The following is a 53,368-nucleotide window of genomic DNA, read 5'->3' as shown; positions in this document are numbered from 1 at the left end:
GCTGGAGCGGGAACAGCATGACCATGACGCGCATCAGCGCATAGACGCCGACCTTGGTGAGGAGGCCGCCGAACAGCGCCGAAACCACGATGCGCGGCGTGTGATAGGACGCCGGCAACCAGAAGTTCACCGGGAATGCCGCAGCCTTCATGGCAAACGCCAGCACGAACAATGCCGTCAGCGTCATCAGCGGCGCAGTGCCGTGATAATCACCGGCCTGACGGGCGATGTCGGCCATGTTGAGCGTGCCGAAGATGGCATAGAGATAGCCGACGGCGATCAGGAAGAGCGTCGTGCCGAGCAGGTTGAGGATTGCGTATTTCAGCGCCCCGTCGACCTGTTCCCGCTCCGAGCCCAGGATCAGCAGACCGAAGGACGAGATCAGCAGCACCTCGAACCAGACATAGAGGTTGAAGATGTCGCCCGTCAGGAACGCGCCCGTCACGCCGGCCATCAGCAGCATCAGGAACGGGAAGAAGCCGTAGCGGCGGCCGGAGGCATCGATATCGCGCAGCGCGTATATGCCGGCAGCCAGCGCCACGACCGCCGCGACGAAGGCCATCAGCGCGCCGAAAAGATCTGCCGTGAACGAGATGCCGAACGGCGGCAGCCAGCGCCCGGCCGTCATTGTGAAGGGGCCGTGATGAACCACCCGCCACAGAAGCATGCCGTCCAGCAAGACGAGCGCGGCAAGGCCGGGAATGGCGATCCAGCCATGCAGGTGCAGCCGGTGGCGCACCATCATCAGCACGGCGCCAAGGAGGATCATCAGCCCGATGGGCGCGATCACCAGCCAGTCGGCAAGCGCCGTGGGCGCCATGAGATAAGCGGCGGAGAGATCAATCGGGGCAGTCGTGGGTGCAGCCATCTGGTCAGCCTGTCCTGTCAGTAACCGAGCGGCGGAAGCGGCTCGTCCTTCGGCTCGGCAAACCGCATTTCATCGGTATTGTCGGTGCCGAGTTCCTGGTAGCCGCGATAGGTGAGCACCAGGAGGAAGGCGAAGAAGGAAAACGAGATAACGATAGCCGTCAGGATCAGCGCCTGCGGCAGCGGGTTCGCCGCCGTGGCGGGAAGCGTGTCCATGCCGGCGGGAATGATCGGTGGCACTTCGCGGGTCAGGCGGCCGGCCGTGAAGAGCAGAAGGTTCACGCCATTGCCGAAGATTGCGATGCCGAGCAGGATGCGCACGCTGTGCTTGGACAGCATCAGGTAGACGGCGGCGGCGAAGAAGAAGCCGATCAGAACGGAAAATACGGTCTCCATCAGTCCTCCTCCCTTCCCTCGAGCGTGAGCGCGATGCCGGCAATGGCGCCGACGACGACGAAATAGACGCCGATATCGAAGGAGATCACCGTCGCAAGCGGGACTTCCACGCCGAACAGGCTCGGATAGATCCACAGGCCCGTCATGAAGGGCACGCCGGCAAAGATCGAGACGAAGCCGGAGAGTGTCGCAAGCAGCAAGCCGAAACCGGCGATCGCCATCGGATGGAAGCGGATCGCAAGGCGGACGGCGGCAACGCCGTGGGCGATACCATAGATCGCAAGCGCCGAGGCGGCGATCAGCCCACCGATGAAGCCGCCGCCGGGCTCGTTATGGCCGCGCAGCAGGACAAAGACGGAGAAGACCAGCATCAGGGCGGTGATCGGAGGCGCGACGGTGCGCAGGATGACGGTGTTCATGACTTCGCTCCCTCTTCAACGGCAGCCGGAACCGCGTCGGCGCGCGGCTTTGCCTTGACGCGGATCAGCGCCAGAACCGCAAGCCCGGTGATCAGAACCACCGAGATCTCGCCCAGCGTGTCGGTGCCGCGGAAATCGACGATGATGACGTTCACCACGTTGGCGCCGTGGGCGACGACCTTGGAATAGGTGTTGAAGAACTGCGTCAGGTAATCGTTGAACGGTCCCTGTGTCGCCTTGAGAAGGAAGAGCGTGAAGCCGATGCCGCAGGCGATGGCGATGGCCGCGTCGAACAGGAGTTGGCCGAGCGGTCGGTGGTCCGTCGGCGACAGGCGCAGCCGGGTCATGACCAGCGCCAGGATGACGACCGAAAGCGTTTCCACCATAAACTGGGTAAACGACAGGTCGGCCGCACCGAACAGAAGGAAGATGACGGCGACTGCGAAGCCCTGGATGCCGAGCGAGACGATGGCTGTCAGGCGGTCGCTGGCGCGCAGTACCGCGAACAGGCCGAGCAGCGCCAGGATGACGAAGGCCCATTCGTGGAACAGGACGTCGGAGGGCCAGGACGGCATGTCCGGCAGTTCGCCGTAGACGATGGGAGGCACGAGCAGCGTCAGCGCCAGCAGGATGAAGGATACGGTGAGGTAGATTTCGAGCCGGCCCGGCTGCACGATGCGGGTGACGGCGACGGACAGTCGCACGAGGCCGGCGACGGCATGATCGAAGCCGCGGTCGGGACCGCTGCCGATCGCTTCGAGCAGTCGCACCGCCAGCGCGCGCGCGCGGTCGATCTGCAGATAGACCAGTAGCCCGAGCACGATCGTGACGATCGAGAGAAGAAGCGGCATGCCGATATGCGGGACGGTGGAGATGTCGACCACTGTCGGTTGGCCGGCCACGGCGCTTGCCATCGGGGTGGAGACGAAGCGGTGCGCAACAGCGGAAAAGATGCCGGCGAACAGGCCGAGCGCGGCAAGAAGCGCCGGGCCGAACCACATCAGAAACGGACCCTCATGCGCATGCTTCGGCGTCTCGACCTTCGGGCCGAGGAAAGGCTTCAGCGCCACGGCAAAGGCGACCGCGAACATCAGTGCATTGCCGCCGACGGCGACGACCAGAAACAGGATCGACCGGAGATCGCCATGCGCCAGCGCGTAATAGATCTCCTCCTTGGCAAGGAAGCCGAAGAAGAGCGGCAGCCCGCCCATGGAAAGTGCCGCGGCAAGGGCCGCACCGAAGGTGATCGGCATGGCCTTGCGCAGGCCGCCGAGCTGCGCCACGTCGCGGCTTCCGCACTCATGGTCGATGAGGCCCGCCACCATGAACAGCGCGCCCTTGAACAGCGAATGCGCCACGAGATAGAGCGCCGCCGCTTCCACCGCATGCGGCGCGCCGAAACCCGTCAGCATGACCAGCAGCCCGAGCGACGCCATGGTCGTATAGGCGAGCATCAGCTTGAGGTCCGTCTGGCGGATGGCGAGAACGGTTCCGGCGATCAAGGTAACGCCGCCGAAGAAGGGCAGAAGGATTTCCCAGGCCGGGGTTTCGCCCATGACCGGGTTCAGCCGCATCAGGAGATAGACGCCAGCCTTCACCATGGTAGCTGAATGCAGGTAGGCGGAGACCGGCGTCGGCGCTTCCATGGCGTTCGGCAGCCAGAAATGGAACGGGAACTGCGCCGACTTGGTGAAGGCGCCGCCAAGCAGCAGCAGCAGTGCCGTGAGATAGAACGGGCTCTCGCGCAGCATGTCGTCGACATTGACCAGCAGCGAGAGTTGCGTGACGCCGGTCATGTTCCACAGGAAGATCAGGCCGGCGAGCAGCGACAGACCGCCGAGCCCGGTCACCACCAGAGCCTGGAGTGCCGCGCGGCGCGCCGCTTCCCGCTCATGGTCGAAGCCGATCAGCAGGAAAGAGGTGATCGAGGTGAGTTCCCAGTAGACGAACAGCATCAGGAAGCTGTCCGACACGACGAGCCCGAGCATGGCGCCCATGAAGAGCAGGATGAAGCAGAGGAAGCGGCCCTGTTGCGGATGGCCCTTCATATAGCCACCGGAATAGAGCACGATCAGCGTGCCGATGCCGGTGATCAGCAGCGCAAACGTCAGCGACAGGCCGTCCAGAAACCAGGAAAAGCTGAGATTGAGGCTGGGGACCCAGGCATAGCCGCCCGTGATGGCGGCGCCATCGGCTATCTGCGGCAGCAATGTCAGGAAATGCACGAAGGAAAATGCCGGCGCCAGGGCCAAAAGCCAGCTTCCCGCCGCACCGAATCTGCCGATTGCCATCGGCGCGAGCAGAGCCGCAAGAACCGGCAGGAACAGGCACAACAACGTCAATGCCGTCTGGTCGGCCATGCCTTCTCCCGCTCGTTCGCTATCCGGATCGCCCCCTCGGACCGGTGTGTATACCCCTTAGGTCAAAGAATCCTGCGCCTCAAGACATTTACGACGCAAGGAGGGCACCACCGGGCTTTTCCAACAGGAGGTTGCGGCCTATCTCTAGGATAACGAAAGGACATCCCATGGCAGACGCGACGAAACCCCGCATTCACAAGAGCGACGACGAGTGGCGTGAGCAGCTGACGCCCGAGCAATACCGCATCCTGCGACAGCAGGGTACGGAGCGCGCCTTCACCGGCCCCTACTGGAACAGCACGGAAAAAGGCCTGTACAGTTGCGCCGCCTGCAACGAACCGCTTTTCGTCTCCGATACGAAGTTCGACGCCGGATGCGGCTGGCCGAGCTATTTCGAGCCGGTAAAGCCGGACGCGGTGACCGAGTTCCGTGACGCGTCGCACGGCATGGTGCGCACGGAAGTGCGTTGTACCAATTGCGGCGGGCATCTCGGCCACGTCTTTCCTGACGGCCCGCCACCGACCGGACTGCGCTACTGCATCAACGGGCATTCGATGGTGTTCGGGCCGCTGGACTGAGCGACGTCGGACAGGTTCAGTTCGCCCTCACCCGCAGCTGTTCGAGCAGTGCGCGAAAACCCCCTACCGCCTGGATCGAGGTTGACTGCGGATCGTCGGAATTGGCGATCCACATGGCGGCGTGGATGCTGGCTCCATTGAGGAGGCGCGCCGTCGCCTCCTCGTCCACATCAATGATCGTGCCATCGGCCTTCAGTTCGGCGAGACTTTTCCTGAGCGCGGCAATGCAGCCATTGGCGTTCGGCCATTGCGACATGTCGCCGAGCACCGCCGGTCCGTCTCGGAACACGATCCGCTGGATTTCCGGCTCCAGTGCCATCTCGATGTAGGCGGTGTATTCATCCACGAAGCCCTGCCAGAGGCTCGGTGCCTTTGCCGAGACCTTGTTCAGCCGCGCCGTCATTTCGGCATCGAGCTCCTGGATCACCGCCTGCAGCAGACCCTTCTTGTCGCCGAAATGATGATAGAGGGCGCCCCGCGTCAGGCCTGCTCCGGCGGTAAAATCGTCCATCGAGGATTCCGCATAGCCCACCGTGCCGAACGCATGGCGAGCCGCCGCAATCAATTTCGCACGGGTTTCGGCAATCATTTCAAGGCGCGGCTTGCTCACAAGATTTCCTTTCTGACATACGCAACGTATTTTATTTGACATACGCCGCGTATGCAACTACGTCTCGACATACGCCACGTATGTAAGTGGCTTCATCGTAGGTTTCACGGAGCATACCCATGCCCAACCCTTACAGACAAATCTTCTCGGTGCCCGGCGCAAAGGGCTTTTCCGCCGCCGGCTTCCTCGCCCGGCTGCCGATCGCAATGGCCCCCATCGGCATCGTCGCCATGCTTTCACAGGCGCGTGGCGAATACTGGCTGGCCGGCGCGGTCTCGGCGACCTTCGCCTTCACCAACGCCCTCCTCTCGCCGCAGATTTCGCGGTTCGTCGACCGGCTCGGCCAGGCCGCAGTCATCACGCCGATGACCATCATCTCGGTCATCGCGTTCGCCGTCCTCATCCTGGCGACCAACCAGAAATGGCCGGTCTGGACGCTGTTCGTATCGGCCTTCCTTGCGGCGGCCATGCCCAGCATTCCGGCCATGGTACGAGCCCGCTGGACCGAAATCTTCCGGGACCGGCCTGAACTGAACACGGCATTCGCTTTTGAATCGGCGGCAGACGAACTGGTCTACATTTCCGGTGCATCACTTTCGGTGGGCCTCGCCGTCGCTCTCTTCCCGGAAGCCGGGATGATTATCAGCACCATCTTTCTCGCGGTCGGGACGCTGGCCTTCATCCTGCAGCGCTCGACCGAGCCCAAAGTAACGCTTGTCCATGCGGACACGCCGCAGAAATCGGCGATCCGGCTACGGTCGGTGCAGATCATCACGCTTGCGCTGGTGTTCGTCGGCTCGATGTTTGCGACCGCCGAAGTGACCGCCGTCGCCCTCACCAAGGAACTCGGGCAGCCCAATGCCGCAAGCCTGGTGATCGGCGTCTATGCGGTCGGATCGTTCGTCGTCGGGCTCATCCTCGGCGCAGTAAACCCGAGAATGCCGCTGCACAGGCAGTTGCTGATCGCTGTCAGCGTGCTTGCCGTGACATCCCTGCCCCTGCTGATCGCCGGCACGGTTCCGCTCCTCGCCTTCGCCGTCTTCCTCAGCGGTATCGCCATATCGCCCACCTTCATCACCGCCTTCGGGCTGATCGAGCGGCGGGTGCCGGGCGCGATGCTGACGGAGGGCGTTACCTGGGTAATGACGGGCATCGGCATCGGAATGGCACTCGGCGCCTTCCTGGCCGGATGGGTCGTCGACACGTTCGGGGCACAGAACGGCTTCTGGGTTTCGGTCGTCGCAGGCATTGCCGCCATGGTGACTGTTGCGGCTGGCCAGAAGAGCCTCAGCGGCGGCCGGACAGAGGTCGCGCTGGAGCCGCTGGCCCAGCCCGCTGAATAGACTACCCCGGAAAACCGAAACTTCGGGCTTGTCGAAGCCCGAAGAAACAGAACCCACTGATTTGCAAAACGACAGGAGTATTTAATGACCAAACGCGACGCTATCTTCCCCACTGGGCGACAGGCGCTCTACGAAATCAACCAATATTCAGCGGCAATCCGCTCCGGCGATCTTCTGTTCGTTTCAGGCCAGGTAGGCAGCCGCGAGGACGGCTCGGCCGAGCCGGACTTCGAGAAGCAAGTCCAGCTCGCCTTCGACAACCTGGAAGCCGTGTTGAAGGCCGCCGGCTGCACCTTCGACGACATCATTGACGTGACCACCTTCCACACGGACCCGGAAGCCCAGTTTTCCGCGGTCATGAAGGTCAAGGGACGCATCTTCCCGGAGAAGCCCTATCCGAACTGGACCGCGGTCGGAGTGAACTGGCTGGCGGGGTTCGACTTCGAGATCAAGGTCATTGCCCGCATTCCTCAAGCTGCCTGATCGAAGGGTAAACAGCTCACGATCGTGGCGCGCAGGCACCGGCCTGCGCGCCATTCCCTTACAGCCAGCCCGTCTTCTTGAACCGGTAGTAGAGAAAACCGCACAGCACCAGGATGACGAGCAGCACCACGTGATAGCCGTAGCGGGTGGAAAGCTCGGGCATATTCCTGAAATTCATGCCGTAGATGCCGGCAATCGCGGTCGGCACGGCAAGGATCGCCGCCCATGCGGCCAGCTGCCTTGTGATGACGCCCTGCCTCTGCTGTTCGAGCAGGTTGGACGCCTCGAAGACCGAGGTGATGACTTCGCGAAGCCCTCCGACCATGCCCTCGACCCGGATGACATGGTCGTGGACATCCCGGAAGAAGGGTTTGGCGCTCTTGTCGACGCAGGGAAGTTCGAGATGGACGAGCTTGCCGGCGACATCCGACATAGGCCCCAGGATGCGCCCGAACAGGATCAGCTGCCGGCGAAGCCTGAACAGCCGCCTTATCTGCTCGCGCTCCAGGAAGGTCGCCAGCATGTGCTTTTCCATTGCGAGAACCTTGTCCTCGATCGCCTGCACGACGGGCAGGTAACCATCGACGATGAAGTCGATGATCGCATGAAGAACGTAGTCCGTGCCCTGACGCAGGAGCTGGGCGGATGCCTCGAGCTGCGAGCGCAGTTCCGTGTGGCCCCGGGCGGAACCGTGACGAACGGTGATGATGTGGCCCCGGCCGACGAAGATCGCCGTTTCGCCGTAGCGGATCTTGTCGCCTTCGAGATGGGCCGTCTTGGCCACGACGAAGAGCTGGTCGCCGTAGACCTCGACCTTCGGAAGCTGGCGGGAGTTCAGCGCATCCTCGACCGCAAGCTGGTGCAGCCCGTAGGTGGCGGCGAGCCCGCCGATCTCCTCTGCCGTCGGATCGACCAGCCCGATCCAGACGAAATCGCCTTCCTTGAGCAAAGGGCGAGGTCCATCCGTCGCAACGGCTTCGCTGCGCTTGCCGCCGCGATATACAAACGAAGCTACGACCGTCATGGAAACCCTGCAGACCGAGATGCGATAGACGGCAAACATAGAGCAGATGTGCAGGCGCACCAAGGGCTGCGCACCGGCCTGTTGCGCCGTTATTCGGCCAGCCTTTCGCCGAGGGCCCGCCGCATCGAGGCATAGGGCAGGAGCGCTTCATATTTTGCACTGGCCTTGCGGAAGGCAAACCTTAATTGTCTTCATCATATGACGTGACGAGATCAGAGGGAGAAGAGATGTCCAACGTCGTCGAATTCAAGCAGCCGCCGAAAGCGCCCAAGCCGAAGGAACCGAAGAAGCCCAATCCCGGCCTTCGGAAGCTCCTGACTGTGCTTGGCGTGGCGGCAGCTTTGGTGCTGGCCTGGGCTTATTTCCAGTATGTCGGTGGCTGAGACCAGCCTGCCCATTCAGGCGTTCAAGACGACGAGGGTAGCCGCAGTTCAAGGCAGGTGAGATCGAGCCAACGGCCGAACTTCGTGCCGACTTCCGAAAACGTCCCGACATTGCGAAAGCCGAGACCTTCGTGCAGCCGCACGGAGGCGGAATTGCCCGCTTCCACGCAGGCGACCATGACGTGGATGCCGCGCTTGCCCGCCTGTTCGATCAGCGCCCGCATCAAGGCGCGGCCGGCGCCTGCCCCGCGATGATCCTTGTGGACATAGACGGAGTGTTCGACGGTGTTGCGGAACCCTTCGAAGGCGCGCCAGTCGCCATAGGAGGCATAGCCCGCAACAGCTCCACCGACATCCGCGACCAGAATGGGAAAGCCCCTCGCCTGCCGCGCCGCGAACCACTCCTGCCGGTTGGCAAGATCGACCTGCGTCTCGTTCCAGATGGCGGTCGTGTTGGCGACCGCGTCATTGTAGATCTCCAGGATCGCCTGGAAATCGGCTTCGGTCGCATCGCGGATAATCGGGGCGGTCATTGCTCGTCCATGTGATGATTGCCTGCCCGCCATAGCAGACGCAGAAAGCCGATGTCCACGCGCAGTTTAACCGGGAAAGGCTCGGTCAGGCGGCTATAGCGTCGTGTTCGACAAGCTGAAGCAGGTGATGACGGCGCCGTAGTGGACGGCGGAGGCGGCCACCACGAAAGCATGCCAGATGGCGTTCTGGAAACGCAGCCGCTCCCAGACATGGAAGATCACGCCGAGCGAATAGATGATGCCGCCGGCGACGATCAGCCAGACGGTGATGGCGGGAAGGTATTGCGAAATCGGCACTGCCACGATGACGCCGCTCCAGCCCATGGCGAGATAGAGAAGAATGGCCAGCCGGTCATACCTGCCCGGAAAGAAACACTTGAGCAGGATGCCGACAATCGCCGTCAGCCAGATCGCCACGAGCATGAACAGGATCATCGGATCGTGAATGCCGCGCTCGAGGAACGGCGTGTAGGTCGCGGCGATCAGGACGAAGATCGCCGAGTGGTCGAACCGCCGCAGGACCCACTTGGCCCGCGACACGGGCCAGATGTTGTAGGTGAAGGAGATCGACAGACAGAGCACAAGTCCGAGGCCGTAGATCCAGGCCGCCGCGATTTCACCGAGGCTTGCCGAGATGGTGGCGTAGAAGATCAGCGCGGTGACGCCGACAAGCGCGAACACGAGCCCGATGCCGTGGACGACGCCATCGGCAACGATCTCGTGAAAATCATACTTTCTGCCGAAGTTGAAACGCTCCGTCATACCTTCCTCGCGACACTCATCCCATCAAGATGATCGGAGTTGCGAAGCGAGGCAAGAGCTTTTGGAGAACTCTGATTCACAATGTTTTTCGGCCTGTTAGATTGAGGCAAATGCGGAGTGGTGGCTCCTCAGCCTACCGGTCCACAAGGACCGAGCACTGCGCGTGGCGCACCACGCGGTCGGCCGTGGCGCCGAGGAAGTAGTTGGAAAAGTCCGGCCGGTGAGAGGCGAGGATGATCAGGTCCGCCTCCTGCGCTTCCGCACAAGCCAGGATGGCCCGCGCCGGCGCTCCATGACGCACTTCGATATCCGCGCTCAAGGAGTATTCATGGCGCAGATCGAGGAGCCTGGTCTCCGTCTCCTGCCGCGCGTCCGCCATTATGCTCGGCGGCACGTCGGCCAGCACATATCCCGGAAGATCCTCCACGACGGACAGGAGAACGATCCGCCCGCCTGCCTCCAGAAGATTGACCGCTCGCGGGATGATCCGCTCGGCCTTTTCCAGGTCTGTAACATCCACGGCGACGATGATTTTCTTGTACATGGTCCGCTGCCCCAAATTTCAGCTCTTTCGATAGGGGCATTCTCCTGTTCCGCCCGCACAGCGCATTGATCATGATCAAGTCACCAGGTGGCACCGTCAACGAAAACTGAACAACCTATCAACAATCGATGATCTTTATTGAACGATGAAAAGTCGGCATATTCAGGTCAACGGAGCCACAGACGCTCAAGGAGATCGCAATGAATGAACCGCAGCCGCAATTCGCACAGACCCGACCAGCCTTCGTCGAACACGTCCACCTGGTGGTGAACGACCTCTCGCAGGTTTCCGAATTCTACCAACGCGCCATCGGCCTTGCCGTGCTGGAAAAGAGCGCGTCTGGCGCAGTTCTGGGCGTCGCAGGCAAGCCACTTCTGGCGCTGACAACCCGGCAGGACGCGGTCCGCGCGCCACGCAATGCAGCAGGCCTGTTCCATACCGCATTCCTCCTGCCAACGCGAAAAGACCTCGCCCACTGGCTCTCGCATGCGGCAGCGAACGACATCCGCCTCGAAGGCGCCTCCGACCACCTCGTCAGCGAAGCACTCTATCTTTCCGACCCGGAAGGCAACGGCATCGAGATCTACCGCGACCGCCAGCCTGAAGAATGGACCTACGACGCCGACGGCATGGTTGCGATGGCCACCGAGCGTCTCGACCTTCAGGAACTTCATGCCAGCGCACCACAGGCTTCCTGGGCGGGCATGGCCGAGGGCACATCCGTCGGACATATCCATCTGCAGGTCGGCGACGTGCCGCAGGCCGAGGCCTTCTATCGCGACGTGCTCGGGCTCAAGGTGATGGCCCGCTATCCCGGCGCCAGCTTCTTTGGCACGGGCGGCTACCATCATCACGTGGCGGCCAACATCTGGAACAGCCGGGGCGCCACGCGCCGTCAGCAGAACATGACGGGCCTCTCCGACTACACGCTGCGCTTCAACGAGCAGGCGGCGCTGACGACGGCGCTCGCCAGCCTCGACAAGCAGCAGATCAGCACCACCAAAACCCCGCAGGGTTGGTCCCTCACAGACCCCTGGGGTATCGGCATCACGCTTTCCGCATAGAGAGCCGCTGCTTGCCTGCAGGAAACGCTCCAGGCGAAGGAACCGGCGTCCCCGCTGTGCGTTAACGGCGCGCATCGGGAACCCATAAGCATGACGAGATCGGACACGAACGGTCGCAAGCCAAGGAAGGCGCCAGCACTGGAGGGCCTCGAGGCTGCTGCCGCGGCCAAGCCAGGCACCGATGGGGACGCGACCGAGTTTTCGCCGCTCGGACGCGAGGCTCTCGAGGTTGCCGCCAGCTGGGCAATCATCGGCATATTCTTCCTGCTTGGCCTTGCCGTCATCTCCTACATGAAACTGGTGCTCATCCCGATAACGCTGGCGATCGTCGTCGGCATCATCCTCGGCATGGCCGCCGAGCGCCTGGGCGATTATGGGGTGCCCCGTTTCGGCATCGCGGTCGTGCTGTCGTCCGCAGTGGCCATCGTCCTCCTTCTGTTGATCAACGCACTGGCCGAGCCGGCGCTGTTTTTCGTCAACAGTGGCCCGAAGCTGATCGAGCAGATGATTGACCGCGTCCTGCCCTTCCTCGAACGGCAGGAATGGCTGAACATCAGTGCCGCGACGTTCCAGACCGGCCCGATGTCGATGGAGAAGCTGCTGGAGAACAGCAGCAGCATACTTGCGGTACTGACGGCCAACCTCACGCCGGCCATCATCCAGGCCCTTATCTTCTTTGCCGCGTTGCTGCTCTTCCTTTACGGCCGCGTGCGGCTTCGCCGGACGATCATCATGGCCTTTCCCCGCCGACACCAGCGGCTGGTCGCCATCCGGGTGCTGAATGCGATGGAAGAAGTGCTGGGCTACTACTTCGCGACGGCAAGCCTGCTCTATTTCGCACTCGGCGTTTCGATGACCATCATCGCCTATCTGGGCGGCCTGGCATCGCCGGGCATGTGGGGCATGTTCGCGTTCATCTCGAGCTTCATCCCCTATCTGGGCATTACCCTGATGACGGCATCCGTGGCGCTCGGCGGCGTGCTGGTGCACGATTCCCTGCTCATCGGGCTTATTCCCGCTATTATCTTCTTCATTATCCACCTGCTCATGGAAAACCTGATCTTCCCGGCCATCATGGGACGGCAATGGGAGATCAATCCCTTCCTCGTGTTCATCGCCATTATTTTCTGGACGTGGATGTGGGGCGCAGTCGGCGCGATGCTCGCACTGCCACTGTCACTGATCATGATGACGATCGCCAACGAACTGTTCCCGGAACGCAAGACTGTACCGCACCTGCCGGGATAGAAGCCGACATGAAATCCAGCCTGAATTTCGAGCAGACGAGCCAAGACGACCTGCACACCGGCAGGTCGCCCTGGGGCGGAAAGATCGCCAACCCGGAGCGGGCAGCCCTTTCCGCAAGCCTGAAGACCGGCATCGCCATCATCGGCGGCGGGATCACCGGCGCCCTGACGGCGGAGCACCTGACGTCTCTCGGACATGAGGTGACGGTCATCGACCGGGAAACGCTCGGCCACGGCAGCACCAAGGCAAGCACGGCGATGCTGCAGTGGGAAACGGACGCGTCTCTCCAGGAACTGACGGAACTCTACGGCTTCGATTCCGCAGCGGATATCTATCGTCGCAGCAGCGCGGCCGTGGCTGGCCTTGCCAACCTGATCGCCGAGCACCGCATCCCCTGCTCCTTTCACCCGCGACCGACGCTCTATCTGGCGGCGGGTGAGACCGGCGAAAGGGAGCTTCGCGAGGAGCTGGCGCTGCGCCATCGCGCCGGACTTGCCGGGCAGCTTCTGCCACATGCCGAGCTTGCCCAAGAATTCGGGCTCGATCGCGAGGCCGCGATCCTCTCGCCGGGCTCCGCCGAGGCGGACCCCCTGCTGCTCTGCTGGTCGCTCCTCCATATCGCAGCGTCGCGCGGCGCGCGCCTCATCGCGGCCGATGCCCTGCATTTCCATGCCGAGGGGGACCGGGTGGTCGTCGAGACGGACGGGACACACGTGATCGAGGCCAGGCACGTCGTCCTGGCAACCGGATACGTGATGCCGCATTTCGTCATGCCGGAGACCCATGCGACCCTGTCGAGCTACGCGATCTGCACCGTGCCGCAGGCACCTGACAGGCTGTGGCGCGACCACGCACTGATCTGGGAGGCGACGGAGCCCTATCTCTACATGCGGGCGACAGCCGATAACCGTATCATCATCGGCGGCGAGGACGAGGATATCGCTGATCCGCAAAAGAGGGACGCCCTACTCCCTGACAAGACGCTGCGGCTGAAGGAGCGGCTGGTGCAGCTCTGGCCGCAGGCGGATGCGACGATCTCGCACGCCTGGTGCGGCGCATTCGGGGAGACGACGGATGGCCTGCCGCTGATCGGGTCGGTGCCGGGTGCGCGCAATATCCACGCCGCGTACGGCTACGGCGGCAATGGCATCACCTTTTCCTACCTGGCCTCGCGGATGATCGCGGCGATGATTGCCGGCGACAGGCAGGGCTGGTTCGAAAATTTCGCACTCGACCGGCCCGCCCCTTCGTCCTGCTAGTCGTAGAGGTAGTGTTCTTCCCACTCTTTGCGCGGGACCTTCGAGCCGATCTTGTACTGGAACGACTCGACCGCCAGGCCATGCTCACTCGTTTCGCACTTGAACTTCAGGCGGTACCAGTCGCCGGCGCTGCGGAAGGCGGCACCGGGCGCCTTGATCCAGTCGCCGTTCTCCTCCGGATCGGAGAAGGTATAGGCAATCACCTTGTCCGGCTTGAAGCCTTCCTTTTCGCTGGCGATGCGCGCCATCGCCTCGATGTCGCAGCGCTGCTCGCGCCGCTCCTCGGGGGCGAGCGCCTTCAGTTGCCGGACGATCCGGCCATCGAGGGCGTGAGCAGGAAAGGCGGCGCAGAGCGCCAGGAGGGCAATTGCAATGTTTTTCTTATTCATTCCGTCGCAGAGGGTGAGATTCGAACCGCGCGGAAACTAGGAGATGGAACCCGCGTTGGCCACCTACCATAGCGGGAAACAGGATGGCTGGGTCGAGCGGGGACGCGAACGCGCACTGGGCCGGCGACCGAACAGGATACGCGCCAACCCCCGGCCGTTGGCGGATCTCGGTCCGTTGGGCAATGGCGCCTTGCCACTCATCGCAGCACCTCCTATCTCTGGCACTTCCTCATGAAATACCGGAGTGCTTCCTTGGCCGTCTCCCGCAGAACGATTTTCACCGACCTCCCCGCCGCTTCCGTCGCTGACAGGAAGCCGGTCTCGGATACCCGCCACGGGATAACCCGCACGGACGACTATGCCTGGATGCGGGCGGAGAACTGGCAGGCGATGTTCAAGGATCCGAGCCTGCTCGATCCCGGCTTGCGCCAACATCTGGAGGCGGAGAACGCCTACATGGAAGCGGCGATGGCCGATACCAAGGCACTGCAGAAGACGCTGTTTGCCGAGATGAAGGGCCGTATCAAGGAAGACGACAGTTCCGTTCCGATGAAGGACGGACCTTTCGCCTACGGCACCGCCTACGTGACCGGCGGCGAGCAACCCCGCTACTTCCGCATTTCCCGCGACGGCGACCACAAGGACGAGGCGAGCCGCAAGCTCCTGCTCGACGGCGACAAGGAAGCAAAGGGCAAGGATTATTTCCGCCTCGCCGGCCTTGACCACACGACCGACCACCGTCTCGGTATCTGGGGCTATGACGACAAGGGTTCGGAATATTTCACCCTGCGGGTCCGCGACCTCGAGACCGGCGAGGATTTCGCCGACGTGCTGGAGAATACCGCCGGCGGCGGGGTCTGGGCGCCGGACGGCAAGAGCTTCTTCTATACGTTGCAGGACGAGAACCATCGGCCATCCAAGGTCTTCCACCACATCCTCGGCCAGAAGCAGGAGCAAGACCGTCTCGTCTACGAGGAGAAGGATCCCGGCTTCTTCATGGGCGTCGGCGGCTCGCTGCTCGACGATTTCATCTATATCGACATCCACGATCACGAGACGTCAGAGTATCGCCTGCTCTCCACAAAGGACCTCACCGCCGAGCCGAAGCTGGTGGCCGAACGGGAGGAAGGCGTGGAGTACTCGATGACGGAAGGCGGCGAAGTCTTCTACATCCTGACCAATGACGGCGACGCCAAGGACTTCAAGATCATGGAAGCGCCGGTGACGGCGCCGGGCAAGGAGAACTGGCAGGAGATCGTGGCCCACGAGCCGGGCCGGCTGATCCTGTCGCACATGGCCTTTGCCCGGCATCTCGTCTGGTTGCAGCGAAAGGACGGCCTGCCGCAGGCCATTGTCCGCGACCGCAAGACAGGCGAAGAGCACGCCATTGCCTTTGCCGAGGAAGCCTATTCGCTGGGTCTTTCGGGTGCCGCCGAATACGAGACGGACGTCATCCGCTTCTCCTACTCGTCGATGACGACGCCGGGGCAGCTCTTCGACTACAACATGGCGACACGTGAGCGCGTGCTCCTGAAGACGCAGGAAGTGCCATCCGGCCACAATCCGGATGACTACATCACCCGCCGCGTGTTCGCGGCCGCGCATGATGGCGAGCAGGTGCCGGTTACCCTGCTCTACCGCAAGGACACCCCGCTCGACGGTTCGGCGCCCTGCCTTCTCTATGGATACGGCGCCTATGGCATCACCATCCCTGCCGGCTTCAACACCAACTGCCTGTCGCTCGCAGACCGCGGATTCGTCTACGCCATCGCCCATATCCGCGGCGGCAAGGACAAGGGTTTTGCCTGGTACGAAGACGGCAAGATGGAGAACAAGGAAAACACCTTCAGGGACTTCATCGCCGCTGCGGACCATCTGGTCGGCGAAGGCTTCACCTCCTACGAGGACATCATCGCCGAGGGCGGGTCTGCCGGCGGCATGCTGATGGGGGCGATCGCCAACATGGCCCCGGAGAAGTTCGCCGGCATCATCGCCGCCGTACCCTTCGTCGATGTGCTGAACACGATGCTCGACGACACGCTGCCGCTGACGCCGCCCGAATGGCCGGAATGGGGCAACCCGATCGACTCGGAGGAGGAATACCGGTGGATCGCGGCCTATAGCCCCTACGATAACATCGGCACCAAGCCGTATCCGCCGATCCTGGCGCTCTCCGGCCTGACCGACCCGCGCGTGACCTACTGGGAACCGACGAAGTGGGTGGCGAAGCTGCGCGAGAACGCGCCGCAAGCCGGCCCCTTCCTCTTGAAGACCAACATGGCAGCGGGCCATGGCGGAAAGTCCGGCCGCTTCCAGCGGCTGGAGGAGATCGCCTTCGAATACGCCTTCGCCATCAAGGTGGCGGGCAAGATGTAATCATCGGCCCAAGGGAGGGGAGATGACCGTCTACGTAGCTTTGCTGAGGGCGGTGAATGTCACCGGTACGACCCTGCAGATGACCGAACTCAAGGTCATCTGCGAAGGGCTCGGCCTTGCGGATGTCAAAACCTACATCCAGAGCGGCAACGTGCTGTTCCGCTCGGATGATGGGGAAGAAGCCGTTGCGGCAAAGCTCGATGAAGCGTTGGCCAGGAGATTCGGCAAAAAGCCCGGCGTCATGGTGCGCACGACGGATGAACTCGGGGCCATCGTCGAGAACATCCCCTTCCCCCATGCCAAGCCGAATTTCCTGCTCGTCCATTTTCTCCCGGAGACCGCGCCGGTCGGGGCGCTTGAGGATCTGGTCGCGCCCGACGGCGAGGAGGCCGTCGTCCGTGGCCGGGAAATATGGGTGCACTATCCGAATGGATCGGGCCGCTCGAAGCTCAGGCTGAAGGCTATCAAGCCGGCCACCAGCCGCAATCTCAACACTGTCCGAAAACTTGCGGAACTGGCACGAGAGATGGCTGAAGCCTGAACTGGCGACCGCCGCCAAATCACCATGCGCATAAGCATTCCCGAATCTGTCAAGTGACCGATTGAGCGCGCCGCGCAATTGCGCAAGCTTCGCGCAAGGTTCCATCATTAACCATTTGTTAACGATTGAACCAGGTGTAAGCCATGCAGATCGACAGCAGCCTCAGCGGCTACCATTACCCGACGCGCCCCCAGATGATCGAGCGCATCACCGAGGAACCTGCACAGCGGGAGGTGGAACAACCGTTCCGCTCCGGCTCGACGCTCACGGGCAGCAGTACTCTTCTTTCGAGTTCGCTTGCCAGCGCCCTTTGGGGCCTGCGTGACAGCGGGCAGGCACCCGCCGCCATCAACAAGCCTTCAAACGTGCCCGATGTGCCGGTCGATTGGGTCCAGGAACTTTATCAGGAATTTTCCGGGGGGCGCTGACCATTCGGCCAGGTTTCCCGCCACTGCTCTCCGATTCCCCCTGCATGATCCATTTCCGGCAGCCGCCATGCCTTGCGATCAATCGAGAGGCTCATCACGTCCACGATCGGCGGCCTTGCTCTCAACTCCCCATGCCTGACAACCAGCCCCACTGCAGGTGAGCACCTATCCGTTCGGCGCGTGCGCCTTGTGGACATTCCCCGAGCAGCACCGGTCATGCGCCGCGTGATGGCTGTCCTCGCCATGGCTGTGGCCCGCATGCGGATCGAGTGATACCTCTCCGCCACGGTTCCATTCTTCCCAGGAATGTCTCAGGATCTGCACGGACGACGACAGGAACAGGCCTGCCATGATGGCGGCGACGATCAGGTCCGGCCATGCGGTTGCCGTTCCCCATACGCCGAGCGCTGCCAGCATGACGATCACATTGCCGATCGCATCGTTGCGCGAGCAAAGCCAGACGGAGCGGACATTGGCGTCGCCATCCTTGTAGTTGATGAGCAGCCAGACGCTTGCGAGATTGGCGGCAAGGGCGAGGAAACCGATAACGCCCATGACCGGCGCTTCCGGAACACCGTGATAGAACACACGGTAAATCGTGGCGCCAAACACCCAGAGCCCCATCAGGAAGAGGCTTATGCCCTTGGCGGCAGCCGCTGCGGTGCGCACCCTGAGGGATGAACCGATCACCGCCAGCGAGATGCCGTAGGTGACGGCATCGGCGAAGAAATCCAGTGCATCGGCCTGCAGCGCCTGCGAACGCGCCATGTGCCCCGCGGCCATCTCGACGAAGAACATCGCCCCGTTGATGGCGATGACGGCCCATAGCCGCCGCTTATAATCCGCCGAAAGTCCCTCGAACGTGCCGTGATGTTGGCCGCAGGATGCGCTCATGATGTCACCTTGATCCTTGTTTGTTGACCGGTGACGACATAGCTAATCCCTCTAGCGACTATAGGTTCAAGAGGCTTCAGGCAAAAATGTACTCGATCGGCGATCTTTCCCGACGCACCAGCGTCAAGGTGCCCACGATCCGCTATTACGAACAGATGGGGCTGATCAGCGCCGCCCATCGCTCGGAGGGCAACCAGAGGCGTTACGAGAAGGCCGACCTGGAGCGGCTGGCCTTCATCCGCCATGCCCGGGACCTCGGCTTCGACATTCCGGCCATCCGGGAACTGATAGCGCTCAGCCGCCATCCGGACCTTCCCTGCGCCGGAGCGGACCGGATCGCGGAAGACCATCTCGGCGCGGTACGGGCGAAGATCGAGAAGCTGAGGAAGCTCGAGCACGAGCTGGAACGCATCGTCTCCCACTGCTGCGGGCATTCCGTCGAGGACTGCTACGTCATCCGCGCGCTGTCCGATCACGCGCTGTGCGAAGCCGAGCATTGAAGCGTTGACAAGCTAAAAAATTCGGCGCATCTAATCCCGCATGATCGACGCACGCGCACCCATCTCCTGCACGTATTTTTGGGCCTACCGGTAACGGGCGGCTCGACAGATCATAATGTCAACGAGCCGCCGTCAGGCGGCTTTGTTGTTTCAAGACGGCTCCTCCTGACGGCGACAGAACCAAGAGGAAGCCAAGATGACCGAAGATACCGAAACCACCCTTCCCCGCCCGGCCGTTGTGACCATTCGCGCCGCCAAGCGCCATGACCTGCCCGAACTCAACGAGATGATCGCGCTTCTCGCGTCCCACCACGGCGACGCCGCCGCGATCACGCCTGAAAAGCTGGAGCGCGACCTGTTCGGCTCGATGCCGTGGATCCAGGCGCTGGTCGCCGATGGCGGCGACGGCCTGATGGGATACGCCATCATGGTGCCGCTTTACAGGGCCGATACCGGTACGCGCGGCATGGACCTGCACCACCTGTTCGTGCGCGACGGCCATCGCGGCCATGGCATCGGCCACCACCTTGTCTCGCGTGCCCGGGAGATTGCCCGCACCGCCAGTTGCGACTATCTTTCCGTCAGCGCCGCCACCGGCAATTTCGCAGCCCACCGTTTCTACGAGCAGATGGATTTCATGCCCCGTCCGGTGACCGGAATGCGTTACATGCAGGCGCTCGCCTGAGCGACGGAGGAGGTTATCCATGACGCGTATCGCCATTGCGCTGACACCGCATTTCGCGGACTGGGAATGCGCATTGCTGATGGCGGTGGCGCGCGGCTATCTGGGAGCCGACGTGGTCACCGCGTCGCCTGATGGCGACGCCGTCGTTTCCATGGGCGGCCTGAAGGTGATGCCGGATCTTGCCTATGATGTGCTGGATCCCGCCGTCTTCGACGCCCTTGTCATTCCCGGCGGCCTTGCATGGGAGAGCGGTGAAGCGCCTGACTTCACGCCCTATGTCCAATCCTTCCACAGCCACGGCAAGGTGGTCGCCGGCATCTGCGCGGCGGCAAGCGCACTTGCGGCGACCGGCGTATTGAACGCGGTGGCCCATACCGGAAACCGGCTGGCATCCCACAAGCAGTATCCCGCTTATCTCGGCGATGCGCTTTACCGCGACCAGCCGCAGGCGGTCAGCGACGGACGGGTGATCACCGCGCCCGGAAATTCGCCGGTTACCTTCACCATGGAAATCCTCAAGGCTCTCGATCTCTGGGGACCGCAAGCGGAAGCGGAGATCAAGGCATTCAGTGGCGAGCACCACCAGGCCTGAAGCCGTTCAATGTCCGTGATGATGCCCCGCATGAGGGCCATGAGACGGGCGCGCGACCGGGTGCCCGATGGCACGGGCCTCCGCGCCCGCGCAGCAGCTTTCGCCATGAGTCACTTCCAACGTCGAATGCGCGATGCCGAACGCATCCTGCGCCACCTGCTTCAGCTGCGCCCTGATCATGTCGCTCTCGTTACGTCGCGTTTCCTCGAGCACGACATGCGCCTCCATGGCGACGAGCCGTTCATCTATTGCAAAGACATGGACATGGTGGATATCGACCACGCCGTCGATGCCCGACAGCGTTTCGATCAGCCTCGGCACGTCGATCTGCGGCGGCGTGCCGAGCATGAGCATGCGGATCGAGCCGCCGATCTCGGCAAAGGCCTGCCAGAGAATGTAAACGGCGATGACCAGCGTGACGATCGGGTCGACGATCCGCCAGTCGTAGAGAAGGATTAGCGTACCGGCGATGATGACGCCGACCGAGCCGAGAGCATCGGCGACATTATGGACGAAGGCGGCACGGATATTCATGCTCTCCTTCGACATCGTGTAGGTCAGGAGCGCGGTCGCGGCATCGACCACAAGCGCAACTCCGGCCACCACGACCACGATGCATCCTTCGACCGGCTCCGGCGTGATGAAGCGCATGATCGCCTCGTAAACGAGGTAAAGCCCGATGACGATGAGCGTCGTGTAGTTGATCAGCGCGGCGACGACCTCCGCCCGGACATAGCCGAACGTCATCGACGCATCGGATGGCCGGCGAGAGATCTTTCGGGCAGCGGCGGCGATAATCAGCGAAGCCGCGTCGCTGAAGTTGTGAAGCGCATCGGCAATCAGAGACAGGCTGCCGGACAGGATGCCGCCGGCAATCTGCGCCACCGTCAGCAGCATATTGACGGCGATCGCCCAGACCATCCGCCGGTCGCCGCTGCCGGTCTCCACACCGTGATGTGCGTGGCTCATCAACGTCCCTTCCGTTCGCGACTCAACCTATTCCGGTCGGGTCGGTTCCGAAAGTTACACCTGCGAGGAACTACTGTCGTTCAGGCACAGCCTTGAGATAGGCCGCGATTGCCTCCAGATCCCCCTGCGACAGATGCGAGAGGTTCTTCTGGACCTCGACCATCGAGCCGCCGACCGAATCGTAATCGGGGGTGAAGCCGGTCTGGAAGTAGTTGACCAGATCGCCCTCGCTCCACGAGCCGACCGACCGCGAACCCGGCGTGATGTTCGGGATGCGCCCCTCGCCTTCCGGGTTCGGCCCGCCGGCCAGCCACTGGCCGGCCTCCAGCCCACCGAGCGCGTTGCGGGGTGTATGACATTCGCCGCAATGGCCGGGGCCTTCCACGAGGAACTGGCCGCGCTGCAGCTTTTCGTCGGCAGAGGCGAGGTCGACCCATGGCTCGCTGTTGAAGAACAGGAACTTCCAGCCACCGAGCGTGGCCCGTATGTTGTAGGGGAATCCCAGTTCGTGCGGCGGCGCGACGTTCGAACTCGCCGGCAGCGTCTTCATGTAGCCGAAGAGATTGTTCACATCCTCCGGGCTCATCCGGGCGTAGGACGTGTAAGGGAAGGACGGATAGAGATGCTCGCCCCCCTTGCCCACGCCGCGGAGCATGGCATTGCCGAATTCGGCAAGCGTCCAGGCGCCGATCCCCGCATTCGGGTCCGAGGATATGTTGGGCACATGGAACGTGCCGAAGGGACTGGTGAGCGGCAGTCCACCGGACATGACCTTCACCGCGTCTCCCGTTGCCCCTTTCGCCGCATGACAGCCGGCGCAGCCGCCGACCCAGAACAGCGTTTCGCCACGCGCAAGATCCGGCTCGCCGAGACCAGCCCAGCTGTCTTCCGGCAAGGGAGCCGGCTTCGTCAGGAACCAGGCGGCCGCCACGCCGACTGCAACAACCGCCGCACCGGCACCCAAAATCCTCGTCCACCGCAAAGCCATGCCATTCTCCAATGGAAACCAAAAAGGCAACCCGGCCGTGGCTGACGGCCGGGCACCGTCATTCTTATTTCTTCACACGAAACGTCTCATGACAATCCGAACAGACCGCGCCGAGGCGCCCCATGGCCGCCTTGACGCCCTCCTGATCCGCCGGCATGGACGCCATCACCGCCTGCGCCTCGGTATGGAGCTTTTCTGCCCCTGCCCGAAATTGCTCCGGCTTTTCCCAGACCGCCGGCAGCGCCTCGGTCTCGTGCCCGCTCTCCGAACCGGCAGGAAACTGATCCGGGAAAGCCTGGCTGTTCGTACTGATCGTCTTCAGCGAAGTCTCTACCGTCGCCGCGTCATAATGCTTCTCACCCTTGGCAATGGCCCCCAGAGCGCCGACGGAACGACCGATTTCCTTCATCAGATCCTGTCGGACGACCTGCGGCTCTTCCTGTGCGAGAGCCGTGGAAAGACAGAGGCAGGCGGCGCACGCCGCAATGGCATAAGACTTCAAGCGCATTGGCATTCCTCCCTTGGGCCGGGCACCGGCCGCTGACGACGGCTCACGATGCTCTCGGAGATCGCCGGGAGGAAGTAACAAGGCGGTGATAGTTTCAGCACTTTCAACGCAGTACGCCAGACGGTTCAATCGCAGGCGCGCCGGAGGGTCGGGGAGCCGCACGCGTGGCGCCGCTCCCCTCGCAGGATTAGCGCTTCAAGCGGTAGGTCTCGTGACAGTCGCCGCAGGTCGCACCCAGCGCCTTCATGGCGGCGCCGACGCCAGCCTGATCGGCGGGAACGGACGCGAGAAGCGTATCAGCCTCGGCGGCGAGCTTGTCCGACTTGGCACGGAAATCGTCCGTCTTTTCCCAGATCGCCGGCGCGGCTTCCGTTTCCATTCCGGTCTCCGTTCCGGCCGGGAACTGATCCGGGAATGCCTTCATGCTGGTGCTGACCCCTTCGAGGGCTGCCTTTACGGCTGCCCCGTCATAGGGCTTCTCGCCCTTGGCGATGGCACCAAGCTCTTTCATGGACTGGCCGACCACTTTCATCTGGGCCTGCCGAGCGGATTGTGGCTCTTCCTGCGCGAACGCGGACGAGAAACTCAGACAGCCGAGTACGGCTCCGATGACGACGGTCGACTTAAGACGCATGCAATCCTTCTCCTTTTTACCCGGGGCCGCGATGGCTCCGATGATGCGGCGCACCATGGCTTTTCATCGAGTCGGACGAAAGTAACAAGGCAGTGATAGTTGAGGAGTATCAATTTCATAGAGAAGATCGGAACAGCCGGCGGAGACATGTACGCCGGAGCGCGTTCAGACAATTTTGAGGCTTGTTTGCTTATTTGAGCGTCGGGATGGGACGCAGGGATTTGCGGATGCACCGTTGGACGCGCCAGATGCTGGGGGAATGCCTGCGAGGGACGGCGGTCCTGGCCCCATTCCACTCCCTGGTCATAGCCTATTCGGGAGCCGTCCTGGTGATCGCTCTCTGGCTCGGCAAAGCCGGAGCACTTGCGCACGGTGCCTATTTCGAACGTCTCGCACCCATCTACCTTGTCACGCTACCCGCCATCATGCTCGTTGGCGCAGCAGCGCTCGCCGTACACCGGACGGACGACTGGAGCAGCCGGTGCGGCCTGCTCCGAGCTTATGCAAACCCGACAACGATCGGCCATGCGGCCTCCGGACTACTGGCCCTGGTCAGCTTCATCGTCTTCATGGGCTCGTTCACCACCTTCAAGAACCTTATGCCGGACATCCGCGGCGGCTTTGTCTACGATCGGGTACAGGCGGACATCGATCAGCTGCTGCACCTCGGGCACGACCCGGGAGCGCTCGTGGTCGCCCTTCTGCCCCATCCTCTTCTCCGCAAAGCCATAGAATGGAACTACAGCGTCCTCTGGTCGCTTCTCGGCTTCATTCCGGTCTTCTTCATCGCCACGCATCAGGCAGCCGGCACAATACGGCTGCGCTATCTCATGACGATGGCAACGACCTGGATCGTGGTCGGCAGCATTCTCGCCTGCCTGTTCCTCTCGGCCGGCCCCGCCTTCTATGCGGGCGTGACGGGCGATGGGGTCCGCTTCGCCGCGATCACATCCTTTCTTGGAGACGGTGCGGAGGCTTCCTCCGCGGCGCTGTTCCAGGCCTATCTGTGGTCAAGCCACGAAGCCGGCACCTCCGCTCTCGGAACCGGCATTTCCGCCTTTCCGAGCATGCATGTCGCGCTGGCGATGGTGAACGCGCTTTTCCTGCGGGAGTTGAACCGGATGGCGGGCCATATAGGGTTTGCCTACGTCGGCCTCATCCTGCTCAGCTCCGTGTATCTGGGATGGCACTACGCCATCGACGGCTATGTCTCGATCCTGATCGTCCTCGCCCTCCACCCACTCATGCGGCGGCTCTTCGATCGAGGTGAGGTGTTCGCGCCTGCCTCCCGGCCGCAGGGCGCTCTCACGCCCGCAGCCCCTCCCACAGAGTGACCAGCGAGACCGCCAGCAGCAGGACGCCGGCGCCGCGGCCGATCCAAATCGTGGCGCGGCCATTGCCGACGATCGTTTCGCGCGCCTTGCCCGCCGCAAGTGCAAGCCCGCCATAGACCGCAAGTTGCGTCGCCGCCGTGATCGCCGCCATCACCGCAGCCTGCGGCGCAAGGGGGCCGAAGTCCGGGCGGAGGAATTGCGGGTAGATCGCCAGCATGAAGAGATAGGCCTTCGGGTTCACCAGGCAGGTGATCGCCCCCCGCCGGAAGGCCTGCCAGTGGCTTGCCGCATCGGCAGGACCAACGCCATCAATGACGATGGAACTGCGCATCAGGCTAATGCCGATCCAGGCCATGTACGCCGAGCCGGCGATCAGCAACGGCGAAAACAGCGTCGGCATGAGGCTGGCGAGAAGCCCGACGCCGACGGCCCCGTAGATCGAATGAACGAGGCCTCCCGCCATGATGCCGGCCGTCGCCGAAAGACCCGCCGTGCGCCCGCGTGTCAGCGAGTTGGCGAGCACGAAGATCATGTCCATGCCCGGTACGATGATGATGCCGAAAAGAAGGGTGAAGAAGAGCCAGAGATTGTCGCCGTAGGTCATGTCAGTTTCCTGTCGTGTCGGCCTCGTTCCGAACACCGGAGAGGCTTGCTTTTCAATTGGATGCACGACGATATAGCGGAGGGCTACTGACAGCGTTCTGTCAGTAGCCCTCTCGGGAGACGAGGAAAAATGGCATGCGCAAGGCCTCTCGGTTGTTCGAGATCATCCAGATCGTGCGGCTCGCGAAGAAGCCTGTAACGGCGGCAGAGATCGCCGCTCAGCTGGAGGTCACCGTCCGCTCCATCTACCGCGATATCGTCGAATTGCAGTCGATGCGGGTGCCCGTCGAGGGCGGTCGCGGCATCGGCTATATCCTGAGACCGGGCTTCACCCTGCCGCCGCTGATGCTGACCGTCGAGGAGACCGAGGCGATCGTGCTGTCGCTGGCGCTGCTGGAGCGGACAGGAGACGCCGAACTTCGGCAGGCAGCCAAGCAGGTGAACCGCAAGATCGCCGCAGCCGTTCCGCCGCCGCTTGCCGCAACCTTTTCCGCCAACGCGCTGCACGCCTGGGGGCGCCCTGCTCCCGCACCGGAGGCGATCGACCTCGCCATGGTCCGGCGAGCGATCCGCGATGAACGGAAGCTGGCGCTCGGCTATCGGGACGAACTCGCACGCGTGACGGAACGGACTATCCGGCCAATCGCGCTGATCTACTATTCGCAGACCGCCAACATCGTCGCCTGGTGCGAACTTCGCGAGGCGATCCGCAATTTCCGGGCCGATCGCGTGGAGGATTGCGAGGCGCTCGATGTCTTCTTCCCCGGTGAAGGCGACGGCCTGCGCAAGCTTTGGGTCGATGGCTGGAGAGCCCCGGAAACGTGACGCAGCCCTCTGCAGTTGACGAACAATACTGCCCGCGACACATTATGGCCCTTCGAGGAACCGCAGTATTGCACCAGCGCCCCTGCGTATCGGAAGCAACACTGCCGGGCGACCCGGCCAAATACTCTGGATTACCTTCGAAACCCGTTGCCCATGTCTAGGCGTTCTCCGTAATCTCTGCTTAGACGGAACCGGGAAAAACTTGCTGGGGGGGTAGATGATGCGTTTCCTGTCGATCGCGGGGATGGCGGCCATTGCGATGTCGGTCGCCTCCTGTAATTCGATGTCGAAGGAAGAGTGCCGGGTGGCCGACTGGAATGTGGTCGGCGACACCGATGGGGCTGCCGGTCACAATCCGCAGCAGCGGTTTGCCGACCATCTGAAATCCTGCTCCAAGAGCGGCATCACGCCCGACCAGACCCGCTGGTACGCAGGCTATCAGGTCGGCATCAAGCGCTACTGCACGCCGCTGGGCGGCGCTGCCGCCGGCGAGGCGGGCAACGCCTACCACAATGCATGCCCGGCCGAACTGGAAGCGGAGTTCATGCGCGGCTACAGCCTCGGCAAGCGGGCTCACGATCTTCGTTCCCGCGTCAGCTCACTGGAATCCACCATGCGGTACAAGGACTCCGAGATCGACACCCTGTACGACGGCATGAAGGACGCAAAGGACGGCGAACGACGCAGCATACGCGGCAGGATCGACGACCTGGAGCGCGACCGGCACCGCATGCGACGGGAATTGGACGACGCCCGCTATGATCTGACGAACGCGGAGCGTGATCTGGATTTCTTCCGCCAAAACCCGACGGCACAGCTTTCACCGCCGCGCGACTGACCGAGCCAGCCAAACAAAAAGGGCTCCAGCGATGGCTGGAGCCCTTTTTAACGTCTCAAATCTGCCGGGAATTACTTCGTGGCGGCTTCGTAACGCTCCAGGACGTAGTCCCAGTTGATCAGGTTGTCGACGAAGGCTTCGAGGTACTTCGGACGGGCGTTGCGGTAGTCGATGTAATAGGAGTGCTCCCATACGTCGACGCCGAGGATCGGCTCCGCGCCGTGAACCAGCGGATTTTCACCGTTCGGGGTCTTGGAGATTTCGAGCTTGCCGTTCTTGACGGAGACCCATGCCCAGCCCGAACCGAACTGCGTGGTGCCGGCCGCGATGAGATCGGCCTTGAACTTGTCGTAGCCGCCGAGGTCCGAAGCAAAGGCGCTTTCCAGCTTGCCGGGCAGCTTGTTGCCGCCGCCGTCCTTCTTCATCCACTTCCAGAAATGGACGTGGTTGTAATGCTGGGCAGCATTGTTGAAGAGGGTCTGGTGCGTGCCGAAGGACTTCTTGACGACTTCTTCGACCGACAGGCCATCCATGCCAGCTTCGGCAGCCAGCTTGTTGCCGGTGTCGACATAGGCCTTGTGGTGCTTGTCGTGGTGGAACTCGAGCGTTTCCCGGGACATATAAGGGGAAAGCGCGTCGTAGTCGTATGGGAGTTCAGGAAGTTCAAAGGCCATGATCTTACTCCTTTTTCGGCAAACACCGTGAAATCGGTCGAGCGGGAACATAGGTGCGCAGGTGCCAAGAGGCAACGGCCGACTTGCCAGAAACACGCCTGATCACTGGATTGGTGAGCGAAATTCTTCAAGTCACGCCACGCCAAGGAAATGAATGGAAAAGGGATTTAGCATGTTGAAATACAAGACCGCGGCCGCCCTGCTGTTTTTCTCGTGCGGTTCAGTTCAAGCTTCTTCCGAAGAAGCCTGGGAGGCCTTCGCGCGAACCGTCGAGGAAAAATGCCTGGCGGCGGCTGCAGACACGATCGAGGCGCCGACGGCTGTCGTCGATCCCTACGGTAGCGAGAGCTTCGGGCTCGCCGTGGTGACCGGCAAGGCGAAGGGTGCAGACGCCACGATCAACCGCATCTGCGTCATGAACAAGCAGAGTGAGACCGTGGAACTCGGCAGCGAGCTTTCCGGCGATCCGCTGGCGGTGAAGAACGGGGAGTGACGGTTTTGGCCGCCTGCCGCTTCATAGCCTTCCGCATATTCGTCACAAATTGGAACTTTTTCCCGCACTACGGCTTTCATCGCGACCGCTAACGGGCAAGGATCCGGCATGTCGTTCGACTTTCTGACGTCCGACTTCCTGACTTTCGTGCTGATCGGCTTTCTGGCGCAGATTGTCGATGGCGCGCTGGGCATGGCTTTCGGCGTGCTGACGACGACCAGCCTGCTGGCCGTGGGCGTGCCCCCTGCCGTGGCCAGCGCCATGACCCATGTGACCGAGTGTTTTACCACCGCCGCCTCCGGGCTTTCGCACCTCTACCACCGCAATGTCGACTGGCGGCTCGTGGTGCGGCTGGCGCCGGCCGGCATGATCGGCGGCGCCCTCGGGGCTTTCCTGTTGTCGAATATCGATGGCGAGATGATCGAGCCCATCGTCTCGCTCTACCTGATCGGCGTCGGCCTATTCATCCTCTACAAGGCCTTTCAGCCGAAATGGCCCCGCGACGTGCGCGACTGGATCATCCCCTATGTCGGAGGCATTGGCGGCCTGCTCGATGCCATGGGTGGTGGCGGATGGGGTCCAATCGTCACCAGCAGCCTGCTTGGGCGAGGCCATGACGCGAAGAAGGTGATCGGCTCGACCAACCTGACCGAGTTCGCCGTCACCACCGTCATCTCGGCCACCTTCATACTGACGCTGGGCTGGTCGGAGCTTTCCTCCGCGATCGGCTTGATCCTGGGCGGCGTGCTGGCGGCGCCGTTGGGTGCACTGGTGGTGCGGAAGCTGCCCGTGAAGCCGCTGATGATCGCCGTCTCGCTGATCATCATCGGAACAGCGGCGGTGCGCGTGGTTTGAAGGACACAGTGCTCACTCCTGGCAGTGCCAGGCGCCAAAAGGCCAGGGCGGCGAGACAATGTCCGCCGCCTTGGCCGAAGCGAGTTTCACACCGCCTTGGCGCGGGCCCAGTCCATGTAAAGCGCCAGCGCCTTTCGCGTTACCGGCCCCTCCTGGAACTCACGATCGTCGAGCTTCGTCACCGGGACGATCTTGGAATAGTTGCCGGAGGTGAAGATCTCGTCGGCCGCCATGAAATCCTGCACCGTCAGCGTCGTTTCGCGGACCTCGAAACCTGCGTCACGCAGAAGACCGGTGACGCGCGCGCGGGTGATGCCGGCCAGGAAGGTGCCGTTGGCGACAGGCGTCATCACCACGCCGTCCTTGACCATGAAGACGTTGGAGGACGCGGTTTCCGCAACGTTGCCTTTCATGTCGCGCGCAAGCGCATTGTCGAAACCGCGCGACCGCGCCTCGATGATCATCCGGCCGCTGTTCGGGTAGAGGCTGCCGGTCTTGGCATCGGTCATCGCCACTTCCGGGTTGGGACGGCGGAAGGGGGAGACGGTCAGCGAGGAGGGCTTTGCCGCGTGCATCGGCGCCTCGAACAGGCAGAGCGCAAAGCGCGTCGATTCCGGATCGGCGGCGACCAGGCTGTAGGAGCTGCCGTGCTCGGCCCAGTACATCGGCTTGATGTAGATAGCCGTCTTGCCGTCGAACTTCCGGACACCTTCCCGCGCCAGCCGCTCGATTTCCTCGGCGGCCACGACCGGCTTCATCCCCATGTTCGTGGCGGAGCGGTTGACGCGCTGGCAATGCAGGTCGAGATCGGGAGAAATGCCGTCGAACCACCGGGCACCGTCGAACACCGTCGAACCCAGCCACATGGCGTGCGATGTCGGGCCGATAAGCGGCGGGTTGCCTGCCAGCCACTCGCCATCGACAAAGGTCCAGGTTGCAGTGCGGGGTGCGGTATTCACAGGCATTCGCGTCTCCTTGCGGTTTGGCGCCGAGTGAAGTCCTGCGGCATCCGCAACGTCAAGTGGATTTTTGCCGCAACTCCCCATCCGCGGACACCAGCGTTCAAGTGCGGTCGGTTGTTTTTGAAGCCTTTTCTCGGGTAACCGCACGCAAGCAGATAGGTCCATCACAAAAAATCATGCGGCGGAGCTACGGCATGGAGCCGAAATCGGCTTCGCTTTTCGGAAAGTCGACGACGGGCGCACAAAGCACCGGGGCGCCAAGGGCGTCAGGAGCGCGACGGTGGAGGAAGGAGGGGCGCGCGGTCAGGCCGGACGGCTTCGATCAGACTGTCTTCCATACGCCCGACGCCGTCATTGTCCAAAAGCGCGATGCTCAGGACACATCCGACAAGGAAAAGCAGAAACAGGGCAAAGGGCCAGCGCATCAGAGGTCTCCGGGTTTAGAACGCAAAACAATATCCACGGATTTTCCGCCGACCGGGCAACAGGCCAGCCAGCTTGAATTTTAGAAAACCGCAAGAATGCGTCCTGCTCATGGCAGTGGAGACAAAGCAAACAAGATCTTGATTTTATTTATAAATTATTATTCACGGATATTCCGGACCAGCATCGGAGACCCGATGAACGGCAGATGTCGTCGCCATAGCCGGACTTTGCCTTTGTTCCGGGCCTGCCACCAAAAGTCCGCTGAGGACCGCCATGATCAGCATCAGGAATATAACCGGCAAAGCCAGTTGCATGGGGTCGTACCTCGTTTCCGTCCATAGGGAACTCGGCTGGCGGTAAAACGTTCCCTTCGGCGCCGTGCCTATGCTTGCGCGAGTAACGACAAAACGAAGGCTTGGGGCTACTGGACATGACATCAATCCTCGCGGAAGGCGAAAGTTGTTGGCGTATCGCCCGCGCCGATCGTTTTTCCGTCATCGTGGACGCCGCCGACTTCTTCCGCTGCGCGAAGCAATCCATGCTGAAAGCAAGGCGCTCGATCTACCTGATCGGTTGGGATTTCGACACGCGTATCCGGCTGGAACCGGGGAACAAGCAGGCCAAGCAACCGGACAAGCTGGGTCGCTTCCTCAACTCGGTCGCCAAAAAGAACCCCGACATCGATATCCGCATCCTCAAATGGGATGTCGGGGTCCTGTCATCCCTCACCCGTGGCGAGACGCCCTTCTATATCCTGAGCTGGCTGTTCAACGAACGCATCCACCTGAAGCTCGACAGCGCCCACCCGACAATGTCCGCGCACCACATGAAGCTGCTGGTGGTCGACGACAAGGTCGCCTTTTGCGGCGGGATCGACATGACAGCCGGTCGCTGGGACACGCGCGAGCACCGGGAGAACGATCCCGACCGTCGCTCGCCTACGGGACGCACGGCAGCGCCTTGGCACGACGCCACCAGCTGTTGTTCCGGCCCTCTTGCCGCCGCGCTTGGAGATCTGGCTCGCCAGCGATGGAAGAGGGCGACGGACGACGAGCTAAACCACCCGGAGACGGACAGCGACCCGTGGCCGGACGATCTGGAGGTCGAATACGAGAACGTAGACGTCGGCATTGCCCGGACCGCGCCGGAATATCAGGACCACGCCCAGGTGGCGGAAATCGAGACCGCGACGCTTGCGATCGTCGCCGCAGCGGAGAAGACACTCTACATCGAAAGCCAGTATTTTGCGTCCCGCCGGATTGCCGAGGCGATCGCCGGGCGTCTGCGCGAGCCGCAAGGGCCGGAAGTCGTGCTCATCAATCCGGAAGGAGCCGATGGCTGGCTGGAGGCCAAGGCCATGGATTCGGCACGCATCCGATTGATGAAGCTGGTGCGAGAAGCCGACGAACACGGCCGCTTCCGCATCTTCTACCCGGTCAACGATGTTGGAACGCCGATCTACGTCCATGCAAAGATCATGATTGCCGACGACCGGATCTTGAAAATCGGCTCGGCCAATCTCAACAATCGATCGATGGGCTACGACACCGAGTGCGACCTTATTCTGGAAGCGAGCACCGACCAGACCGAGTTGCGACGGAGCATCCACCTCGAAAGAAACGCCCTGCTTGCGGAACATCTGTCGTGCGCGCTGGAAGAGGTCGAGGGCGCTCTCAATCAGTCAGGCGGGTCGGTGATCGATGCGATCGAACGCCTGAACAGGAGCCAAGGGCGAGGCCTGCGGCCGGTGCCGATCCGCGATCTCACCGCGGACGAGGAAATGATGGCCGAGTCGAGCCTCGCGGACCCTGAACGACCGGCGGGTGTGCGCTATCGAACGTCCAGCTTCCTGCGGAAAAAGTTCCGGCGTCGTGCTGCTCCGTGAAATCGATGGTGCGACGGGTCTTCAGACGTCGGCTTCGGTGAGGCCGCGGACATCCTTGAATACGGCCCACATGACCTTGACTTCGCTGCGCAGGATAGCGGTCGGGCGAATGCCGCCACTGACAAGATTGAGATACTTGTCGCCATAGGCCTTGAGGAAGACGGCAGCGGCATCGAGCATCTCGCTGCCTTTCACCGCCTGCCTGCGCAGGTCTTGATTTTCTCTCTGGAGCGCCTCGTAACGCTCAAGCAGCGCCTGGACATCCGAGGAGGCAACCGCCGCCGAGGGCGCTGCCGCGTTTTCGATCTCCGCGCGCAGCCGCGCGGCAATGTCCTTGGTTTCGTCATTCATGCGATTCTCTCCAGGGCCTCAGATTTCCCGGATCGACCTCAAAAGCAAGCGCGTTCCGGATTACAATTTGGAGAGGTTTACGTGAATGTTTTGATGCTCAGAGCCTCTCGGCCAGAAAATCCATGAAGGCGCGGATGCGCACCGCGAGATGCTCGTGGCCGGCATAAACGGCGTGGATTTCCTCGATGTCCTGCGGGTTCCAATCGTCCAGCAGTACCATCAGCCGGCCGGCCTCGATATCCGGCTCGACATGGAAGCGCCCGACGCGACCGATGCCGAGCCCATCCAGGCAGAACTGGCGGATGATCGAGCCGCTCGAGGCCCTGAGACTGCCCGAAACCGGGCGGACATTGACCCTGCCGCTTTCCGGATCGCGGAAAGGCCAGCCCTCCACAGCACGGCGGAAATTGAAGTTGATGCAATTGTGGAGGTCGAGATCGGCCGGCGTCTTCGGCATGCCGCGCTCGGCTATATAATCCGGAGAGGCGATCACGACCTGCGGGCTCTGGCCGAGCTTGCGCGCCATCAGCGATGAGTCCCTGAGCGGCCCGTGACGGATGGCGATGTCGACGCGCTCACGGATGAGATCAACCGTGTCGTCGGTCAAGGTGACGTCGAGCTGCACCTCGGGAAACAGCCTCAGGAATTCGCCTGTCAACGGCAGGATATAGCGCTCGCCGAAGCCGACCGATGCATTGACCGACAAGGCCCCACGCGGCAACGCCCTCCCGCCGCCCGAAACGATCTCCTCCGTATCGGCGATCTCGGCGAGGATGCGGCTTGCGCGCGCCAGATAGGTCTCGCCTTCCGGCGTCAATTGAAGCGTGCGGGTGGAGCGCACGACGAGACGGGTGCCAAGCCGGTCCTCCAGCCTCGTCACCAACTTGCTGACTGCCGAGGGCGACAGCTTCAGCTTGCGGCCTGCGGCCGAAAAGCTTTTCAGCTCGGCGGCGAGGACGAAGACCTCCATTTCTCCGGCACGGTTGTCCATTCGAGCCATTCCTATTCAGCCAAAATTCCCCCTCTGGCCTGCCAGGCCATCTCCCCCACAAGGGGGGAGAAACCCGTGGCGCCTGCCTGCCTCAATGGGCCTGGACGGAAGCTCCGGGTTAAGCCCTCCCCCTTGTGGGGAGGGTTGGGAGGGGTCTTTTTCATTTCACCCGCGTCGCTGCCCGGTCTGGATCCGATATGCGGCCAAACCGACAACTGTGAACTGATTTCACAAATCCTTATCCGCTTATGCCGCTACACACGCAAGTGGCGGGCGACGATATTGCAGCGCATCGAATGATGCCTCCCCTCCCGAGGAATTACAGGACAAGGATACCCAATGCCTCTCGCTCTCTATGCCTTGACGGCCGGCGCCTTCGGCATCGGCGTCACGGAATTCGTCATCATGGGCCTGCTCATCGACGTCAGCAAAGATCTCGGCGTCTCGATTTCCGCCGCCGGCCTGCTGATTTCCGGCTATGCCCTTGGCGTCGTCGTCGGTGCGCCGATCCTCGGCGCAATCAGCGACAAGTGGTCGCGAAAGACCTTGCTGATGGCGCTCATGGTGGTCTTCACCATCGGCAATCTCGCCTGCGCCATCGCCCCCGACTACTGGTGGTTGATGGCTGCCCGCGTACTCACCGCCTTCGCGCATGCCTCCTTCTTCGGCGTCGGCTCGGTGGTGGCGACCGGTCTCGTGGCCCCCAACAGACGCGCTTCGGCCATTGCGGTCATGTTCACCGGCCTAACCGTCGCCAATATCCTCGGCGTTCCCTTCGGCACATGGCTCGGCCAGGCCTACGGCTGGCGCTCAACCTTCTGGGCGGTAACGCTCATCGGTCTTGCGGCGCTCGCCGTCATTGCGCTCCTCGTTCCGAAGGACAAGGCATCGGATGCGCAGGAAGAGGCCACGCAGGGCGTGCTTGCCGTGCTCGGACGCCGCGCCGTCATCCTCGGCCTGCTCACCACCGTGCTGTCGTGGGTCGGCGTGTTTGCGGGCTTCACCTATATCGCGCCTATCCTGACCGAGATCACCGGCTTCTCGGAAGGCGCCGTTTCACCGATCCTCCTCGTTTTCGGTGGTGGTCTGGTGATCGGCAACCTCGCCGGCGGCTGGCTGGCAGACCGGTACCTCGTGCCGACGATCGTCGGCAGCCTCGTGACGCTTGCCGCGGTGCTTCTCGCCATGACCGCGGCGATCCACCAGCCGGTTCTTGCCGTGATCGCCATCGGCCTGTTCGGCGCTGCCGCCTTCGCGACAGTCTCGCCGCTGCAGATGTGGGTGATGCAAAAGGCGGAAGGTGCCGGCCAGGGACTGGCATCCTCATTCAACATCGCGGCCTTCAACCTCGGCAATGCCATCGGCGCGTGGCTTGGCGGCGCGGTGATCGACCACGGCCCGGGCCTCGGTGCGGTCACGTTCGTCGCCGGCCTCGTGCCGATCGGAGCCCTTGCCGTTGCGCTTCTCGCCATCCGGCTGGACAGACACGACGCCGAGAGTGCCGCCCTCGCCCCTGCAGAGTAATTCGAAAAGGAACAGGAACATGGAATACCGCAATCTCGGCGCATCCGGCCTCAGAGTGCCGGTCTTGAGTTTCGGAGCCGGCACGTTTGGTGGCTCCGGTCCACTGTTCAGCCACTGGGGCACGACCGATGTAGAGGAGGCCCGCCGCCTCGTCGACATCTGTCTCGAAGCCGGCGTCAACCTGTTCGACACGGCCGATGTCTATTCGGCCGGCGCTTCGGAGGAAGTGCTGGGAGAGGCGATCAAGGGGCGGCGCAACGATGTGCTGATTTCCACCAAGGCCAGCCTGCCGGTCAGCGACGGCGCAAACGACTGGGGTTCATCGCGCTCGCGGCTGATCGATTCGGTCGAGGCCGCGCTGAAGCGGCTCGGCACCGACCATATCGACATATTCCAGCTGCACGCCTTCGACGCCTCGACGCCCGTCGAGGAAGTCGTCTCGACGCTCGACCGGCTCGTGTCCGACGGCAAACTGCGTTACATCGGCGTTTCCAATTTTTCCGGCTGGCAGATCATGAAGTCGCTCGCCGCCGCCGAGCGGCACGGCTGGACGCGCTACGTGGCGAACCAGGTCTATTACTCTCTCGTCGGCCGCGACTACGAGTGGGACCTGATGCCTTTGGATGAGGACCAGGGTCTCGGCGCGCTGGTCTGGAGCCCGCTCGGCTGGGGTCGCCTCACTGGCAAGATCAGTCGAGCCAAGCCTGTCCCAGCCGGCAGCCGCCTGCACGAGACGGCCGATTTCGGCCCGCCGGTGGAGGACGAACTGCTTTACAAGGTGGTCGATGCGCTGGAAGAGGTTGCCGCGGAAACGGGCCGGTCGGTGCCACAGGTGGCGATCAACTGGCTTGTCGGCCGGCCGACCGTCTCTTCGGTGATCATCGGCGCCCGCAACGAGGCACAGCTTCGCCAGAACCTTGGCGCGGTCGGCTGGTCGCTGACGACGGAGCAGGTCGCAAAGCTCGATGCCGCCAGCGCGGTGACGGCGCCCTATCCGCATTTCCCCTATCGCCGGCAGGAAGGCTTTGCCCGCCTCAACCCGCCGCTGGCAGGGTGATCGCTGAAAAGACGGAGGTTGATCCGTCCTGATTCTGGTCCATGTAGAATGGGCCTCTTTCCAGCCCGGATCCCAGGCCGGGCTTCGTTCCCAAAAGGAGTTATCCATGCACTCAGTCAGCGCGAATGGCGCCAATATTCCCGCCCTCGGCTTCGGCACCTTCCGCATGCCGAACGAAGACGTCCTGCGCATCCTGCCGCAAGCTCTCAAGCTCGGCTTCCGCCATGTCGACACGGCACAGATCTACCAGAACGAGGCCGCGGTCGGCGCGGCCCTGGCCAGCTCCGGCGTTCCTCGCGCCGATATCTTCCTGACAACCAAGGTCTGGGTCGACCGTGTCGGCCATGAGGCCTTCATCGCCTCGGTGGACGAGAGCCTCCAGAAACTGAAGACCGACCATGTCGACCTTCTTCTGCTTCACTGGCCGCAAAGCGAGATGCCGCTCGCCGACCGGATGGGTGCGCTCAACGAGCTGAGAAAAGCCGGCAAGGTGAAGAACATCGGCGTTTCGAACTTCTCGGCGGCGCTGATGGCCGAAGCGGTAAAACTGTCGGATGCACCGATCGCCACCAACCAGATCGAGTATCACCCCTATCTCGACCAGAGAAAGGTACTCGCAGAGGCGACCAGGACCGGCATGTCGGTGACGGCCTACTACCTGATGGCGGACGGCAAGGTGCCGCAGGACCCTGCCCTGAAGGACATCGGCGCGCGCCACGGCAAGACCGCCGCGCAGGTGGTGCTGCGATGGGCCGTGCAGCAGAAAGACGTCATCGCGCTTTCCAAGACTGCCACCGAAAGCCGCCTTCGCGAAAACTTCGAGATCTTCGACTTCGCGCTCGGCGAGGGAGAGATGGCGGAGATCCACAAGCTGGCCCGCCCTGATGGCCGCATCGTCAACCCCGGGCATCTGGCGCCGGAGTGGGATTAAGCTATCAGCAAAAAAGCCGCCGGATCACTCCGGCGGCTTTTCGATGCTTCCAGACGGAAGAAATCAGACGAACTGGCTAAGGCCGGGCACCGAGGCGACCACCTGATCGACCACCTCGTCGCCGGCATGTTCGCGGGCGACCTTGATGGTTTCCTTGGCGAGTGCCGTGATTTCTCCCATGCCCAGACCGATGCTCATCAGCTGCTGGCCGAGCGCCATGACGCCGCCGCCGAAGCTTGCCATCAGACCACCGAGCAGGCCGCCGCCGCCGCCAGAACCTTCGCCGTTGAACTGGGCGACCAACTCGGGCGCGCCGGGGATGGATTCGATCATCTTCGCGACCGCGCCATCATCCGCCTCGCGCTGCAGGAAGCCGAGCATCATGCCGACAGCCTTTTCCGCGGTGTCGGGAGCAATGCCCACAGTGTCTGCGACGCGCGTAACCAGTTCGTTCATCAATCTGTCCTCAAGGTTTTGACGTTAACGTCCACGTAATACAGAACACCAGCCGTCGTCCAGCGCCAAATGCGCATAGAGAACGCACCGGATCAAGACGAAGCCTTGCCGATTGTGTCGGCCATATAGGCACCCCGGCTTCCCATCGGTTTGGGCGGACCCGTCGTCGAATCCCTTGCCGTCTGGTGCTCCAGCTCGGCGTTGATCTCGGCTCCGATGATGACGATGATGACGGAAATCCATGTCCAGACCATGAAGCCGATCATGGCGCCGAGCGTCCCGTAGGTGGCGTTGTAGTTGGCGAAATTGGCGAGGTAGAACGACACGGCGACCGAGGCGATCACCCAGGAAATGGCGGCGAACGCCGTGCCCCAGCTCAGCCAACGCGGCTTCGGCGGCTCGCGGCTCGGGCCGAACCGGTAGAGGATCGCTATCGCGCCGACGACGAACAGGAGCATCAGCGGCCAGCGCGCCAGACTGATGAGTATCTCGGCCCATCGCTCCAGCCACAGGAACGACAGAACGACCGGCACGATGCCCACCGCGACGATCAGCACGATCACAAGGATCAGAGCCCCGAAGGTAAAGAGAAGAGAGATCGCGTTGAGCCTAATGAAGCTCCGCTTTTCGGTCTCCCCATAGGCCACGTTCATGGCTTCGAAGAGTGCCTTCATACCGTTGTTGGCGCTCCAGAGAGCAATCGCGAGACCCGCCAGGAGACCAATGCCAAGCGTGGAATTGTCCTGCGAAGCGAGTGACTTCAACTGGTCGAGGAAGATGTTGAGCGCATCCGCCGGCATAACGGAGCCGAGGAAGCCGATCCGCTCGGCGATATCGGCCGGACTGGAGAAAAAACCATAGAGGGAGACGAGCGCTGCCATGGCGGGAAAAAGAGCCAGCAGCAGATAATAGGTGACGCCGGCGGCGATCAGCATGACCCGGTCTTCGCCGACGGCTGCATAGAGACGCCAGAGGACATCCTTCAGCCCGGCAGCGGGTATTTGCCCCGGCCTTTCGGCATCCCTGCCTCGTCCCTTTTCACGACCGCCCGCCCCAACCTCTTCTTCCTGCACCAGTCATTCCTTCCGAACGCAAAGGCTTGATAGTGCGCCGGAGCGACCATTGCCCGGCCCTGCCGCGCCATCTATAACCCTTTTGAGTCATAACGTTGCGAGGGAGCGCCAGTTGCATGGGTGAGTCAGGAAAACTGTTTGTCGGCGGCAGCCGAAACCCCGACGATTCATTCAACAAGGGCGAATATCTCGAACTCAAGTTCGGCAATCGCCACGGGCTGATCACCGGCGCCACCGGTACCGGCAAGACGGTAACGCTGCAGGTGCTGGCGGAAAGCTTTTCCAAGGCAGGCGTTCCGGTGTTCTGCTCCGACATCAAAGGCGATCTCTCCGGCATCGCAGCGATCGGCGAGGAAAAGGACTTCCTGCTGAAGCGCGCCGAAGAGATCCAGTTTTCCGACTACGACTTCGAAGCCTTCCCGACGATCTTCCTTGATCTCTATGGAGAGAAGGGCCACCGGGTCAGAACCACGATCGCCGAAATGGGGCCGCTGCTGCTCGCCCGATTGATGGATGCGACAGACGCGCAGGAGGGCGTGCTCAACATCGCTTTCAAGATCGCCGACGAAGGCGGAATGGCGCTTCTCGACCTCAAGGACCTGCAGGCTCTGCTGAACTACATGGGCGAGCATGCCAGCGAGATTTCCAACCGCTACGGCTTCGTTTCCAAGGCCTCGGTCGGCTCGCTGCAGCGTGGCCTGCTGGTACTGGAGCAGCAGGGTGCCGAGCATTTCTTCGGCGAACCGGCACTCGACATCCGCGACCTGATGCGAACCACGCAGGACGGGCGCGGCACGATCAGCGTGCTTGCCGCCGACAAGCTGATGAACAATCCGCGGCTTTATGCGACCTTCCTGCTATGGCTGCTCTCGGAGCTTTTCGAGGAACTGCCGGAAGTGGGCGATCCGGACAAGCCGAAGCTCGTCTTCTTCTTCGACGAGGCACACCTCCTCTTCAACGAGGCGCCGAAGGTGCTGGTCGAACGGGTGGAGCAGGTCGTCCGCCTCATTCGCTCCAAGGGAGTCGGCGTCTATTTCGTGACGCAGAACCCGCTCGACGTGCCCGAGGCGGTGCTGGCACAACTCGGCAACCGGGTTCAGCATGCGCTCAGGGCCTATACGCCGCGCGAACAGAAGGCGGTGAAGACAGCGGCGGATACCTTCCGCGCCAACCCCGCCTTCAACACCGGAGAGGCGATCACCGCGCTCGGCACCGGAGAGGCGCTGATCTCGACGCTGGAAGGCAAGGGCGCGCCATCCATGGTCGAGCGGACGCTCGTGCGCCCGCCCTCCTCCCGGATCGGCCCGCTTTCGGACACCGAGCGCACGCAGATCATCAACCAGAGCCCGATTGCCGGCCAGTACGACCGCGATATCGATCGCGAGTCCGCTTACGAAATCCTGATGGCGCGCGCGGGCAAGGCTGCAGAGGCGGAAGCCGCCCAAAGGGAGGCAGCACAGCAGGAGCAAGAGCAGGAAGACAACAGCGCAGCCGGCCGCTGGACCCTTCCCGGCTTCGGCGATGCGCCGGAGGCCAAGCCGGCAGGTGGCCGGACGGCGGGGCGGCCTGCTCGTCAGCGGGAATCGGTGGTCGAGGCAGCGATGAAGAGTGCGGCGCGATCGGTCGCCAACTCGCTTGGCCGCGCCATTGTGCGAGGCATTCTCGGCAGCCTCAAGCGGTAGGTGACGATTGCTCGGCGCGCCTCCAGGGCGCGCCAAGACGCTGTGACACTTGGGGTGTGAGCATCGTACCTCACGAAATCGAGCCCGATTTCAGGGTCGACGAGCTACCGCTTGCGGACAAACTCCGTTCGCAGCACGAGACCCTTGATGGTGTCGTGGCGGCAATCGATCTCTTCGGGATTTTCCGTCAGCCGGATCGACCGGATGACCGTGCCCTGCTTCAGTGTCTGGTTGGCACCCTTGACCTTGAGGTCCTTGATGAGGGTAACGGAATCGCCGTCCACCAGCACGTTTCCTGCAGCGTCGCAGACTTCGGCGGCCTTTGCCGCAGCTGCCGCCACTTCCGAAGCCGGACGCCATTCGCCCGTTACCTCGTCATAGACGTATTCGTCATCGGCTGCCATGCGGTCTGATCCTCGCGGGTTATCTTCAAGATTGCCGCGCTTATAACAGTCCGTCAGGTTTGCGCAAACGCGGCGCGCGCGGGCTGGTGTCAGCCGCCGTCGTCCGGGATGTTCAGCACCTCGCCGCAGGCCTTGCAGTGGACCGCATCCGCATCGTGGCGCTGCAAACCGCATTTCGGGCAGGGAAACGTCACCTTGTAGGGCCGCACGACGGCCTGCGCGAGCCGGACGAACAGCGAGATCCCGACGATCATCGTGACGACCGAGGTGAGCTTACCCAGTGTGCCGGGCAACGTGATGTCTCCGAAACCTGTCGTGGTGATCGTCGCCACGGTGAAATAGAGCGCGTCGACGAAGCCCTCGCCACCGGGCTGGTTGTAGAAGAAGCTCGTGTAGACGAAGCCGGTGACGATGAAGAGGAAGACCAGGACGTTGATGACGGCCCGCACCACATCCTGCAACGGCGCGTAGCCAGCGCGGCGCAGGCCTTCGCGCAACAGGGGACTGTTGCCGATGGCCCAAAGCCGCATCGCCCGCAGAAAGGCGAAGTTGAAGAGCGTTTCAGGAAACAGCAGGGTCATCAGGATGACGATATCTATCCAGGTCATGGAGCGACGGAAATACGTTCGCCAATTCGGAGCGGCCAGCGCCCGCGCCGTAAGCTCAATGAATATCCACACCGCGATCAGGTAGTCGATGACGAGATAGGTCGGCCCTTCGCGGAAATAGGGGCCGAAGAGAAAGAAGGCGAGGATCGCAATGTCGATGATGGCGAAGGCCGCCTGCCATCGCAGGGCAACCGGGTCGCGCCCCCGTTCCAACCGTTGCAGCATCTGCCGCAGGTCCTTGATGTGAGCAGGGGGGATCATGGACGGCCGGGGTAAACTCATGAATGGAACATAGCGTGTTAACTGCCCACTACAACGCATGCGCGCCGGATCATGCCGGACCTGTCAGTGGATGCCCATCGTTCCACCTGCCCCGTCTTCGCCCAGGCTTTTCAGGATGGCCACACGAGCCCGGTTGACGCGGCTCTTGATCGTCCCGACAGGGCAGTCGTAACGCCCGGCGGCCGCTTCATAGCTTTCACCGTGCATCAGGACGGTTTCGAACGCATCACGGTAATGTTCGGGAAGAGCTGCGAGCGCGCGGTGAAACTCCTGCACCCGGACTGCCCATTCCTGCGGCGCGTTAACGGCACGGTGCAACGCGGCACATTCCTCTATGCCGACAAATTCTCGTTTGCTCCGGCCGTAGCGCGTGCAGAACGTGTTCCGCATGATGGTGAAGAGCCAGGATTTCAGGCTGGTCCCCACCTGGAACTTGTCGATGTTGGCAAGCGCCCGCAACAGGGTGTCCTGTACGAGGTCGTCAGCGTCGGAGGTGTTCGGATAGAAGCGACGGGCGAAGCTACGCAGCGCCGGTATCATCTCGACCACGTCCACCTCCCGGTGCGACGAACCTGCCGACTTGTTCATGGGGGTCACTCCTCGTTGACGGAGATTCAATTCCCGAGGAGAGCTTTGGTTCCTAGTCGCGCATCCAATCGGACGGGGGGCAATCGGGCGGGGCTCAGTCGGCCGCCTTCTGCTCCGCCTGTCGCGCGGCCACCAGCGAGGCGAGGCTCATGAGCTTGCCGGGTTCCGTCAGCCCGTTCCTGTAGAGTCGAAGGACGATCTTCGCCAGGGATTCCGGATCATGCATGATGGCGCGCTCCTTTTCGGACTCCACAAGATTGCGCACGGCGTCGTGAAGAAGCTTCACGTCGTCGGAGGACAGAATTTCGGGATAAAAGTCACGATCCAGCATGCCGCATCCTCCAGCCAAAGGCGGTATCGGCACCGGAAAAGCGGCACGACCATTGCCTCACGGGGGATAGAATAAGCGACTGCTTAAATGGTGCAACTCAAATATTACTGGATGGTCTTCTCGTCCGATCCCAGCAGGTGACGGACGATCGCATTGATAGCGCCCTGCTCGGCCGAAAACGTGAAGCCGCCGCCGGGTGCAGCCCTCCCGCTACTGGCAAACAAGGTCGGGACGGCAAAGGCTTCGAGAACCTCGACCACCCTCAGAAGGGTCGGCGCATCATACTGGACATCGACGACCGCACCGTCCACCCGCGCGTCGGCGACGCGGGAGGCAAACTCGGCAGTATTATGCGGGCCATCCAGATCGACGCCCGCCCTCACCCAGGCCTGGCGGACCGCTGGCATGAGGAACGATGGCGGACTAATCACCATCAGCCTGATCCTGAGCATCCGTTGCCTTTCGTCCGTTGGTTTCGCACGCGACGCATGCCTCCAACCGACGCGTGTAGCCGCAGTTCCCTGAACCTAGCTTTAACGGCAGTAAAATGCGAGGGGGACGCGGCGCCGTGAAGCGCCGCGCCCGGTCACTTCTGATTGGACACCATGCAGAAGAACGCCCCTTGCGGGTCGGTGCACTGGGCAATCCATGCGTCACCCGGGACTTCCATGGGTCCCTCCAGGACCTGCCCGCCGCCGGCCTTCACCCGTTCCATCGCAGCGCCGAGACCATCGACGTTGAAATAGTAGCACCAGCAGGGCATCGGCACGCTTTCCGGCCGAGTCATCATGCCGCCGACCGCCTTGCCGTGCTCGGCGAAGATCCGGTAGGCGCCCATCGGTCCCATGTCGAAGTCATGATCCTTCGTCCAGCCGAAGACCTTGGCATAGAAATCGAAGGCCTCTTCGCCATTGCCGGCATAGAGTTCGTGCCAGCCGACCGTGCCGGGAGAACCTTCCGGTGGCGGCGCAGGCATGTCGTCCATCGGCAGCGGCGTCATGATGCAGAGTACCGCGCCGTGCGGATCGGCAACCACCGCGAAACGGCCGATACCGGGGATGTCTTCCGGTTCCCGCTGGACGCGCCCGCCATGCTCGACATAGTCGCGCGCCGTCTGGTCGACGTCGTCGACCGCGACATAGCCGGTCCAGTTCGGCGGAAGCTTTCCTTCCAGCTCGGGCGGGAATGTCATCATGCCTCCGATACCGGGGCACTTGTCACCTTCGCCTATCTCGAAAATGTAGTAGGGGCCCGTCAGGTCCTCCATTTCCACCTGCTTGGTGTTCCAGCCGATGACCGAGCCATAGAACTCGCCCGCCGCCTGCGTGTCAGACGTCATCAACTCGCACCAGATGAACTTGCCATGGGTGGAGCTTCTCGTTTCAGATGCAGTCTGCAACATGGTTTCCTCCTCGGTTGGTGGTTGTCGTGTCGCCTCTTCCCTCGAGCGGGAGAGGCGACAAAGCCGGCAGAATTGCGCACCTCACCCCTTGCGGTGGTAGTGCGCTTCCATGAACTGCTTCCAGCTGCCGACCGGCTGCCTGGCGCTGGAATTGAAGATGCGGTGATCGTCGTTCTTGAAGACGATCTGTTCGCGATACTCACCCGCCTTGCCCGGGTTCTGGTGGTCGGGCCCGGTCGTGTAGAGGCTGAGCGTCGTGCCATCGGCGGAAAGATCGCCTTCGTAGACCCACAGGTGGTCCATCATCGAGCCTACCCAGCTCGCCACATACTTGCGCCTGGCGGCATCGAAGCCGAGCGTCATCATGATCGATGCCTCGCCGCAGCCCGGCATCTCGCCGCGGCTTTCGCAGACGAACCAGATGCCCTCCAGCGAGCGGACGTTTTCCGTCCACGGAACATGCCCCGCCATCTCGGGCGCCGTCACCTCCCAGGTGCCGACGAGTTTTTGCAGAAAGCCATGCTCCGCCTGGGGCTTTACCATTTCCATGCTCATGATTTCCTCCTCCTTGCCCTATTCAAGAATGCCGGTGATCAGTGGCAACAGGATGACGGGTCCGCATCCGGGGCCTGCGCGTATTCGTCGTGGCGCTTGACGAAATCCATGATGGTTTCCTCGTTGCGGCCGAACGGCGCCCGATCGAGGATCATCAGGGCACCGATGATTTCCTCGCCGCCCCGCGAATAGCTGGAATAGGTGTGGAAGATCTCGCCCTTCTCATTTCTGTAGAAGGCAGAGAGACCCGGTAGCTCGTCATGGGCGTCGGCGGGATCGATAGCTTCGAAATTGTAGAAGACCTTGTCCCCGGCGAGATCCTCCTTCGTGAAGGAAACGTGGAAATCGAAGTTGAAGTCCGAGCCATGGGAGGAAACCCAGGGGAATTTCCAGCCCATACGCTTCTTGTAGTCTTTGATCTTCTCGATTGGCGCGCGCGACACCGTCACCCAGGTCACGTCATGATTGTTGATATGTGGCAGCGCACCGTCGACATGGTCCGAGAGGAAGGAGCAGCCGACGCAGCCGGCATCCCAATCCGGCCCGAGCATGAAGTGATAGACCATCAGCTGGCTGCGACCATCGAAGAGGTCGGCAAGGCTTTTCGGTCCATCAGAAGTCTCGAAAACGTAGTCCTTGTCGATCCGCACCCATGGCAGCGCCCGGCGCGCTGCCCGGACCTTGTCGCGGAGCCGTGTTTCTTCCTTTTCCAGCGCGAGAAGCTCGCGCCGTGCCTCAAGCCATTCTTCCGGGAAGACAACGGCGTTTGCCGGCGAAACGTTCGCATTCATATCATTCTCCTCCGTCTTGACATTTTAGGTTGATATCAACATATATCAGCAATGTCAAATACGATGCTGATTCCTTTTTCCACCACCCTTCACGTGCGTGACACGTGCCTGTGTCTCCATGTGCAGCGCGCGGCGCGCGCCCTTGCGCGCCGTTTCGACCTGGCCTTGAAGCCGCTGGGACTGAACAACGGGCAGTTCTCGCTGATGATGGCGCTCAACCGCCCCGCCCCTGCCCCCATGGGTTCGGTTGCGAACGTTCTCGCCATGGACCGCACCACATTGACAGCCGCCGTAAAGGTGCTGGAGCGGCGGGGATTGGTGGAGAGCATGCCCGACCCGAAGGATCGCCGCAGCCGGCTGATGAAACTGACGGCGGAAGGAACCGCCCTGCTCTCGACCGCCCTGCCGATCTGGACGCGCGTGCACGGCGAACTGGATACGGAGATCGGCGACGGGATCGCGCCGCTCAGGAACACGCTGGCGTCGATCCGGTAATCAGGGCGCGGCACGAATACCTTGCGGCGTCACCTCAAGCTGGGGTGCCGTTCATCCAGATGGGCGAGGACATCGGCCAGACCACCGGCAGTGCCGATCTTTTCCGCCGGAATAAAGCCCAGTTCGCAATTCGGATCATGCAGCCAGCGGCGAGCCTCAGCCTCGTCACCAGCGGTGACGCCGCCGAGTACGCGAAACAGCCGGATCAGTTGAACTGCCAGCCGGAACGGTTCCGTGCCCTTCGCCAGCAGATGATCGAGCCGCTCCATGCGCGACACCGCATCTTCCGAAACGCCTATGATGCCAGCGAGCGCGTGGGGGCTCAGGCCGAGTTTGTACGCCGCGACCACCGTCGCCCTGGTGACCACCTGAGCCTCGGAAATCACGAGGGGGCCATCATCTCTTTCCGCGAATCTCTCGGCAAAATCCATGTCACCTACCTTTTGCCGGGAAGATAACAGGTCAGCGCAAATTTCAAAGGGAGCGGGGTACCCGCCCCCTTTTCCGTCCAGATATCAGGCGACCGAAACCGGCACTTCGGTCGAGGTGCGCATGGCATGGCTGTAGGGGCAAACGATGTGCGCCTTGGCAACTAGGTCTTCCGCCTGCGCCTTGTCCATGCCCGGGATATCCACTTTGAGCGATACGTCGATGCCGAAGCCGGTGCCATCGTCGCGGGGACCGATGCCGACAGTGGCGGTGACCTTGGTGTCTTCCGGGATCTTCACCTTTTCCTTGCCGGCGACGTTCTTCAGCGCACCCAGGAAGCAGGCGGAATAGCCGGCGGCGAAAAGCTGCTCCGGATTGGTGCCGGTCGCGCCGTCACCACCCAGTTCCTTTGGCACCGTCAACGTCACATCGAGAACGCCATTTTCGGAGACGGCGCGGCCGGCGCGGCCGCCCGTGGCGGAAGCCTTGGTCGTGTAGAGAATTGCCATTGTCTTCGCTCCTTGGGTTTTAAAGACAGGATACTGATAGCGAACAATTCGATTGTGCACAAGACAATTTTGCACGTTGTTTTATTCGGGCAAAAGGACGATAATGGGGAGATAGGTCGGAGCACTGCAAAGTCAGGGAATGCCATGCAGAAAAATCCAGGCGAAGCGCGGGAGACATCTCTGCCGGAAAAGGTGGAGACGCAGCTTTGCTTCGCCGTCTACGGCGCGGCTCACGCCTTCACACGCACCTACAAGCCGCTTCTCGAGCCGCTGGGTCTTACCTATCCGCAATATCTGGTGATGCTGGTCCTCTGGGACGAGGACGGCCAGCCGGTGCGTGCCATCGGGGACCGGCTGGGGCTCGATTCCGGCACGCTATCGCCGCTGCTCAAGCGCCTGGAACAGGCCGGGCTCGTGAAGCGCATTCGCGACACGCACGACGAGCGGCAGGTGCGGATTTCCCTGACGGACAAGGGTAACGAGATGCGCCGCAAGGCTGCGGCCGTCACGAAGGAAATCGGTTCGGCAGTCGGATGCAGCTTCGAGGAGATGGAGCGCCTGCGCGACGACCTGCTGGAGTTGACGGGCAGGCTGGCAAAGCAGCCTGCCGCCTAGTTGACGCCTATTGCCAGACGACGATGCGGGCTTTCGACGGAACCCGCTCGTAGAGATCGATGATATCCTGGTTCATCAGACGGACGCAGCCGGAGGATGCGGCGCTGCCGATGGACTTCCATTCCGGCGAGCCATGCAGGCGATAGAGCGTATCCTGGCCACCCTGGAAGATATAAAGCGCGCGCGCGCCGAGCGGGTTGTTCAATCCCGGCGGCTGACCACCATTATCGACTGAGTATTTTGCAAGTGCCGGCTGGCGGGCGATCATTTCCGCGGGCGGCGTCCACTTCGGCCATTTCTGACGCCACTGGATGACGCCCTCGCCTTCCCAGGCGAAGCCCTCGCGACCGATCCCGACGCCATAGCGCATGGCACTTCCATCGGCTTCCACCAGATAGAGGAACCGCGATGCGGTATCGACGACAACCGTGCCGGGACGTTCGCCCGTCGGATCGACTACACGCTGGCGATAGTAGCGCGGATTGATCTCCCAGTAGGGTATGCCCGGAATGACAAAGCCGCCATCGACAACCGAACCGTACATGGCATCGAGTTCCGGCGAACGGCCGGACGCGGACGGTAGCGGCGGCGGCGGCGGTGCAAAAGCCACGGGCGTCGCCAATACCGGCCGAGGACTACTCGACGCGCAGCCGGCAAGTGTCGATGCAGCGCCAACCGCGAGAAGCGACAGGACGCCTCGGCGGGAATAGGAAGTGTTTATATTCATGTCTGGAAAACCGCCCGACTTGGTACTTTTCGACTAGGTCCGCTCAACGGCAGGAAAACGCAAAGGTTCCGCCTGCCCGCATCCTACCACGGGTATCGTTTACGCTTCCCTTAGACGATGTTCCACCACCACCCGGACCACGTTCGCGTGAGCGGCCGTGTCGACCTAGATGACGACGATTTCGGTGGAGGCGGGCACGCGGTCGAAAAGATCGATGATATCCTGGTTCAGCATGCGGACGCAGCCGGACGACGTGGCCTTGCCGACGGACTGCCAGTCCGGGGTACCATGAACGCGGTAGAGCGTGTCCTTGCCGTCCTTGAAGATGTAGAGCGCGCGGGCGCCGAGAGGATTGTTCAGGCCCGGATTCGCACCGCCCTGCGCGGCGGCGAACTGGCGAAGCTCGGGCTGGCGTTCCACCATTTCACCCGGCGGCGTCCAGCGCGGCCATTTCGCCTTCCACTGGATCGTTCCGCGGCCGGACCACGCAAAGCTGTCCTTGCCGAGCCCGACGCCATAGCGGATCGCCTTGCCTTCGGGCTGCACGAAATAGAGATAACGCTGCTTGGTATCGACGACGATCGTGCCGGGCGTTTCGGTCGTCTGGTAGGAGACTTCCTGACGGAGAAAGCGGGAATCGATGCGCGAATACGGAATTGCCGGAAGCGTGTGTCCCTCGTCGCGGATCTGGCCGTACAGGGCGCGGTGCACGGGATTGGAGACCGGCAGGCCGTAGGTCTGGTGGAAGTGGCTTGGGTAAAGCTGGCGCTTGTGCGGGATGCCGCCAGGCATCGGCGGCGGCTGGTTGCTCGGCGGATCGGCATAGGGCGGCACATTGAAGACCGGCGCCGTTTCCTGGACGAAAACGTCCGGGTTCATGCGGCTGGTGTCGGTGACGAGAATGCAGCCGCTGAGCGATACGACCACCGTTGCGAGGCCGATGTGCGGCAGAGTTCGGCGCAGAGACTGAGGCAAAAGCGGCATGGCGACCCTATTCCGGCAGATGATATCGACACACCATGCCGGTCGCGGCTGGCGCGAAGCTGGCGGCAGAGACGATTTTTCCATCCTGCCGGCCATTTCCTCTGGTCTCGCCCACTCCTGCCTCACACCGATGGCCGTGCGATGGCGGGCCATTTGTTGGTCCATAATGTGGACTACTAAAAAACAGGGATATTTTTTAGGGTTTATGCATTCAGCTAAAATTGAAGCTTTCCCACCATCAGTCGTAGGTCTTCAGTATTGGCCACGGATGGATCGCATGTCGGAAATTCAAGTTAAACGTCCTTTATGGATGACGATTACTGCCAGCGGCTTCGCGGCGGTACTGTTTTCAAGTATCGCGCTCGGAGCCAGCGCCTGGTACAGCCAGTCCTCCGCCAGTATAGAAGCCTTGCAGCGCGAGGTTGCCAACGATCTGGCATTGATCGAAACGGACATGGCAGCCCAGAGGAAGGCGGCTGCCGGCCTGGCGTTGACACTTGCGGCCGAACCCGAGGTTGCGGGCCTGATCGGCAGCAACGCCCGCGACCAGATCATTGCACGTCATACTTCAGCGCTTCCGGCCGTCATCAGCGAAAGCGGTCTGCAACTGATCACCTTCATCAATGGGAACGGTGAAGCCGTCGCCCGCATCCATACCCCGGACAAGTTCGGCGATGACATGAAGGCACGCCGCGCGACGGTTGTCGAAGCGCTCTCCAGCGGCAAGCTGGTGGCGGGCATCGAACCCGGCCGCACCAACGTCAGCATGTTCGCCTCCGCGCCGGTCGTCAGCGGCGGCCAGACCGTCGGCGTAGTCGATGTCGGGACCGGCCTGACGAACGCCTATTTCGCGCCTCTCGCCGCTCGTATCGGTGGCGAAATCGCCGTGCATATCCTCGTCGACGGAAAGCTGGAAAAGCAGGCATCGACCGTCGAGTCCGCGCTGCTTTCAGACGAGCAGCTCAAGGCGGCCTTCGAGGGCGAAGGCTTCCAGAAGCGCGTCATGTCCGGCGACACCACCTTCATCGTCAATACGGTGCCATTCAACAACTTCTCCGGCACCAAGATCGGCGTTCTCGAAATCGCCTCCGACGTCAGCTCCATCGTCGATGATAGCCGGAGCGCGCTCGTGATGACCGCTGTCGGCACGGTGATCGTCTCGCTTCTCTCGCTTCTCGGCTTCTTCCTCTTTGCCCGCTCGCTTGCCGGCGTACTCGGCCGCCTGACCGGCACGATGTCGAGGCTCGCCTCCGGCGATCTGACGGCCAATATCGAAGGCGAGGCACGTCCCGACGAGATCGGCGCCATGGCGCGTGCCGTACAGGTCTTCAAGGACAATGCACTCAAGACCCGCGAACTGGAGCAGGAAGCGGCACAGCAGCGCAGCCAGACCGAGGAACAGCGTCGCCACACGGCCGAGCAGGAGCGCATCCGCGCCGAAGCGATGGCACAGGCCACCACCGGCCTTGCGGACGGCCTCAAGCAGCTTGCCGCCGGCAACCTCTCGGTTCAACTGTCACAGACCTTCGCCGAAGAGTTCGAAAGCCTGCGGGCAGACTTCAACCAGGCCGTCGGACAGCTCAAGGACACGATGACGTCCGTCTCCGATGCGACCGGCTCCATCGACTCGGGCTCCCGCGAAGTCAGCCAGAGCGCAGACGACCTGTCCAAGCGCACGGAGCAGCAGGCGGCCTCGCTCGAGGAAACCGCTGCAGCACTCGACCAGATCACCGCAAACGTCGCCAATTCCACGAAGCGTGCTGAAGAAGCCCGCACCGTGGCAATCCAGGCGAACGAAAGCGCCCGTCATTCGGGTGCGGTCGTCACCAACGCCGTCGACGCCATGGGCAAGATCGAGCAGTCGTCGAACCAGATCTCCAACATCATCGGCGTCATCGACGACATCGCCTTCCAGACCAACCTGCTGGCGCTCAACGCCGGCGTCGAGGCGGCCCGTGCCGGAGAGGCCGGCAAGGGCTTTGCCGTCGTCGCCCAGGAAGTCCGCGAACTCGCCCAGCGGTCCGCGACGGCCGCCAAGGAGATCAAGGACCTGATCCGCAACTCCTCCGTCGAGGTTTCCAACGGTGTCCGTCTCGTCAGCGATACCGGCACCGCGCTGAAGACCATCGAAAGCTACATCGTGACGATCAACCAGCACATGGACGCGATCGCCACCTCGGCACGCGAACAGTCGGTTGGACTGTCCGAGGTCAACACCGCCGTCAACCAGATGGACCAGGTGACGCAGCAGAACGCCGCAATGGTGGAAGAAGCCAATGCAGCCGGCGCGACGCTCGCCAACGAGGCCGGTCGCCTGCGCGAACTGATCGGCCAGTTCCAGCTGGGCGGTTCATCCGCCGGCTACGCTCCCCGCCGCGCGGCACCTGCACACGCCAGCGCACAATCCGCGCCCCAGGCATCGCCGGCGCGTGGAATGGTCGGCAAGATTGCCCGGGCATTCTCCGGCAAGGGCTCTGCCGCCGCAGCAGTCAGCAACGAAAGCTGGGAAGAGTTCTGAGCCGCATCGGCTGAGAGAAGAAAGCAAAAGCGGGGAGCCACGGCTTCCCGCTTTTTTTACGTCTGGGTCGAGGTCTTGGCTTCGACCATCGCCGTCAGCGTCGACAGCCGGTCGGCATCGCGGGGCAGCTTGTCCGGCCTTAGACGCGAAATGCGCGGAAACCGCATGGCAACGCCGGACTTGTGCCGCGTAGACCGATTGATGCCTTCGAATGCAACCTCCAGCACAAAGCCGAAACCCGGCTCGGCACGCACCGCCCGCACCGGCCCGAAGCGTTCCACCGTATTGTCGCGGACGAACTTGTCGAGCACTTCCAGTTCCGCATCGGTGAAGCCGAAATAGGCCTTGCCGACCGGCACAAGTTGTTCCCCCTCCGGGGTGTCCGACCAGACCCCGAAGGTGAAGTCGGAATAGTAGCTGGAGCGCTTGCCGTGCCCGCGCTGCGCATAGAGCATGACGGCATCGACATTGTATGGATCGCGCTTCCACTTGAACCACGGCCCCTTGAGGCGCCCCGCCTGGTAGGGGCTGTCCTTGCGCTTGATCATCACGCCTTCAATGACCGGGTCAGGCGGGGCGATGCGCAGGCGGTCCAGTTCGTCCCAGGCAGAAAACGGCACGAGCTCCGACAGATCGAAGCGATCATGCGGTGCCTTGCCGATGACCTCGGCCAAACGCGCCCGGCGGTCGAAGAAGGTCCTGGCGCGAACGTCCTGGTCGCCGTCGAAGAGCAGGTCGTAGGTGCGCACGAAGGCAGGATACTCGTCCAGCATCCTGGGCGTGACGGTCTTGCGGTTCAACCGCTGCTGCAGGTCGGAGAACGTGCGGGTCGGATTGTTCGAGCGCTGCGTGCCACCGACCAGAAGCTCGCCATCGGCGACCCCTTCGAAGTTGATCGCATCGACGATATCCGGAAAGGCGCCGGTGATATCGTCACCGGATCGGGAATAGAGTTTCTTCGTACCCCCGTAGCTCGACATCTGGACGCGGATGCCGTCCCACTTCCACTCGGCGGCATAGTCAGCCGGGTCGAGCTTTTCTAGGTCGCCCTCCTCCACCGGGTTGGCGAGCATCACCGAATGGAAAATGGCGGGCGTCGCCAGCACCGGCTTCTCCGCCTTTCCCTCCAGCCAGGCGAACAGCGGCTCATAGGGCGGGGCGAGGCCGTGCCACAGGGTCTCTATCTCGATGATGTCCTTCCCCTCTCCTGCCCCCTCTCCTGCGGAACCGCTCATGTCCGATCCGCTGAAATCAGAAAGCGCCTGTTTCACGAGCCGCGCCGATACACCGATGCGCAGCGATCCGGTGGCAAGCTTGAGGAAGGCGAAGCGGCTGGACGGGTCCAGATGATCGAGGAGATCGCGAACTGCCGAACGGACCTCGGTGCGGCCGAGCGAGTTCATGAGATGAACAACGTGGCCGAGGCGCGGCTGCTCCTCATCCGTCGTGTCGTCCTTCTCACCGGCATCCCAAACGAGCGCGATAGTCTCCGCGAGGTCGCCGATATAGTCGTAAGAATACTGGAACAGCACCGGATCCAGCCGTTCAAGGACCAGTTCACGCAGAAGCGCGGGCTTGACGCTTCGAAGATCGAGCGTGCCGGCCAGCGCCGCCAGCCCGTAGCCACGATCGGGATCGGGCGTCTCGCGAAAATAATCGGCGATCAGCTTCAGCTTGCCGTTGCGTGACGGGGTGAGCACGAGACGATCGAGAAGCGTGGCGAAGGCTTTCATGGGGAAGCCTCCCCTGTGGGCCGACCAACCCGCAGCAAATCCCCCTCTGGCCTGCCGGCC

The 53,368-nt window shown here is 62.4% G+C and carries 61 protein-coding genes (1 of these 61 cut by a window edge); 26 read left to right on the top strand and 35 right to left on the bottom strand.

The genetic code is table 11. The annotated features are described in order from the left end of the window. The 4 genes in view from LH464_RS09785 to LH464_RS09770 are tightly spaced (at most 17 nt apart) and all read right to left on the bottom strand, a layout consistent with a single transcriptional unit that may run on beyond the window. On the bottom strand, positions 1-868 hold the 5' portion of the coding sequence (locus LH464_RS09785) for a Na+/H+ antiporter subunit D (RefSeq protein ID WP_226786194.1). Its footprint begins 695 nt before the window's first position; only the first 868 of its 1,563 coding nucleotides appear in the window; it begins with the start codon at positions 866-868; the stop codon falls past the left edge of the window. 17 nt (positions 869-885) lie between these two features. Beyond that, positions 886-1,263: a Na+/H+ antiporter subunit C gene (locus LH464_RS09780; protein WP_226786193.1), complete on the bottom strand. Its 378-nt coding sequence runs from the start codon at positions 1,261-1,263 to the stop codon at positions 886-888. Next, positions 1,263-1,682, bottom strand: coding sequence for a Na(+)/H(+) antiporter subunit B (locus LH464_RS09775; protein ID WP_226786192.1), 420 nt, complete (start codon positions 1,680-1,682; stop codon positions 1,263-1,265). The genes LH464_RS09780 and LH464_RS09775 overlap by 1 nt, the downstream gene beginning before the upstream one ends. Then, complete coding sequence (locus tag LH464_RS09770; RefSeq protein WP_226786191.1) at positions 1,679-4,042, bottom strand: putative monovalent cation/H+ antiporter subunit A; 2,364 nt, start codon at positions 4,040-4,042, stop codon at positions 1,679-1,681. Before LH464_RS09770 ends, LH464_RS09775 begins: the two co-directional genes overlap by 4 nt. A 167-nt stretch (positions 4,043-4,209) precedes the next feature. On the opposite strand from LH464_RS09770, the gene msrB reads away from it, so the two are divergent. Continuing rightward, positions 4,210-4,620 (top strand): peptide-methionine (R)-S-oxide reductase MsrB, encoded by a 411-nt coding sequence (gene msrB / locus LH464_RS09765; protein ID WP_226786190.1) that lies wholly within the window; start codon positions 4,210-4,212, stop codon positions 4,618-4,620. A gap of 16 nt (positions 4,621-4,636) precedes the next feature. Here the strand turns inward: msrB and LH464_RS09760 are convergent, their stop codons facing one another. Next, on the bottom strand, positions 4,637-5,230 hold the full coding sequence (locus LH464_RS09760; protein WP_226786189.1) for a TetR/AcrR family transcriptional regulator: 594 nt from the start codon (positions 5,228-5,230) through the stop codon (positions 4,637-4,639). Between the two features lie 119 nt (positions 5,231-5,349). Between LH464_RS09760 and LH464_RS09755 the strand changes: the two genes are divergently transcribed. Both LH464_RS09755 and LH464_RS09750 read left to right on the top strand, forming a co-directional pair. Continuing rightward, positions 5,350-6,573, top strand: a complete 1,224-nt coding sequence (locus LH464_RS09755; RefSeq protein ID WP_226786188.1) for an MFS transporter — start codon at positions 5,350-5,352, stop codon at positions 6,571-6,573. An 84-nt stretch (positions 6,574-6,657) separates the two neighbouring features. Then, positions 6,658-7,056, top strand: a complete 399-nt coding sequence (locus LH464_RS09750; RefSeq protein WP_226786187.1) for a RidA family protein — start codon at positions 6,658-6,660, stop codon at positions 7,054-7,056. 58 nt (positions 7,057-7,114) lie between these two features. Here LH464_RS09750 and LH464_RS09745 read toward each other — a convergent pair whose 3' ends face one another. Beyond that, positions 7,115-8,080 carry a magnesium and cobalt transport protein CorA gene (locus tag LH464_RS09745; protein ID WP_226786186.1) on the bottom strand — a complete coding sequence of 322 codons (966 nt, stop codon included), beginning with the start codon at positions 8,078-8,080 and terminating at the stop codon, positions 7,115-7,117. 227 nt (positions 8,081-8,307) lie between these two features. Here LH464_RS09745 and LH464_RS09740 point away from each other — a divergent pair, with 227 nt between their 5' ends. Then, entirely contained in the window at positions 8,308-8,463 is a 156-nt protein-coding gene (locus tag LH464_RS09740; protein ID WP_226786185.1) for a hypothetical protein, read from the top strand. Between the two features lie 23 nt (positions 8,464-8,486). On the opposite strand, the gene LH464_RS09735 is transcribed toward LH464_RS09740, so the two are convergent. The 3 genes from LH464_RS09735 to LH464_RS09725 form a co-directional block, all read right to left on the bottom strand. Next, positions 8,487-8,996 carry a GNAT family N-acetyltransferase gene (locus tag LH464_RS09735; protein ID WP_226786184.1) on the bottom strand — a complete coding sequence of 170 codons (510 nt, stop codon included), beginning with the start codon at positions 8,994-8,996 and terminating at the stop codon, positions 8,487-8,489. A 93-nt stretch (positions 8,997-9,089) separates the two neighbouring features. After that, on the bottom strand, positions 9,090-9,758 hold the full coding sequence (trhA, locus tag LH464_RS09730) for a PAQR family membrane homeostasis protein TrhA (RefSeq protein WP_226786183.1): 669 nt from the start codon (positions 9,756-9,758) through the stop codon (positions 9,090-9,092). A 133-nt stretch (positions 9,759-9,891) separates the two neighbouring features. Continuing rightward, entirely contained in the window at positions 9,892-10,302 is a 411-nt protein-coding gene (locus tag LH464_RS09725; protein WP_226786182.1) for a universal stress protein, read from the bottom strand. A 200-nt stretch (positions 10,303-10,502) separates the two neighbouring features. On the opposite strand from LH464_RS09725, the gene LH464_RS09720 reads away from it, so the two are divergent. The 3 genes from LH464_RS09720 to LH464_RS09710 all read left to right on the top strand — a co-directional run bounded on the left by LH464_RS09720 (position 10,503) and on the right by LH464_RS09710 (position 13,873). Then, entirely contained in the window at positions 10,503-11,366 is an 864-nt protein-coding gene (locus LH464_RS09720) for a VOC family protein (protein ID WP_226786181.1), read from the top strand. Between the two features lie 90 nt (positions 11,367-11,456). Then, entirely contained in the window at positions 11,457-12,614 is a 1,158-nt protein-coding gene (locus LH464_RS09715) for an AI-2E family transporter (RefSeq protein WP_226786180.1), read from the top strand. A gap of 8 nt (positions 12,615-12,622) precedes the next feature. Then, the gene (locus LH464_RS09710) at positions 12,623-13,873 is read left to right on the top strand and encodes an NAD(P)/FAD-dependent oxidoreductase (protein WP_226786179.1); all 1,251 of its coding nucleotides are present in this window, start codon (positions 12,623-12,625) and stop codon (positions 13,871-13,873) included. Here the strand turns inward: LH464_RS09710 and LH464_RS09705 are convergent. Continuing rightward, positions 13,870-14,262: a DUF930 domain-containing protein gene (locus tag LH464_RS09705; RefSeq protein WP_226786178.1), complete on the bottom strand. Its 393-nt coding sequence runs from the start codon at positions 14,260-14,262 to the stop codon at positions 13,870-13,872. The genes LH464_RS09710 and LH464_RS09705 overlap by 4 nt on opposite strands. A gap of 231 nt (positions 14,263-14,493) precedes the next feature. On the opposite strand from LH464_RS09705, the gene LH464_RS09700 reads away from it, so the two are divergent. The 3 genes from LH464_RS09700 (at position 14,494) to LH464_RS09690 (ending at position 17,607) form a co-directional block, all read left to right on the top strand. Further along, positions 14,494-16,638 (top strand): S9 family peptidase, encoded by a 2,145-nt coding sequence (locus LH464_RS09700; RefSeq protein ID WP_390624960.1) that lies wholly within the window; start codon positions 14,494-14,496, stop codon positions 16,636-16,638. 22 nt (positions 16,639-16,660) lie between these two features. Beyond that, positions 16,661-17,179 carry a DUF1697 domain-containing protein gene (locus LH464_RS09695; protein WP_226786176.1) on the top strand — a complete coding sequence of 173 codons (519 nt, stop codon included), beginning with the start codon at positions 16,661-16,663 and terminating at the stop codon, positions 17,177-17,179. 143 nt (positions 17,180-17,322) lie between these two features. Next, positions 17,323-17,607, top strand: coding sequence for a hypothetical protein (locus tag LH464_RS09690; protein ID WP_226786175.1), 285 nt, complete (start codon positions 17,323-17,325; stop codon positions 17,605-17,607). 165 nt (positions 17,608-17,772) lie between these two features. On the opposite strand, the gene LH464_RS09685 is transcribed toward LH464_RS09690, so the two are convergent. Continuing rightward, positions 17,773-18,501, bottom strand: a complete 729-nt coding sequence (locus LH464_RS09685; protein ID WP_226786174.1) for a cation transporter — start codon at positions 18,499-18,501, stop codon at positions 17,773-17,775. An 86-nt stretch (positions 18,502-18,587) separates the two neighbouring features. Here LH464_RS09685 and LH464_RS09680 point away from each other — a divergent pair, with 86 nt between their 5' ends. From LH464_RS09680 to LH464_RS09670, 3 genes are all read left to right on the top strand, one after another. Next, a complete protein-coding gene (locus tag LH464_RS09680; protein ID WP_226786173.1) occupies positions 18,588-19,001 on the top strand; it encodes a MerR family transcriptional regulator in 414 nt (137 codons plus the stop codon). 196 nt (positions 19,002-19,197) lie between these two features. Beyond that, positions 19,198-19,686: a GNAT family N-acetyltransferase gene (locus LH464_RS09675; RefSeq protein ID WP_226786172.1), complete on the top strand. Its 489-nt coding sequence runs from the start codon at positions 19,198-19,200 to the stop codon at positions 19,684-19,686. 19 nt (positions 19,687-19,705) lie between these two features. Next, positions 19,706-20,278: a DJ-1/PfpI family protein gene (locus tag LH464_RS09670; RefSeq protein WP_226786171.1), complete on the top strand. Its 573-nt coding sequence runs from the start codon at positions 19,706-19,708 to the stop codon at positions 20,276-20,278. A 6-nt stretch (positions 20,279-20,284) separates the two neighbouring features. Here LH464_RS09670 and LH464_RS09665 read toward each other — a convergent pair whose 3' ends face one another. The 4 genes from LH464_RS09665 to LH464_RS09650 form a co-directional block, all read right to left on the bottom strand. Then, complete coding sequence (locus tag LH464_RS09665) at positions 20,285-21,247, bottom strand: cation diffusion facilitator family transporter (protein ID WP_226786170.1); 963 nt, start codon at positions 21,245-21,247, stop codon at positions 20,285-20,287. Between the two features lie 70 nt (positions 21,248-21,317). Next, positions 21,318-22,235, bottom strand: coding sequence for a cytochrome c (locus LH464_RS09660; protein ID WP_226786169.1), 918 nt, complete (start codon positions 22,233-22,235; stop codon positions 21,318-21,320). 64 nt (positions 22,236-22,299) lie between these two features. After that, the gene (locus LH464_RS09655) at positions 22,300-22,743 is read right to left on the bottom strand and encodes a c-type cytochrome (protein WP_226786168.1); all 444 of its coding nucleotides are present in this window, start codon (positions 22,741-22,743) and stop codon (positions 22,300-22,302) included. A 187-nt stretch (positions 22,744-22,930) separates the two neighbouring features. Continuing rightward, positions 22,931-23,377, bottom strand: a complete 447-nt coding sequence (locus LH464_RS09650; RefSeq protein WP_226786167.1) for a c-type cytochrome — start codon at positions 23,375-23,377, stop codon at positions 22,931-22,933. A 227-nt stretch (positions 23,378-23,604) separates the two neighbouring features. Between LH464_RS09650 and LH464_RS09645 the strand changes: the two genes are divergently transcribed. After that, positions 23,605-24,711 (top strand): phosphatase PAP2 family protein, encoded by a 1,107-nt coding sequence (locus tag LH464_RS09645; protein ID WP_226786166.1) that lies wholly within the window; start codon positions 23,605-23,607, stop codon positions 24,709-24,711. Here the strand turns inward: LH464_RS09645 and LH464_RS09640 are convergent. Beyond that, positions 24,683-25,315 carry a LysE family translocator gene (locus LH464_RS09640; protein WP_226786165.1) on the bottom strand — a complete coding sequence of 211 codons (633 nt, stop codon included), beginning with the start codon at positions 25,313-25,315 and terminating at the stop codon, positions 24,683-24,685. The genes LH464_RS09645 and LH464_RS09640 overlap by 29 nt on opposite strands. Before the next feature lie 134 nt (positions 25,316-25,449). Between LH464_RS09640 and LH464_RS09635 the strand changes: the two genes are divergently transcribed. Further along, entirely contained in the window at positions 25,450-26,139 is a 690-nt protein-coding gene (locus LH464_RS09635) for a helix-turn-helix transcriptional regulator (RefSeq protein ID WP_226786164.1), read from the top strand. A 217-nt stretch (positions 26,140-26,356) separates the two neighbouring features. Continuing rightward, positions 26,357-26,977, top strand: coding sequence for a DUF2799 domain-containing protein (locus LH464_RS09630; RefSeq protein ID WP_226786163.1), 621 nt, complete (start codon positions 26,357-26,359; stop codon positions 26,975-26,977). Positions 26,978-27,048: 71 nt separating this feature from the next. On the opposite strand, the gene LH464_RS09625 is transcribed toward LH464_RS09630, so the two are convergent. After that, positions 27,049-27,651 carry a superoxide dismutase gene (locus tag LH464_RS09625; RefSeq protein WP_226786162.1) on the bottom strand — a complete coding sequence of 201 codons (603 nt, stop codon included), beginning with the start codon at positions 27,649-27,651 and terminating at the stop codon, positions 27,049-27,051. Between the two features lie 154 nt (positions 27,652-27,805). Between LH464_RS09625 and LH464_RS09620 the strand changes: the two genes are divergently transcribed. Then, positions 27,806-28,144: a hypothetical protein gene (locus LH464_RS09620; RefSeq protein WP_226786161.1), complete on the top strand. Its 339-nt coding sequence runs from the start codon at positions 27,806-27,808 to the stop codon at positions 28,142-28,144. 123 nt (positions 28,145-28,267) lie between these two features. Further along, on the top strand, positions 28,268-28,999 hold the full coding sequence (locus tag LH464_RS09615) for a sulfite exporter TauE/SafE family protein (protein ID WP_226786338.1): 732 nt from the start codon (positions 28,268-28,270) through the stop codon (positions 28,997-28,999). A gap of 86 nt (positions 29,000-29,085) precedes the next feature. Here the strand turns inward: LH464_RS09615 and LH464_RS09610 are convergent, their stop codons facing one another. Continuing rightward, complete coding sequence (locus LH464_RS09610) at positions 29,086-29,964, bottom strand: branched-chain amino acid aminotransferase (protein ID WP_226786160.1); 879 nt, start codon at positions 29,962-29,964, stop codon at positions 29,086-29,088. A gap of 853 nt (positions 29,965-30,817) precedes the next feature. Here LH464_RS09610 and LH464_RS09605 point away from each other — a divergent pair. Further along, the gene (locus LH464_RS09605; protein ID WP_226786159.1) at positions 30,818-32,272 is read left to right on the top strand and encodes a phospholipase D-like domain-containing protein; all 1,455 of its coding nucleotides are present in this window, start codon (positions 30,818-30,820) and stop codon (positions 32,270-32,272) included. A gap of 21 nt (positions 32,273-32,293) precedes the next feature. Here the strand turns inward: LH464_RS09605 and LH464_RS09600 are convergent, their stop codons facing one another. Continuing rightward, complete coding sequence (locus tag LH464_RS09600) at positions 32,294-32,623, bottom strand: hypothetical protein (protein WP_226786158.1); 330 nt, start codon at positions 32,621-32,623, stop codon at positions 32,294-32,296. A 97-nt stretch (positions 32,624-32,720) separates the two neighbouring features. Beyond that, positions 32,721-33,614: a LysR family transcriptional regulator gene (locus LH464_RS09595; protein WP_226786157.1), complete on the bottom strand. Its 894-nt coding sequence runs from the start codon at positions 33,612-33,614 to the stop codon at positions 32,721-32,723. A gap of 339 nt (positions 33,615-33,953) precedes the next feature. Between LH464_RS09595 and LH464_RS09590 the strand changes: the two genes are divergently transcribed. The 3 genes from LH464_RS09590 (at position 33,954) to LH464_RS09580 (ending at position 37,126) form a co-directional block, all read left to right on the top strand. Next, entirely contained in the window at positions 33,954-35,138 is a 1,185-nt protein-coding gene (locus LH464_RS09590; protein WP_226786156.1) for an MFS transporter, read from the top strand. Positions 35,139-35,157: 19 nt separating this feature from the next. Beyond that, entirely contained in the window at positions 35,158-36,195 is a 1,038-nt protein-coding gene (locus LH464_RS09585) for an aldo/keto reductase (RefSeq protein WP_226786155.1), read from the top strand. Between the two features lie 106 nt (positions 36,196-36,301). Next, positions 36,302-37,126, top strand: a complete 825-nt coding sequence (locus LH464_RS09580; RefSeq protein ID WP_226786154.1) for an aldo/keto reductase — start codon at positions 36,302-36,304, stop codon at positions 37,124-37,126. A gap of 63 nt (positions 37,127-37,189) precedes the next feature. On the opposite strand, the gene LH464_RS09575 is transcribed toward LH464_RS09580, so the two are convergent. Both LH464_RS09575 and LH464_RS09570 read right to left on the bottom strand, forming a co-directional pair. Then, positions 37,190-37,582, bottom strand: a complete 393-nt coding sequence (locus LH464_RS09575; protein ID WP_226786153.1) for a hypothetical protein — start codon at positions 37,580-37,582, stop codon at positions 37,190-37,192. A 92-nt stretch (positions 37,583-37,674) separates the two neighbouring features. Continuing rightward, entirely contained in the window at positions 37,675-38,655 is a 981-nt protein-coding gene (locus tag LH464_RS09570) for a YihY/virulence factor BrkB family protein (RefSeq protein ID WP_226786152.1), read from the bottom strand. Positions 38,656-38,771: 116 nt separating this feature from the next. Here LH464_RS09570 and LH464_RS09565 point away from each other — a divergent pair, with 116 nt between their 5' ends. Then, the gene (locus tag LH464_RS09565) at positions 38,772-40,337 is read left to right on the top strand and encodes a helicase HerA-like C-terminal domain-containing protein (RefSeq protein ID WP_226786151.1); all 1,566 of its coding nucleotides are present in this window, start codon (positions 38,772-38,774) and stop codon (positions 40,335-40,337) included. 104 nt (positions 40,338-40,441) lie between these two features. Here the strand turns inward: LH464_RS09565 and LH464_RS09560 are convergent, their stop codons facing one another. The 8 genes from LH464_RS09560 to LH464_RS09525 form a co-directional block, all read right to left on the bottom strand. Further along, a complete protein-coding gene (locus LH464_RS09560; RefSeq protein WP_226786150.1) occupies positions 40,442-40,741 on the bottom strand; it encodes an alkylphosphonate utilization protein in 300 nt (99 codons plus the stop codon). A gap of 89 nt (positions 40,742-40,830) precedes the next feature. Next, complete coding sequence (locus tag LH464_RS09555; protein WP_390624959.1) at positions 40,831-41,574, bottom strand: ion channel; 744 nt, start codon at positions 41,572-41,574, stop codon at positions 40,831-40,833. 120 nt (positions 41,575-41,694) lie between these two features. Next, the gene (locus tag LH464_RS09550) at positions 41,695-42,219 is read right to left on the bottom strand and encodes a sigma-70 family RNA polymerase sigma factor (protein ID WP_226786148.1); all 525 of its coding nucleotides are present in this window, start codon (positions 42,217-42,219) and stop codon (positions 41,695-41,697) included. A 94-nt stretch (positions 42,220-42,313) separates the two neighbouring features. Further along, positions 42,314-42,550, bottom strand: coding sequence for a hypothetical protein (locus LH464_RS09545; RefSeq protein WP_226786147.1), 237 nt, complete (start codon positions 42,548-42,550; stop codon positions 42,314-42,316). A 104-nt stretch (positions 42,551-42,654) separates the two neighbouring features. Then, the gene (locus LH464_RS09540; protein ID WP_226786146.1) at positions 42,655-42,984 is read right to left on the bottom strand and encodes a hypothetical protein; all 330 of its coding nucleotides are present in this window, start codon (positions 42,982-42,984) and stop codon (positions 42,655-42,657) included. Between the two features lie 152 nt (positions 42,985-43,136). Beyond that, a complete protein-coding gene (locus LH464_RS09535; RefSeq protein WP_226786145.1) occupies positions 43,137-43,952 on the bottom strand; it encodes a VOC family protein in 816 nt (271 codons plus the stop codon). An 81-nt stretch (positions 43,953-44,033) separates the two neighbouring features. Further along, the gene (locus tag LH464_RS09530; protein WP_226786337.1) at positions 44,034-44,501 is read right to left on the bottom strand and encodes a DUF1579 domain-containing protein; all 468 of its coding nucleotides are present in this window, start codon (positions 44,499-44,501) and stop codon (positions 44,034-44,036) included. A gap of 44 nt (positions 44,502-44,545) precedes the next feature. Next, positions 44,546-45,298: a DUF899 domain-containing protein gene (locus LH464_RS09525; protein WP_226786144.1), complete on the bottom strand. Its 753-nt coding sequence runs from the start codon at positions 45,296-45,298 to the stop codon at positions 44,546-44,548. A 51-nt stretch (positions 45,299-45,349) separates the two neighbouring features. Here LH464_RS09525 and LH464_RS09520 point away from each other — a divergent pair, with 51 nt between their 5' ends. Beyond that, positions 45,350-45,793 (top strand): MarR family winged helix-turn-helix transcriptional regulator, encoded by a 444-nt coding sequence (locus LH464_RS09520; protein WP_226786143.1) that lies wholly within the window; start codon positions 45,350-45,352, stop codon positions 45,791-45,793. Positions 45,794-45,822: 29 nt separating this feature from the next. On the opposite strand, the gene LH464_RS09515 is transcribed toward LH464_RS09520, so the two are convergent. Beyond that, positions 45,823-46,224: an antitoxin Xre/MbcA/ParS toxin-binding domain-containing protein gene (locus LH464_RS09515; protein WP_226786142.1), complete on the bottom strand. Its 402-nt coding sequence runs from the start codon at positions 46,222-46,224 to the stop codon at positions 45,823-45,825. 84 nt (positions 46,225-46,308) lie between these two features. Then, positions 46,309-46,731, bottom strand: a complete 423-nt coding sequence (locus LH464_RS09510; RefSeq protein WP_226786141.1) for an organic hydroperoxide resistance protein — start codon at positions 46,729-46,731, stop codon at positions 46,309-46,311. Between the two features lie 144 nt (positions 46,732-46,875). Between LH464_RS09510 and LH464_RS09505 the strand changes: the two genes are divergently transcribed. Further along, positions 46,876-47,346 carry a MarR family winged helix-turn-helix transcriptional regulator gene (locus LH464_RS09505; protein ID WP_226786140.1) on the top strand — a complete coding sequence of 157 codons (471 nt, stop codon included), beginning with the start codon at positions 46,876-46,878 and terminating at the stop codon, positions 47,344-47,346. A 7-nt stretch (positions 47,347-47,353) separates the two neighbouring features. Here LH464_RS09505 and LH464_RS09500 read toward each other — a convergent pair whose 3' ends face one another. Then, complete coding sequence (locus LH464_RS09500; RefSeq protein WP_226786139.1) at positions 47,354-48,073, bottom strand: L,D-transpeptidase; 720 nt, start codon at positions 48,071-48,073, stop codon at positions 47,354-47,356. A gap of 165 nt (positions 48,074-48,238) precedes the next feature. Beyond that, on the bottom strand, positions 48,239-49,057 hold the full coding sequence (locus LH464_RS09495; RefSeq protein ID WP_226786336.1) for a L,D-transpeptidase: 819 nt from the start codon (positions 49,055-49,057) through the stop codon (positions 48,239-48,241). Positions 49,058-49,334: 277 nt separating this feature from the next. On the opposite strand from LH464_RS09495, the gene LH464_RS09490 reads away from it, so the two are divergent. Then, complete coding sequence (locus LH464_RS09490) at positions 49,335-51,575, top strand: methyl-accepting chemotaxis protein (RefSeq protein WP_226786138.1); 2,241 nt, start codon at positions 49,335-49,337, stop codon at positions 51,573-51,575. A 56-nt stretch (positions 51,576-51,631) separates the two neighbouring features. Here the strand turns inward: LH464_RS09490 and LH464_RS09485 are convergent, their stop codons facing one another. Beyond that, complete coding sequence (locus tag LH464_RS09485) at positions 51,632-53,308, bottom strand: cisplatin damage response ATP-dependent DNA ligase (protein ID WP_226786137.1); 1,677 nt, start codon at positions 53,306-53,308, stop codon at positions 51,632-51,634. Positions 53,309-53,368: the final 60 nt, after the last annotated feature.

This window comes from Pseudorhizobium xiangyangii (assembly GCF_020531965.1).
Lineage (GTDB): Bacteria > Pseudomonadota > Alphaproteobacteria > Rhizobiales > Rhizobiaceae > Neorhizobium > Neorhizobium xiangyangii.
Note: the sequence above shows the minus strand (reverse complement) of the source record. Positions and strands in the feature narration are given on the sequence as shown.

Excerpts from the sequence above, each read along its gene's own strand:
- LH464_RS09780 (WP_226786193.1), bottom strand. The coding sequence starts at position 1,263 with ATGGAGACCGTATTTTCCGTTCTGATCGGCTTCTTCTTCGCCGCCGCC.
- LH464_RS09775 (WP_226786192.1), bottom strand. The coding sequence starts at position 1,682 with ATGAACACCGTCATCCTGCGCACCGTCGCGCCTCCGATCACCGCCCTG.
- LH464_RS09770 (WP_226786191.1), bottom strand. The coding sequence starts at position 4,042 with ATGGCCGACCAGACGGCATTGACGTTGTTGTGCCTGTTCCTGCCGGTT.
- msrB (WP_226786190.1), top strand. The coding sequence starts at position 4,210 with ATGGCAGACGCGACGAAACCCCGCATTCACAAGAGCGACGACGAGTGG.
- LH464_RS09755 (WP_226786188.1), top strand. The coding sequence starts at position 5,350 with ATGCCCAACCCTTACAGACAAATCTTCTCGGTGCCCGGCGCAAAGGGC.
- LH464_RS09750 (WP_226786187.1), top strand. The coding sequence starts at position 6,658 with ATGACCAAACGCGACGCTATCTTCCCCACTGGGCGACAGGCGCTCTAC.
- LH464_RS09745 (WP_226786186.1), bottom strand. The coding sequence starts at position 8,080 with ATGACGGTCGTAGCTTCGTTTGTATATCGCGGCGGCAAGCGCAGCGAA.
- LH464_RS09740 (WP_226786185.1), top strand. The coding sequence starts at position 8,308 with ATGTCCAACGTCGTCGAATTCAAGCAGCCGCCGAAAGCGCCCAAGCCG.
- LH464_RS09735 (WP_226786184.1), bottom strand. The coding sequence starts at position 8,996 with ATGACCGCCCCGATTATCCGCGATGCGACCGAAGCCGATTTCCAGGCG.
- trhA (WP_226786183.1), bottom strand. The coding sequence starts at position 9,758 with ATGACGGAGCGTTTCAACTTCGGCAGAAAGTATGATTTTCACGAGATC.
- LH464_RS09725 (WP_226786182.1), bottom strand. The coding sequence starts at position 10,302 with ATGTACAAGAAAATCATCGTCGCCGTGGATGTTACAGACCTGGAAAAG.
- LH464_RS09720 (WP_226786181.1), top strand. The coding sequence starts at position 10,503 with ATGAATGAACCGCAGCCGCAATTCGCACAGACCCGACCAGCCTTCGTC.
- LH464_RS09715 (WP_226786180.1), top strand. The coding sequence starts at position 11,457 with ATGACGAGATCGGACACGAACGGTCGCAAGCCAAGGAAGGCGCCAGCA.
- LH464_RS09710 (WP_226786179.1), top strand. The coding sequence starts at position 12,623 with ATGAAATCCAGCCTGAATTTCGAGCAGACGAGCCAAGACGACCTGCAC.
- LH464_RS09705 (WP_226786178.1), bottom strand. The coding sequence starts at position 14,262 with ATGAATAAGAAAAACATTGCAATTGCCCTCCTGGCGCTCTGCGCCGCC.
- LH464_RS09700 (WP_390624960.1), top strand. The coding sequence starts at position 14,494 with ATGAAATACCGGAGTGCTTCCTTGGCCGTCTCCCGCAGAACGATTTTC.
- LH464_RS09695 (WP_226786176.1), top strand. The coding sequence starts at position 16,661 with ATGACCGTCTACGTAGCTTTGCTGAGGGCGGTGAATGTCACCGGTACG.
- LH464_RS09690 (WP_226786175.1), top strand. The coding sequence starts at position 17,323 with ATGCAGATCGACAGCAGCCTCAGCGGCTACCATTACCCGACGCGCCCC.
- LH464_RS09685 (WP_226786174.1), bottom strand. The coding sequence starts at position 18,501 with ATGAGCGCATCCTGCGGCCAACATCACGGCACGTTCGAGGGACTTTCG.
- LH464_RS09680 (WP_226786173.1), top strand. The coding sequence starts at position 18,588 with ATGTACTCGATCGGCGATCTTTCCCGACGCACCAGCGTCAAGGTGCCC.
- LH464_RS09675 (WP_226786172.1), top strand. The coding sequence starts at position 19,198 with ATGACCGAAGATACCGAAACCACCCTTCCCCGCCCGGCCGTTGTGACC.
- LH464_RS09670 (WP_226786171.1), top strand. The coding sequence starts at position 19,706 with ATGACGCGTATCGCCATTGCGCTGACACCGCATTTCGCGGACTGGGAA.
- LH464_RS09665 (WP_226786170.1), bottom strand. The coding sequence starts at position 21,247 with ATGAGCCACGCACATCACGGTGTGGAGACCGGCAGCGGCGACCGGCGG.
- LH464_RS09660 (WP_226786169.1), bottom strand. The coding sequence starts at position 22,235 with ATGGCTTTGCGGTGGACGAGGATTTTGGGTGCCGGTGCGGCGGTTGTT.
- LH464_RS09655 (WP_226786168.1), bottom strand. The coding sequence starts at position 22,743 with ATGCGCTTGAAGTCTTATGCCATTGCGGCGTGCGCCGCCTGCCTCTGT.
- LH464_RS09650 (WP_226786167.1), bottom strand. The coding sequence starts at position 23,377 with ATGCGTCTTAAGTCGACCGTCGTCATCGGAGCCGTACTCGGCTGTCTG.
- LH464_RS09645 (WP_226786166.1), top strand. The coding sequence starts at position 23,605 with ATGCACCGTTGGACGCGCCAGATGCTGGGGGAATGCCTGCGAGGGACG.
- LH464_RS09640 (WP_226786165.1), bottom strand. The coding sequence starts at position 25,315 with ATGACCTACGGCGACAATCTCTGGCTCTTCTTCACCCTTCTTTTCGGC.
- LH464_RS09635 (WP_226786164.1), top strand. The coding sequence starts at position 25,450 with ATGCGCAAGGCCTCTCGGTTGTTCGAGATCATCCAGATCGTGCGGCTC.
- LH464_RS09630 (WP_226786163.1), top strand. The coding sequence starts at position 26,357 with ATGATGCGTTTCCTGTCGATCGCGGGGATGGCGGCCATTGCGATGTCG.
- LH464_RS09625 (WP_226786162.1), bottom strand. The coding sequence starts at position 27,651 with ATGGCCTTTGAACTTCCTGAACTCCCATACGACTACGACGCGCTTTCC.
- LH464_RS09620 (WP_226786161.1), top strand. The coding sequence starts at position 27,806 with ATGGAAAAGGGATTTAGCATGTTGAAATACAAGACCGCGGCCGCCCTG.
- LH464_RS09610 (WP_226786160.1), bottom strand. The coding sequence starts at position 29,964 with ATGCCTGTGAATACCGCACCCCGCACTGCAACCTGGACCTTTGTCGAT.
- LH464_RS09605 (WP_226786159.1), top strand. The coding sequence starts at position 30,818 with ATGACATCAATCCTCGCGGAAGGCGAAAGTTGTTGGCGTATCGCCCGC.
- LH464_RS09600 (WP_226786158.1), bottom strand. The coding sequence starts at position 32,623 with ATGAATGACGAAACCAAGGACATTGCCGCGCGGCTGCGCGCGGAGATC.
- LH464_RS09595 (WP_226786157.1), bottom strand. The coding sequence starts at position 33,614 with ATGGACAACCGTGCCGGAGAAATGGAGGTCTTCGTCCTCGCCGCCGAG.
- LH464_RS09590 (WP_226786156.1), top strand. The coding sequence starts at position 33,954 with ATGCCTCTCGCTCTCTATGCCTTGACGGCCGGCGCCTTCGGCATCGGC.
- LH464_RS09585 (WP_226786155.1), top strand. The coding sequence starts at position 35,158 with ATGGAATACCGCAATCTCGGCGCATCCGGCCTCAGAGTGCCGGTCTTG.
- LH464_RS09580 (WP_226786154.1), top strand. The coding sequence starts at position 36,302 with ATGCACTCAGTCAGCGCGAATGGCGCCAATATTCCCGCCCTCGGCTTC.
- LH464_RS09575 (WP_226786153.1), bottom strand. The coding sequence starts at position 37,582 with ATGAACGAACTGGTTACGCGCGTCGCAGACACTGTGGGCATTGCTCCC.
- LH464_RS09565 (WP_226786151.1), top strand. The coding sequence starts at position 38,772 with ATGGGTGAGTCAGGAAAACTGTTTGTCGGCGGCAGCCGAAACCCCGAC.
- LH464_RS09560 (WP_226786150.1), bottom strand. The coding sequence starts at position 40,741 with ATGGCAGCCGATGACGAATACGTCTATGACGAGGTAACGGGCGAATGG.
- LH464_RS09555 (WP_390624959.1), bottom strand. The coding sequence starts at position 41,574 with ATGCTGCAACGGTTGGAACGGGGGCGCGACCCGGTTGCCCTGCGATGG.
- LH464_RS09550 (WP_226786148.1), bottom strand. The coding sequence starts at position 42,219 with ATGAACAAGTCGGCAGGTTCGTCGCACCGGGAGGTGGACGTGGTCGAG.
- LH464_RS09545 (WP_226786147.1), bottom strand. The coding sequence starts at position 42,550 with ATGCTGGATCGTGACTTTTATCCCGAAATTCTGTCCTCCGACGACGTG.
- LH464_RS09540 (WP_226786146.1), bottom strand. The coding sequence starts at position 42,984 with ATGGTGATTAGTCCGCCATCGTTCCTCATGCCAGCGGTCCGCCAGGCC.
- LH464_RS09535 (WP_226786145.1), bottom strand. The coding sequence starts at position 43,952 with ATGTTGCAGACTGCATCTGAAACGAGAAGCTCCACCCATGGCAAGTTC.
- LH464_RS09530 (WP_226786337.1), bottom strand. The coding sequence starts at position 44,501 with ATGGAAATGGTAAAGCCCCAGGCGGAGCATGGCTTTCTGCAAAAACTC.
- LH464_RS09525 (WP_226786144.1), bottom strand. The coding sequence starts at position 45,298 with ATGAATGCGAACGTTTCGCCGGCAAACGCCGTTGTCTTCCCGGAAGAA.
- LH464_RS09520 (WP_226786143.1), top strand. The coding sequence starts at position 45,350 with ATGTCAAATACGATGCTGATTCCTTTTTCCACCACCCTTCACGTGCGT.
- LH464_RS09515 (WP_226786142.1), bottom strand. The coding sequence starts at position 46,224 with ATGGATTTTGCCGAGAGATTCGCGGAAAGAGATGATGGCCCCCTCGTG.
- LH464_RS09510 (WP_226786141.1), bottom strand. The coding sequence starts at position 46,731 with ATGGCAATTCTCTACACGACCAAGGCTTCCGCCACGGGCGGCCGCGCC.
- LH464_RS09505 (WP_226786140.1), top strand. The coding sequence starts at position 46,876 with ATGCAGAAAAATCCAGGCGAAGCGCGGGAGACATCTCTGCCGGAAAAG.
- LH464_RS09500 (WP_226786139.1), bottom strand. The coding sequence starts at position 48,073 with ATGAATATAAACACTTCCTATTCCCGCCGAGGCGTCCTGTCGCTTCTC.
- LH464_RS09495 (WP_226786336.1), bottom strand. The coding sequence starts at position 49,057 with ATGCCGCTTTTGCCTCAGTCTCTGCGCCGAACTCTGCCGCACATCGGC.
- LH464_RS09490 (WP_226786138.1), top strand. The coding sequence starts at position 49,335 with ATGTCGGAAATTCAAGTTAAACGTCCTTTATGGATGACGATTACTGCC.
- LH464_RS09485 (WP_226786137.1), bottom strand. The coding sequence starts at position 53,308 with ATGAAAGCCTTCGCCACGCTTCTCGATCGTCTCGTGCTCACCCCGTCA.